Origin of the sequence: Pseudomonas sp. K8 (genome assembly GCF_014889455.1) — a bacterium.
GTDB classification, from domain to species: domain Bacteria; phylum Pseudomonadota; class Gammaproteobacteria; order Pseudomonadales; family Pseudomonadaceae; genus Aquipseudomonas; species Aquipseudomonas veronii.
The window spans coordinates 1-57671 of record NZ_VJWO01000014.1 but is presented as its reverse complement, the minus strand read 5'-3'; the positions used below and the strand labels follow the sequence as shown (position 1 = coordinate 57671).

Below are 57671 nucleotides of genomic sequence, written 5' to 3'. Positions count from 1 at the left end.
GTCGCTCCCCGGTCATGCTGACCCAGGAAAGCGCCTTGTGGATGACCGTCATGTCGTACCTGGCGATGCTAGGCGGCGTAGCGGTCATGGGCGCCTTCATTCACTGGATGGCGCGCACCTACGACTCCAGCCCCAGCATGGCGCGTTGTGTCGCCTTTGCCACCTACACCGCGACACCGTTGTTCATCGGCGGGCTGGCGGCGCTCTACCCGCACATGTGGCTGGGGATGGTCGTCGGCACGGCGGCGATCTGTTACACGGTGTACCTGCTGTATGTGGGGTTGCCGACGTTCATGAGCATCGATCCGGACGAAGGCTTTCTGTTTTCCAGCTCGGTGCTGGCCGTGGGCCTGGTCGTGCTGGTGGCAATCATGGCGTTCACCGTGATCGTCTGGGGCCTGGGCGTTGGCCCGATCTATACCAACTAAGCGGTTTCACCCAGCAGGCAAGGCCACCGCAAGGTGGCTTTGTGCGTCATGCATGACCATTCGGCGCCTGACCGATTCGGAAACACCCGCCTTTGCGGCATACTGGCCACCTCTGGAGAGATGTACAGCATGCCCGAGCAACTCAATACCCGCGTCGAAGATTGTTTCCTGCTAGCCGAATCCTTTTTCAAACGAAGCTTCAAACGCCCCCAGGTCAGCCTCAAGTTGCGGGGCCAGAAAGCCGGTGTCGCGCATTTGCACGAAAACCTGCTGCGCTTCAACCCACAGTTGTACCGAGAAAACAGCCAACACTTCCTGAAACAGACCGTGGCCCATGAAGTAGCGCACCTGATCGCCCACCAATTGTTTGGCGAGCGCATCCAGCCCCATGGCGAGGAATGGCAACTGATCATGCGCGGCGTGTATGAACTGCCGCCAGACCGTTGCCACACCTATGAGATCAAGCGCCGCCAGGTGACCCGCTATATCTACCGCTGCCCATGTGCCGACAGCGACTTCCCGTTTTCGTCACAGCGCCATGGGCTGGTGAGGCAGGGGCGGCGTTATCTGTGCAGGCGCTGTCGGCAGACGTTGGTGTTTACCGGGGAAACTCGCGTTGAGTGAAATATGCGGTGTGTGTGGGGGCCTCATCGGGGGCAAGCCCCCTCCCACAATTAGATCTGTGAATAGGGTCAGAATGTGGGAGGGGGCTTGCCCCCGATGAGGCCCGCCCAGTCACTACACAATCACCTTGGCAGCACGCAACGCGCTGATGCGCTGTGAGCTCAAGCCCAACTCCATCAGCACTTCATCACTGTGCGCGCCCACCGCGGCCCCGATATGCCGGGGGGCTGGCAACCCTTCGGAGAACTTCAGCGGGCAAGCCATCTGCGCCTGGGTCGAGCCGTCGGGCCGCGGCACCTGGGTGACCAGTTCCCGCGCCTTCAACTGCGGATGCTCCACGGCTTCGCTCAGGCTCAGCACCGGTTCGACGCACGCATCGACCCCGGCAAACAACTCGCACAACTCCTCGAAGCTGCGCTTCTCGAACTCAACCTGCAGCGCCTGCTTGAGCGCCTTTTGCTGCTCAGGCTCGGGCGACAAGCCTTGTGCCGCCAGTTCCGGTCGCCCCAACGCGGCGCACAATTGCTGCATGAATGCCGGCTCCAGACTGCCAACCGACATCCAGCGCCCATCGCGGGAACGGTAATAATCGTAGAAACTGCCGCCATTGAGCACATGGGTCTCCCACCCCGGCTCCACGCCACAGGCCAGGTAGCCAGCGCCGGCCATGGCATTCAAACTGAACGAGCAGTCGGTCATACTCACATCCAGGTATTGGCCGACGCCGCTCTGTTGCCGCGCAATCACCGCCGCGAGCAGGCCCACCACCGCGTGCAGCGAGCCACCGGCGACATCCGCCAATTGCACGCCCAACGGCAGCGGCCCGCTGTCCCGCCGCCCGGTATGGCTGGCCACTCCGGCCAACGCCAGGTAGTTGATGTCGTGCCCGGCGCGGTCCTTGTAGGGGCCGGTCTGACCGTACCCAGTGATCGACACGTAAATCAGCCGCGGGTTGATCGCCTTCAACGCCGCATACCCCAGGCCCAGGCGCTCCATCACCCCGGGGCGAAACTGTTCGAGCACGATGTCGTAGCCCTTGACCAACTCGCGCACAATCTCCAGCGCCTCGGCCTGCTTCAGATCCAGGGCGAGGCTGCGCTTATTGCGATTGAGGTAAGCATGGCTGGCCGAGGTGCCCTGATCATGGGGCGGCAGCACGCGCAGCAGGTCCATGCGCGTGGGCGATTCGATGCGCAGCACCTCGGCGCCCATGTCCGCCAGCATCAGCGACGCAAATGGGCCGGGCAGCAAGGTGGAAAAATCCAGTACTTTGAGGGACGCCAAGGGACCTGACATGGAGACTCCGTTTCCGATTCGACTGGCGACAGCGTAGTCAGCCTTCAGCGCCGACGGCAATCGTCAGAACGATCATCGGCAGTGACCGTTTTGATCACGGCGGGCTTTTTCCCGGCGGCGGCCTTATCATTGGCCTACGTTTGCTTGCAGGGGGTTCCATGAAATTTGCGATAGCACTGTTTTCCGCCGCCCATGCGCCCTCCTCGCGTCGCGCCTTGCTGTTCGCCCAGGCGGCGCTGGCCGGCGGGCACGAGATTGTGCGCCTGTTTTTTTATCAGGACGGCGTCTACAGTGCCTCCAACACCATCGTTGCGCCACAGGATGAGCAAGACATCGCTCGCCAATGGCGTGAGTTTGTCAGCGTGCATCAGTTGGACGCCGTGGTGTGCATCGCCGCCGCTCTGCGCCGTGGCGTGCTCGACAGCGAAGAAGCCGCGCGTTACCAACGCAGCGCGGTGAACCTGGAGGCGCCATGGGAGCTGTCGGGCCTTGGGCAATTGCACGACGCGACCCAGGCCGCCGACCGCCTGATCTGTTTTGGAGGGCCGTGACATGTCCAAATCCTTGCTGGTGATCAGCCGCCAGGCACCGTGGTCCGGGCCGAGCGCGCGGGAAGCCCTGGATATCGTATTGGCCGGCGGCGCGTTCGATCTGCCCATCGGCCTGTTGTTCCTGGATGACGGCGTGTTCCAACTGGCGCCGCACCAGGACGCCAAAGCCGTGCAGCAAAAAGACCTCGGCGCCAACCTGCAGGCACTGGGGCTGTTCGGTATCGATGAGGTGTTTGCCTGCGGCCACAGCCTGGCTGCGCGCGGGCTGACGCACCCGGTCAATGCACAGCCGCTGAACGACGAACAGATTTCCCAGTTGATTGACCGTTACGACCAGGTGATAACCCTCTGATGTCGACTTTACATGTGGTGTCCCACTCCCCGTTTACCGATAGCCGCCTCGACAGCTGCCTGCGCGTCTGTGGCAGCGACGATGCGATCCTGCTCTGTGGCGACGGCGCCTACGGGCTGCGTCACCCGGCGCTGCTGACCAAAGGCGTGAAGGTCTTTGTGCTGGCCGAAGACAGCCTGGCGCGCAACCTGCCGCTGCCCGACTGGGCCGACTGCGTGGATTACCCAGGTTTCGTGCAACTGTCGATCGACTACGACAAGGTCAACACCTGGCTATGAACACCCTGACCGTGGGCGCGCGCACCCTCGAACTGGACAAGGACGGCTACCTCGTCGACCTGAACGAGTGGTCGGCCGACGTGGCCAACGCCCTCGCCGCCGCCGAAGCCCTCGAGCTGACCCCGGCGCATTGGGAAATCCTCGAGCTGCTGCGCCAGTTTTATCAAGAGTTCCAGCTGTCCCCCGCCACACGCCCGCTGATCAAGTACACCGCCTTGAAGCTGGGCGCGGACAAGGGCAACAGCCTGTACCTCAACAAACTGTTCAACGGCACTCCCGCCAAACTCGCCGCCAAGCTGGCCGGCCTGCCCAGACCGACGAATTGCTTATGACCGACTTTGCTCCGCTGACCCTCGAAACCCCTGCCGAGCACCCGTTTGCGCCGTTCGTGCGTATCCTGGGCAAAGGCAAGCGCGGTGCGCGCAACCTGACCCGCGAAGAAGCCCGCGAAGCCATGGGCATGCTGCTTGACGAAAAAGTCGAAGACACCCAACTCGGCGCCTTCCTCATGCTGCTGCGCCACAAAGAGGAAAGCCCGGAAGAACTCGCCGGTTTCACCGAAGCGGTGCGCGAGCGCCTGCACGCCCCGGCGCTGAAGGTGGATATCGACTGGCCGACCTATGCCGGCAAAAAGCGCCACCTGCCGTGGTTCCTGCTGGCCGCCAAGTGCCTGGCGCAGAACGGTGTACGCATCCTCATGCATGGCGGCGGCGCCCACACGGCCGGCCGGCTGTACACCGAGCAATTGCTGGAAGGTCTACAGATCCCGCTGTGCCGCAATTGGCAGCAGGTCGAGACAGCCTTCGAGCACGGCAACCTGGCATTCATCCCGCTGGGCGACTGGGCCCCGCAACTGCAACGCATGATCGACCTGCGCAACACCCTGGGCCTGCGCTCGCCGATCCACTCCCTGGCACGCCTGCTCAACCCGCTGAATGCACGCTGCGGCCTGCAAAGCATCTTCCATCCCGGCTACCAGGGCGTACACCGCGATGCCAGCGGCCTGCTCGGCGACACGGTGATTGTGGTCAAGGGCGATGGCGGCGAAATCGAGATCAACCCCGACACGATCAGCCACCTCTACGGCAGCACCGGTGGCGAAAGCTGGGACGAAGAATGGCCCGCCCTCGCCGCCCAGCGCCATGTCAAACCGGCCAGCCTGGAGCCCGAGCAGTTGAAAGCGCTGTGGCGCGGCGAGGTCGAGGACAGCTACCCGCAACTCGCCTTGATCGCCACCATGGCCCTCGCCTTGCGCGGCCTCGGGCATCCGCGGGAGCAAGCGTTCGAATTGGCCCAGCAATACTGGGACGCGCGGGATAAATCGATTTAATCGATCATTCCCCCGCAATCTTTGCGCTTTTAGTTCGAACTCATCCCTTTAGACTGGACTCCAACGCTTATTAGCCAAGGAGCCAGTCATGGGTTTGCTGATTGAAGGACGCTGGCACGACCAGTGGTACGAAAGTAGCGCGGATGGCGCGTTCCAGCGGGAACAGGCACAACGCCGCCACTGGGTGACCGCTGACGGCCAGCCCGGCCCCAGCGGCGAAGGTGGCTTCAAGGCCGAAGCCGGTCGTTACCACCTGTATGTGTCGCTCGCCTGCCCGTGGGCCCATCGCACGCTGATCCTGCGCAAACTCAAGGGGCTGGAAGGTCTGATCGACGTGTCCGTGGTCAGCTGGCTGATGCTGGAAAACGGCTGGACCTTCGACAAGGCCCGCGGCTCCAGCGGCGACTCGCTGGATGGCTTCGCGTTCATGCACCAGCGCTACACCGCCGACACGGCCGATTACACCGGGCGCGTCACGGTGCCGGTGCTGTGGGACAAACAACTCAAGCGCATCGTCAGCAATGAATCAGCGGAGATCATCCGCATGTTCAACAGCGCGTTCAACGGGCTGACCGGCAACACCCTGGACTTCTACCCCGAGGCTCTGCGCCCGCGCATCGATGCGCTGAACGAGCGCATCTACCCCGCCGTGAACAACGGCGTGTACCGCGCAGGCTTCGCCACCTCGCAGCAGGCCTATGAGCGTGCGTTCGATGATGTGTTTGCCGAACTGGACCACTTGGAACAGCACCTGGGCGAGCATCGCTACCTGGCCGGTGAGTACCTGACCGAGGCGGATGTTCGGCTGTTTACCACGCTGATTCGATTTGATGCGGTGTATTACAGCCACTTCAAATGCAACCTGCGGCGGATTGCGGATTATCCGAATCTGTCGAATTGGTTGCGGGAAATCTATCAATGGCCGGGAGTGGCCGAGACGGTGGACTTTGCGCACATCAAGGGGCATTACTATGCCAGCCACCGAACCATCAATCCGACGGGGATTGTGCCCAAGGGGCCGTTGCAGGTGTTTGATGCCGAGCATGATCGCGGGCGGTTGAGCGGTAAGGGCGTCTGGCGCTGATCCAGAGGCTGGGTTGGATCTAATGGCCTCATCGGGGGCAAGCCCCCTCCCACATTGGAATGCATTCCAAAATGTGGGAGGGGGCTTGCCCCCGATGCATTCAGGCTCAGACCTGGGCCTGGGCGCCTTCAAACCATTTGAGCTTCTCGCGCAGCACCACCACTTCACCGACGATCACCAGCGTCGGCGCATGCACTTCATGCTCCGCCACCAGGCGCGGCAGGTCGGCCAGGGTGCCGGTGAACACGCGCTGGTTGGACGTGGTGCCCTGCTGGATCAACGCCGCTGGCGTGTCCGCCGAACGTCCATGCTTGATCAACTGTTCGCAGATGATCGGCAAACCGATCAAGCCCATGTAGAACACCAGGGTCTGCGACGGGCCCACCAGATCACCCCAAGGCAGGTCCGAGGTGCCGTTCTTCAGGTGACCGGTGATAAAGCGCACCGATTGCGCATAGTCACGGTGGGTCAGCGGAATCCCGGCATACGCCGCGCAGCCGCTGGCCGCCGTGATCCCCGGCACCACCTGGAACGGAATGCCATGGGCCGCCAGTTCTTCGATCTCTTCGCCGCCACGGCCGAAGATGAACGGATCGCCGCCCTTGAGGCGCAGCACGCGCTTGCCTTGCTTGGCCAGGTCGACCAATTGCTGGTTGATCTGGTCCTGGGGCACGGCGTGATCGGCGCGACGCTTGCCCACGTAGACGCGCTCGGCATCACGACGGCACAGCTCAAGAATCGCTGGGGCCACCAGACGGTCGTAGAGCACCACATCGGCTTGCTGCATCAAACGCAAGGCGCGGAAGGTCAACAGGTCCGGATCGCCGGGGCCGGCGCCCACCAGGTAGACTTCGCCCGGCGCATAAGGCGGCGCACCGTTGACCTTTTCGATCAGCAAACGCTCGGCTTCATCGCCCTGCCCTGCCAGTTGCCGGTCGGCAATCGGGCCCTGGAAGACTTCTTCCCAGAACGCGCGGCGCTGCTGCACGTCCGGGTATAAACGCTTGACCTGGGCCCGAAAGCGCGCCGCCAGCCCGGCCAACTGGCCATACGTGGACGGAATCCAGGTTTCCAGCTTGGCCCGGATCAAGCGCGCCAACACCGGCGCATCGCCGCCGCTGGACACCGCGATCACCAGGGGCGAACGGTCGACAATCGCCGGGAAGATCACGCTGCACAGGGCTGGCGCATCCACCACGTTGACCGGTACGCAACGGCGCTTGGCATCACTGGACACTTGCGCGTTCAGTGGTTCGTCATCCGTTGCGGCGATGATCAGGGTGCAACCGTCAAGGTCGGCCTCCTGATAACCGCGCACGATCAGTTCCCCGCCACTGCCCAGCACCAGCTCACGCAACTGGTCTTCGATCTGGGGAGCAACCACCCGCAGCAGCGCACCGGCGTCGGCCAGCAGTCGGGACTTGCGCAAGGCAATCTCCCCGCCACCGACGACCAACACACGACTGCCGCGCAGGTTATGAAACAGCGGCAGAAATTCCATTTAGCCGATGACCTCGATGCCCGCCATGTACGGCTTGAGCACGTCCGGCACACGGATCGAACCGTCGGCCTGCTGGTAGTTTTCGAGCACGGCCACCAGGGTACGGCCTACGGCCAGGCCCGAACCGTTGAGGGTATGCACCAGTTCCGGCTTGCCGGTTTCCGGGTTGCGGAAACGCGCCTGCATGCGACGGGCCTGGAAATCACCGCAGTTGGAGCACGACGAGATCTCGCGGTATTTATCCTGGCTCGGCACCCACACTTCGAGGTCGTAGGTCTTCACAGCGCTGAAACCCATGTCGCCGGTACACAGCGCCAGCACGCGGTACGGCAGCTCCAACAGTTGCAGCACGCGTTCGGCGTTGGCGGTCAGGCCTTCGAGGGCTTCCATGGAGGTCGACGGCTCGACAACCTGCACCATCTCGACTTTGTCGAACTGGTGCTGGCGGATCATGCCGCGAGTGTCGCGCCCCGATGCACCGGCTTCACTGCGAAAGCACGGCGTGTGGGCGACGAGCTTGAGCGGCAGGTGCTTGGCGTCGAGGATCTCGCCGGCGACGATGTTGGTCAGCGACACTTCGGCGGTCGGGATCAGGTACAGGTCGGCTTCGCCATCGCGGCTGATCTTGAACAGGTCTTCCTCGAACTTCGGCAACTGGCCGGTGCCCTGCAGGGCCGGCGCCTGAACCAGATACGGGGTGTAGGCCTCTTCGTAGCCGTGCTCGCCGGTGTGCAGGTTGATCATGAACTGCGCCAGGGCGCGATGCAGGCGGGCAATCGGGCCGCGCAGCAAGGCAAAGCGCGCACCGGACAGCTTGGCGGCGGTTTCGAAATCCAGGCCGCCGTTCAGTTCGCCCAGGGCGACGTGGTCCTTGATCGCGAAATCAAAGGCCTTTGGCGTGCCCCAGCGGCGCACTTCGACGTTGCCGTCTTCGTCCGCACCGACCGGCACCGACTCGTGCGGCAGGTTCGGAATGCCCAGCAGGATCGAATCCAGCTCGCCCTGGATCTTGTCCAGTTCGAGTTTGCCGTCGGACAGCTCGGTGCCCATGCGCTCGACATCCGCCATCAACGGCGCGATGTCTTCACCGCGCTGCTTGGCTTGCCCGATGGACTTGGAACGCGCATTACGCTCAGCCTGCAGTGCTTCGGTGCGGGTCTGGACGGTCTTGCGCTGTTCTTCCAGCGCTTCGATGCGCGCAACATCCAAGGCAAAGCCACGGGATGCCAGGCGGTCCGCTACGTCCTGAAGGTTGCTACGTAACAGTTTGGAATCGAGCATGTCGGTCTCTCGTTTATCAAAGTTTGGTCAAGGACAGGCCGGCCCAGGTGGCGAGCAGCCCGCCGAACACGCTGATGCCCAGGTACCCGAAGGCAACCAGGGCCTGCCCGCTTTCCAGCAGGCGCACCGTATCCAGTGAAAAGGATGAAAAGGTCGTCAGACCGCCTACAAAGCCGACAATCAAGCCGGCACGAATTTCAATCGGCACTTCCGGGCGCAACAGGAACCAACCGTACAACAGCCCGATGATCAGGCAGCCCACCAGGTTGACCGCCAGGGTCGCCGTATAAAAATGCCTCGGCCAGTTGGCGTTAACCCAATTACCAGTGGCGAAACGCAATAATGTACCAGCGATGCCAGCAACGGACACGGCAAGAATCGTCTTGAGCACTACTTTCTCCGCTGTTTGGGGCTGAGACGGTCGAGTTGAGCGAGGTGATTGAGCTTTTCACCGATCTTCAGCTCCAGGCCACGGGGCACTGGCTGGTAGAACGGCTGCGGCTCGAGCGCGTCGGGGAAGTAATCTTCGCCGGCGGCATAGGCGTCCGGTTCATCGTGGGCGTAGCGGTATTCATCGCCGTAACCCAGTTGTTTCATCAATTTGGTCGGCGCATTGCGCAGGTGCAGCGGCACTTCAAGGGAGCCATGTTCGGCCGCGGCGCGCAGTGCCGATTTGAAGCCCATGTACACCGCGTTGCTTTTCGGCGCGCAGGCCAGGTAGGTAATGGCCTGGGCCACCGCCAGCTCGCCTTCGGGGCTGCCCAGGCGTTCCTGCACTTCCCACGCCGCAAGGCACAGGCTCAAGGCGCGGGGGTCGGCGTTGCCGATGTCTTCGCTGGCCATACGCACCACGCGGCGCGCGAGGTAGAGCGGGTCGCAGCCACCGTCGATCATGCGCGCGAACCAGTACAACGCGCCGTCGGGGTTGGAGCCGCGCACCGATTTGTGCAGCGCCGAAATCTGATCGTAGAACGCTTCACCCCCCTTGTCGAAACGCCGGCGCGTGTCGCCGAGCAGACTTTGCAGGAGTTCGACGCCAATCTCGCTGCCGTCCTCGGCCAGGTCGGAGGCGTTCTCCAGCAGGTTCAGAAAGCGCCGCCCATCGCCGTCGGCGGCGCTGAACAGGATCTTGAAGCCTTCTTCGCTGAGGCTCAACTGCCGCTTGCCCAAGCCCTTGTCTTCGCTCAAGGCGCGCTGCAGCAGCTTTTGCATCGCCGCTTCATCCAGGCTCTTGAGCACATACACCCGCGCCCGCGAGAGCAAGGCGTTGTTCAATTCGAAGGACGGGTTCTCGGTGGTCGCACCGATAAAAATCAGCGTGCCGTCTTCGACATACGGCAAGAACGCGTCCTGCTGCGACTTATTGAAGCGATGCACTTCGTCGACGAACAAGATGGTGCGCTTGCCGTATTGCCCGGCCTGCTGCTTGGCCACTTCCACGGCCTGGCGGATCTCTTTGACCCCAGCCAGCACCGCCGAGACCGTTTCGAAGTGGGCATCCGAGACTTTCGCCAACAGCCGCGCCAGCGTGGTTTTACCCACCCCCGGCGGCCCCCAGAAAATCATCGAGTGCAGCGCACCCTGCTCCAGGGCTTCGCGCAAAGGCTTGCCGCGAGCGAGCAGGTGTTCCTGACCGACGTACTCATCCAGGTTGGTCGAACGCAAGCGTGCGGCCAGGGGTTGAGCGATCGGGTCACTTCGAAACAGGTCCATGGGCAGCGTTTGAAACCTCTAGGCAGGTTATTCCTGGATCACGTCGGCACCCTTGGGGATGTCGAACTTGAACGTGGACGCGGGCACCGGCACGTTGGCCTTGACCCCGGTGAACAGGATATCGGTGCGCTGGCCGACGCTGTCGATCAGGCGCATGTTATTGATCACGCCGTTACCGAACGAAAGGTGCAGGCTGTCGAACAGCGTGTCCTTGGATTTCGGCTTGAGGGTGAATTCGATCACGTTGCTGGTTTGCTTGGAGGTGATCTCGAAGCTGTCGTTGATCTTCGACACATCGCCCGACAGCAACAGCGCCGGGGTCTGGTTCAAGCGCGGATCGAGCTTTTTGATGGTCGCCTGTTCCAGATCCGGGTCCCACAGCGTGACTTTCTGGCCATCGGAAACGATGGTCTGCTCGGCCTTCCCTTCCGTGTGCCAGTAGAACAGCCCAGGGCGCTGCACGGCCATTTCACCGGCGGTTTCCTGCAACTGGGTGCCGCCGGCATCCAGGGTCAGCTGGGAGAAGCGTGCGGTCAGGGTCTTGGATTTGTCCAGCAGGTTGGTCAGGCTGGCGACGGAGGCCGGATCAGCGTGAGCCGAAACAGCAGTCAGGGCCAGTGCCGGCAACAACAGCATGCGGATAAGACGCATGGGAGTCCTCATTGAGTCGTTAGGGCGCGCCGCGTGCTGCCACGCGGCGCGTGATCAGTCGCGCATCTGCCCGGGGGCGATGACTTCGCGCGAGCCGTTGGTGTTCATTGCGGTGACGACGCCGGCATTTTCCATGGCTTCGATCATGCGGGCGGCGCGGTTGTAGCCGATTTTCAGCTTGCGCTGCACGGCGGAGATCGAGGCGCGACGGCTTTCCAACACGAAGGCCACCGCTTCGTCGTACAGCGCGTCGGTTTCGGCATCATCGTCGCCACCACTGCTGCCGCCGTCGAAGCCGCTGCCGGCTTCTTCAACACCGGCGAGGATGTCGTCGTTGTATTCCGGCGCACCGCGCAGTTTCCAGGCTTCCACCACGCGATGCACTTCATCGTCGGAAACGAACGCACCATGCACGCGAATCGGCAGGCTGGTGCCCGGCGGCATGTAGAGCATGTCACCGTGGCCCAGCAATTGTTCGGCGCCGCCCTGGTCGATGATGGTCCGCGAGTCGATCTTGCTCGACACCTGGAACGCCATGCGCGTCGGGATGTTGGCCTTGATCAGACCGGTGATCACATCCACCGACGGCCGCTGGGTCGCGAGGATCAAGTGGATACCGGCAGCACGCGCCTTCTGTGCGATACGTGCGATCAACTCTTCAACCTTCTTGCCGACGATCATCATCATGTCGGCAAATTCGTCGACCACCACGACGATGGTCGGCAACTTGGTCAGCAATGGCGCTTCGTCGTGGATGCTTTCGCGCTTGTACAGCGGGTCGGTCAGCGGCGTGCCGGCGTCCTGGGCTTCCTTGACCTTGGCATTGAAGCCCGACAGGTTGCGCACGCCCATCTTCGCCATCAGCTTGTAGCGCCGCTCCATCTCGGCAACGCTCCAGCGCAGGGCGTTGGCGGCGTCCTTCATGTCGGTGACCACCGGGCAGAGCAAGTGCGGAATGCCTTCGTAGATCGACAATTCGAGCATCTTCGGGTCGATCATGATCAGCTTGGCGTCTTCCGGGCCGGACTTGAACAGGATCGACAGGATCATCGCGTTGACCCCCACCGACTTACCCGAACCGGTGGTACCGGCCACCAGCAGGTGAGGCATTTTCGCCAGGTCGGTGATTACCGGCTTGCCGCCGATGTCATGACCCAGGGCCAGGGTGACCGGCGATTTGAAGTTGTCGTATTCCGGGGTCGACAGCACCTCGGAGAAGCGCACGATCTGGCGGTCTTCGTTGGGAATCTCGATGCCCACGGTGGTTTTGCCGGGGATCACTTCCACCACGCGCACGCTGGTCACGGCCAGGGAGCGGGCGAGGTCTTTGGCCAGGTTGGAGATTCGGCTGACCTTGACCCCGGCCGCTGGCTGGATTTCGTAACGGGTAATCACCGGGCCGGGGTGGATCGAGTCCACCGAGACTTCGACGCCGAATTCCTTGAGTTTGATTTCCAGCAGATGGCCGACGGCCGCCAGGGACTCCGGGGAATAGTTGAGTTGTTTCTTCTCGGCCGGGTCGAGAATCGAGATCGGCGGCAGCGTGCCTTCGACCGCGCTGTCGACAAACAACGGCGCCTGTTTTTCTTTCTGCACGCGATGGCTCGGCTCGGGAGCCTTGGGCGGTGCCGGGGCAATCACCGGTGGCACCTGTTTCTCGCGCTCCGACATGTGCTTGCTCAGGGCTTGTTCGCGTTCGATCAGGCGTTCCTTGACCTTGGCCTGTTCACGCCGGTCCGGCGTGCTCGGGGCCACGACCTCGTTGACGCGGGTGTCCACCTCGCGCAATTGGGCCACCATGCGCTTGCGCTCCACCCGGGCCGCCCACCAGCGGTTGGCGGCGCCCTGGAACAGTTCCAGCAGGTCGAGGGTGATTTTGCCGGTCACGTCCATCACCTTGAACCACGACAGGTCGGTGAACACGGTGAGGCCGAACAGGAACAGCGCGATAAACATCAGGGTGCTGCCCTGGATATTCAGGGTCTTGCGGGCCAGGTCGCCGAGGCTCTCACCCAGCGCGCCGCCAGCGCCCGCCGGCAGGCCGGTCGGCGCATGGAAATGGATATGCGCCAGCGCCGCGCCGGACAGCACCAGGAACACCAGGCCGATCAGGCGCCAGGAAAACAGCCAGCCACTCCACTGCCACGGCTCATGACGCTGGCGGAAGATCTGCCAGGTCTTGATCGCCAGCAGCAACGGGAAGATGTACGCGAAATAACCCAGCACCATGAACAGGATATCGGCGCTGTAGGAACCGGCAGGCCCACCGAAGTTCTGCACGTCATCGATCTTGCTGTTGTGGCTCCAGCCCGGATCGTCCTTGCCATAGGTGAGCAAGGCCATCATCAGGAACAGGCACAGCGCGCCGATGGCGATCAGCGCACCTTCCTTGAGCCGATAATGCAGGTGCTGACGCCAGGCCGGCACGACTGTTTTTTGTGTCGCGGTGGATTTCTTCAAAACGGGTCTTTTCCTGCGCCTTTAGCGCGTCCATCTGTTGAATGACTGCACACTGCCGCCCAATCCGAGCAGCCGAAAAATAAACGAACGCCGTTAAATCTACCTTTAACACCGAGCGATTGACGAGTGAAACGGCGATAACGCCAGAATGCCCGCATTGTACGGGTTTGTGTCCGCGATGCCACGCCCTTGCCCCTTGCGCGGCAGCCTGGACAATTCACGGGTCACACACTGTTCAATTTGAGCATGCATTGTCTTTGCTGACAAAGGCTTATGCGCTGTTTTTAGCAATCCAGGCAAGCTTGGCAATTGGCCTGCATGGGGCAGCCCCGAATACGACCACGTCTCAGAGAGAGAGTTGCAGAAACACCCGCTCATGCTAATCCACAGCAATGCCCGATTCGGGCTGGCCCCCTGACGCCGTGTCGACAATAATCAACCTCCTGGGCAGGCCCGACGCCTGCCACTCCCCTCCCCTCCCCTTCCGTAAGCCTGGATGCCATGCTGACCTGGTTACAACGCGACACCCTGACCTTCCCGCCGCTGGCCAAAGCCATGCGCGAACCCAATGGCCTGCTCGCCGCCGGTGGCGACCTGTCGGCCGAGCGACTGATCCAGGCCTATCGCCACGGCTGCTTTCCGTGGTTCTCGCAAGGCCAGCCGATTCTCTGGTGGTCACCGGACCCTCGCACGGTGATTTTCCCCGACGAACTGCACGTATCCCGCAGCCTGGGCAAATTATTGCGCCAGCAGCGCTATCGCGTGACCTTCGACCAGGACTTCGCTGCGGTCATCCAAGCCTGCGCCGCGCCTCGCGCCTATGCAGATGGCACCTGGATCACCGAAGGCATCCAGAGCGCCTACCAGGAGCTGCACGCACGGGGTTACGCGCACTCGGTCGAGGTCTGGGACAACGGCGAACTGGTGGGCGGCCTGTATGGGCTGGCGATGGGCCGGCTGTTTTTTGGCGAATCCATGTTCAGCCGCGCCGATAACGCCTCGAAGTTCGGTTTTGCCACACTGACCCGGCAGCTGCAGGCATGGGGTTTTGTGCTGATCGACTGCCAGATGCCCAACGATCACCTGCACAGCCTGGGCGCCCGCGCCATACCGCGCAGCGAGTTCGCCGGCTTCCTGCGCGACTATCTGGACCAACCCAACGCTGGACCGTGGGTTTCCTAGGCGACTTCCTCGCACCTGGCTTACACTTATTTCAAAGCTTATCCGAGGGTTGATCATGACCGAGCTGGCGCGCTTGAAGTTTTATGCCACTCAAGCCCACTCTTGCAGCTATCTGCCCGACGAACAGGCCACTACGCTGTTCCTCGACCCCAGCCAGCCGATGGACGTGCATGTGTATGCCGACCTTTCGGAAATGGGCTTTCGGCGCAGCGGCGATCACCTGTACCGACCGCACTGCCAAAACTGCAATGCCTGCGTGCCGGCACGTATTCCCGTGGCGCAGTTTGTGCCGGACCGCAACCAGAAGCGCATCCTCAAGCGCAACGCCGACCTGACGGTCACGGCGGCCAACCCCAGGTTCAGCGAAGAATACTTCGATCTTTACCAGCGCTACATCGAACAACGCCACGCCGACGGCGACATGTTCCCACCCAGTCGCGACCAGTTTTCCACCTTCCTGGTGCGTGAACTGCCTTTCTCACGCTTCTACGAATTCCGACTCGACGGGCGCCTGCTGGCCGTCGCCGTGACCGATTTGCTGCCCAACGGCCTGTCGGCGGTGTACACCTTCTATGAACCCGACGAAGAGCGGCGCAGCCTGGGACGTTTCGCGATCCTCTGGCAAATCAGCGAAGCCCGGCGCCTGGAACTGGAGGCGGTGTACCTTGGATACTGGATCAAAAACTGCAAAAAGATGAACTACAAGACCCAATATCGGCCGATTGAACTGCTGATTAATCAAAGATGGGTCACGCTTAACTAGAACCTCTTGGCTTAAACACCCTTTTTCGGGCACAATGCACGCCGCTTTTGCCTGGCGCAGTTGCACCGGGCCATTCACTGGATACCGAGGGCTTTACTGCATGTCGAAAGAAGACAGCTTCGAAATGGAAGGCACTGTCGTCGACACCCTGCCCAACACCATGTTTCGTGTGGAGTTGGAAAATGGGCACGTCGTAACCGCGCATATCTCCGGCAAGATGCGCAAGAACTACATTCGTATTCTTACCGGTGACAAAGTGCGCGTCGAGCTGACGCCCTATGACTTGAGCAAAGGGCGCATCACTTACCGCGCCCGCTAATCAAGTCAATACAAGACGCCCGGTTATGCCGGGCGTTTTTGTGTGTATAGCATTTACCTGACACCCGAAACCCAATGCGGGAGGGGGCTTGTTCCCTCCCACATTGGATCGCCATTGTTCTGGCAATTACATTTCAAGACAGCAAAAAGGCGCCTTTCGGCGCCTTTTGCGTAGCTGCAGAACGATCAGGCCATTTCGGCCGTGGTTTCGAACTCGAAGGTCAGCTCGCCGTCCTTCAGGTCGATATGCACCACGCCACCATGGTCGGAGAGCTCGCCGAACAGGATCTCTTCAGCCAATGGCCGCTTGATCTTGTCCTGGATCAGACGCGCCATCGGGCGAGCGCCCATTGCCGCGTCGTAACCACCTTCGGCCAGCCAATTGCGCGCCGCGTCCGTCACTTCCAGCTGCACGCGCTTGTCTTCCAACTGCGCTTGAAGCTCGGTGAGGAACTTGTCCACCACGTTTTTGATGACCTCATGGCTGAGGCGACCAAACTGGATAATGGTGTCCAGACGGTTGCGGAACTCCGGCGTGAAGCTCTTCTTGATCACTTCCATCGCATCGGAAGAGTGATCCTGATGCGTAAAGCCGATCGACGCCCGCGCCGCGGTTTCAGCACCGGCGTTGGTGGTCATGATCACGATCACGTTGCGGAAATCCGCCTTGCGCCCGTTGTTGTCGGTCAGGGTGCCGTGGTCCATGACCTGCAGCAGCAGGTTGAAGACTTCCGGGTGAGCCTTCTCGATTTCATCGAGCAGCAATACGCAATGCGGTTGCTTGGTGATCGCCTCGGTCAACAGGCCGCCCTGATCAAAACCGACATAGCCCGGAGGCGCACCGATCAGGCGCGACACGGTGTGACGCTCCATGTATTCGGACATGTCGAACCGCACCAACTCAATGCCCATGGCCTTGGCCAACTGCCGAGCCGCTTCGGTCTTGCCGACGCCGGTCGGGCCGGCGAACAGGAACGAACCGACGGGCTTGTCCGGCGACTTGAGGCCCGCCCGCGACAACTTGATCGCAGTGGACAGCGAGTCGATGGCCGCATCCTGGCCAAACACGGTGAGCTTGAGGTCGCGCTCCAGGTTACGCAGCAGCTCTTTGTCGGAGGTGGTGACGTGTTTTGGCGGAATCCGCGCGATCTTGGCCACGATATCCTCGACCTGAGCCACGTCGATGCGCTTCACACGCTTCTCGACCGGCTGCAGACGCTGATAGGCACCCGCCTCGTCGATCACGTCGATGGCCTTGTCCGGCATGTGCCGATCGTTGATGTAGCGCGACGCCAGCTCGGCAGCGGCCCGCAACGCTTCATCGGTGTACTCGATGCCATGGTGCGCTTCGAAACGCCCCTTGAGCCCACGCAGGATGCCGATGGTGTCTTCAACCGAAGGCTCGGACACGTCGACTTTCTGGAAGCGACGCGCCAGGGCACGGTCTTTCTCGAAGATCCCGCGGAATTCCTGGAACGTGGTCGAGCCGATGCAACGGATATCACCCGACGACAACAACGGCTTGAGCAGGTTGGAAGCATCCATCACACCACCGGAGGCCGCACCGGCCCCAATGATCGTGTGGATTTCATCGATGAACAGGATCGCCTGCGGGCGTTTTTTCAGCTCGCCGAGCAGCGCCTTGAAGCGCTTCTCGAAATCGCCGCGGTACTTGGTCCCGGCGAGCAACGCGCCGAGGTCAAGGGAGTAGACGACGCTGCTGGCCAGCAAGTCCGGCACCTGGTTGTCTACGATACGCTTGGCCAGGCCTTCGGCAATCGCGGTTTTACCCACGCCCGCCTCGCCCACCAGCAACGGGTTGTTCTTGCGACGACGCGCGAGGATCTGCGCCACGCGCTCAACTTCAGCCTCGCGCCCCACCAGCGGATCGATCCGCCCCTGGCGCGCCAGCTCATTGAGATTGCTGGCATAGGCATCCAATGGGTTGCCCGAAGAAGAAGACTCACCGCCCTCGTCGTCCTGCATTTCCTGCTCACCCTCGGAATGATCGCCGTGCCCAGGCACTTTGGAGATACCGTGGGCGATGTAGTTGACGACATCGATACGGGCAACGCTCTGCTGCTTGAGCAGGAACACTGCCTGGCTTTCCTGTTCGCTGAAGATGGCGACAAGCACATTGGCGCCCGTGACTTCACGCTTACCGGAGCTCTGTACGTGGAAAACAGCACGCTGCAATACCCGCTGAAAGCCCAGGGTCGGCTGGGTTTCACGGTCCTCGTCATGCACGGGGATCAGTGGCGTCGTGGAGTCGATGAACTCCTGCAGGTCATGCTTGAGTTTGTCGAGGTTGGCGCCGCACGCACGCAAAACGGTGGCGGCAGCTTCGTTATCCAAAAGTGCCAGCAGCAGGTGCTCGACGGTCATGAATTCATGACGCTTCGAACGGGCCTCTTTGAAGGCAAGATTGAGGGTGACTTCGAGCTCGCGGTTTAACATAGCTTCACCTCATACCCAAGTGGTCGGCGTTAACCGTCCTTCTCGATTTCACAGAGTAGCGGATGCTGGCTTTCCCTGGCGTACTGGTTGACCTGCATGGCCTTTGTCTCGGCGATGTCGCGGGTAAACACTCCACATACTGCCCGTCCTTCTGTGTGAACGGCCAGCATTACCTTGGTCGCCAACTCGCGGTTCAGGTTAAAAAACACCTCGAGTACTTCGACCACGAAATCCATCGGTGTGTAGTCATCGTTGAACAAAACCACCTTGTACATCGGCGGCGCCTGTAGAGCAGGCTTGGCCTCCTGAACAGCAATGCCTGCAGAACCGTCGTCATCGTGCTCGTGATCCGGTCGATCCTGATTGAATGTTAGTCGAATCTGGCTGATTGCATGCATGGAAAGAAAGGTTCGTCAGTGGTTCAAATACAGTGGTGGGGGCGACCTGTCAGAATTTCAACTCTGACCGTTCGGTCACCTTGACTATCGGCAAATCGGTGTTACAACCAATAGAACCCACAGTGGGTAAAAAAGGTCCGCGCAGTCAACCTTATTTATTCGGGTTAGGACGGATAAACTGGATGATACTCCAGTGATGGAGTCTGGTGCAGAGGGATATGGGTATGTCTGGCGTCAAGATCAGTGGCAAGGTCAAATGGTTCAACAATGCCAAGGGTTACGGCTTCATTAATGAAGAAGGTAAGACCGAGGACCTTTTTGCGCATTATTCCGAGATCAAAATGGATGGCTACAAAACGCTGAAAGCGGGCCAAACTGTGAGTTTTGAGATCATTCAAGGACCGAAAGGGCTGCACGCTGTGAATATCTGTGCAATCGCGATCACTACACCTGCAAAACCCGTTGTATCCGCCGCTCAAAAAGAAAAGAAGCTAACGGCCTGATTCACTGCCAAGCGAGAAGCATGCAAATAAAAAACGGCCACCCAACCCATTGGAGTAGCCGTTTTTTATGCCTGCGTGTTTACATGTGCGAGATCAGCGCATCGCCAAAGCCCGACGACGACACCAACTTCGCGCCCTCCATCAGGCGCTCGAAGTCATAGGTCACGGTCTTGGCCGAGATAGCACCATTGGTGCCCTTGATGATCAGATCGGCCGCTTCGGTCCAGCCCATGTGGCGCAGCATCATTTCCGCCGACAGGATCAGCGAACCCGGGTTGACCTGGTCCTTACCGGCATATTTCGGCGCGGTACCGTGGGTGGCTTCAAACATTGCCACGGTGTCGGACAAGTTGGCGCCCGGCGCAATACCGATACCACCGACTTCCGCCGCCAGGGCGTCAGACAGGTAGTCACCGTTGAGGTTGAGGGTCGCAATCACATCATATTCAGCCGGACGCAGCAGGATCTGCTGCAGCATGGCATCGGCAATCGCATCCTTGACCACGACATTCTTGCCGGTCTTCGGGTTCTTGAACTGCATCCACGGCCCACCATCGAGCAGGGTTGCGCCGAATTCTTCAGCCGCCACTTCGTAGGCCCATTCCTTGAAGGCACCTTCGGTGAACTTCATGATGTTGCCTTTGTGTACGATGGTCAGCGACTCGCGGTCGTTATCCACGACATATTGCAGGGCCTTGCGCGCCAGGCGCTTGGTGCCCTCTTTGGACACCGGCTTGATGCCGATACCGCAATCCTGGTCGAAACGGATCTTGGTGACGCCCATTTCCTCCTTGAGGAACTTGATCACTTTGATCGCTTCCGGCGAACCGGCTTTCCACTCGATCCCGGCGTAAATATCTTCGGAGTTTTCGCGGAAGATGGTCATGTCCACGTCGCCAGGCTTTTTGACCGGGCTCGGCACGCCTTCGAACCAGCGCACCGGGCGCAGGCACACATACAGGTCGAGTTGTTGGCGCAGGGCCACGTTCAACGAACGGATGCCACCACCGACCGGCGTGGTCAGCGGGCCTTTGATGGAGACTACGTAATCGCGCACCGCGTCCAGGGTTTCCTGGGGCAGCCAGGTGTCCTGGTCATAGACTTGGGTCGCCTTCTCACCGGCGTAAACTTCCATCCACGAAATCTTGCGCTTGCCGCCGTAAGCTTTTTCAACAGCGGCGTCGACCACCTTGATCATCACTGGGCTGATGTCGACACCGATACCGTCACCTTCGATATAAGGGATGATCGGTTGGTCAGGAACATTGAGAGAATGGTCTGCATTGACGGTGATTTTGTCGCCGACTGCCGGAACCTGAATCTTCTTGTATCCCATGCTGAACTCCATCTATGGATTGAACATCTGGCTGCGTTCGAGCCTACTCCAGATAAATGACGACTTAAACCTCACGCCACGCTCATTTGCATCGAAAACAGCATATTTAGTCGCCTACAAGCTTGAAATCAAAGGGAAAAGCGCCAATCTTGAGCACATCATGCGACTTTAGGCGCAACTTGGTCCCTGCGACCTTTAGACCAATGGACGACCCACCTTTTGTATGAAGGCTCGGCGTAAGCATAGCGACCTATGTATAATGCCGCCGCTGACCAAAGAGTCACGACGGCCGACTGCCTGCTTCTTCAATAGAAAGCAGCGCCCAGCGCCAGAAAAGCCGGACTAAACAATAGTCCACCCGCTTGACGCTCGACTGATGCAACCCAACATCACCGCGAAGAAACCTCGACCTTTCGCTCATGGATGACTTTGAACGAACGCGCTCTACCCGGCGCATCTCGAGTTTCTGCGCACGCTTTCAGCAAAGAAGAGAGTTAATCCGAATATGCCCACCCGCTCGAAGATCATCTACACCTTCACCGACGAAGCACCAGCCCTCGCCACCTATTCACTGCTGCCTATCGTAGAGGCCTTCACCGCTTCCGCTGATATTGCCGTGGAAACCCGCGACATCTCCCTCGCCGGGCGCATCCTCGCAAGCTTCCCCGAGCAACTGGGCACCAAAGCCGTCCCGGACCACCTCGCCGAACTGGGCGCCCTGGCCGTTACGCCTGAAGCCAACATCATCAAGCTGCCTAACATCAGCGCCTCGACGCCTCAACTGCAGGCGGCGATCAAAGAACTGCAAGCCAAGGGCTACGCCCTGCCGGACTACCCGGAAACCGTAACCACCGACGCGGAAAAAGAAACCCGCGCACGTTACGACAAGATCAAGGGCAGCGCCGTGAACCCGGTACTGCGCGAAGGCAACTCCGACCGCCGCGCACCGCTGTCGGTCAAGAACTACGCACGTAAGCACCCGCACAAGATGGGCGCCTGGGCTGCCGACTCCAAGTCCCACGTCGCTTACATGAGCCACGGCGACTTCTACGGCAGCGAAAAAGCCGTACAGATCGAGGCAGCCGACGCGGTCAAAATCGAACTGATCGCTAAAGACGGCACCGCGACCGTACTGAAGGAAAAGACTTCCGTACAAGCTGGCGAAATCATCGACAGCTCCGTGCTGAGCAAGAACGCCCTGCGCAGCTTCATCGCCGCTGAAATCGAAGACGCCAAGAAACAAGGCGTACTGCTGTCGGTTCACCTGAAAGCCACCATGATGAAGGTCTCCGACCCGATCATGTTCGGCCAGATCGTTGCCGAGTTCTATAAAGACGCCCTGACCAAGCACGCCGCCGTGCTGGAGCAGATCGGCTTCAACCTGAACAACGGCATCGGCGACCTGTACGCTCGCATCAAGGCCCTGCCGGCCGAGCAGCAAGCGCAGATCGAAGCCGATATCCAGGCGGTCTACGCCGCTCGCCCTTCCCTGGCGATGGTCAACTCCGACAAAGGCATCACCAACCTGCACGTGCCGAGCGACGTGATCGTCGACGCCTCGATGCCGGCCATGATCCGTGACTCCGGCAAAATGTGGGGCACCGACGGCCAGCTGCACGACACCAAGGCCGTGATCCCGGATCGCTGCTACGCCACCATCTACCAAGCTGTCATCGAAGACTGCAAGGCCAATGGCGCGTTCGATCCGACCACCATGGGCAGCGTGCCGAACGTTGGTCTGATGGCACAGAAAGCCGAAGAGTACGGCTCTCACGACAAGACCTTCCAGGTCAAGGCTGACGGCGTCGTCCGCGTTACCGACAGCAAGGGCAACCTGCTGATGGAACAGGCCGTCGAAGCCGGCGACATCTTCCGCATGTGCCAGGCCAAAGACGCGCCGATCCAGGACTGGGTCAAACTCGCCGTCAACCGCGCCCGCGCCAGCAACACCCCGGCCATCTTCTGGCTGGACCCACAACGCGCCCACGACGGTGCGGTGATCGAGAAAGTCCAGACCTACCTGAAAGACCACAACACCGACGGCCTGGACATCCGCATCATGTCGCCGGTCGACGCGATGAAGTTCACCCTGGAGCGCACCCGCAAGGGCCTGGACACCATCTCGGTGACCGGTAACGTACTGCGCGACTACCTGACCGACCTGTTCCCGATCATGGAACTGGGCACCAGCGCCAAGATGCTGTCGATCGTGCCGCTGATGAACGGTGGCGGTCTGTTCGAAACCGGCGCTGGCGGTTCGGCACCCAAGCACGTGCAGCAACTGCTGGAAGAAAACTTCCTGCGTTGGGATTCCCTGGGCGAGTTCCTGGCCCTGGCCGCATCGCTTGAGCATTTGGGCGTGACTTACAACAACCCGAAAGCCCTGGTGCTGTCCAAGACCCTGGACCAGGCCACCGGCCAGTTCCTCGACAACAACAAGTCGCCATCGCGCAAAGTCGGCAACATCGACAACCGCGGCAGCCACTTCTACCTGGCGCTGTACTGGGCCCAAGCCCTGGCCGCACAGACCGAAGACACCGCGCTGCAAGCGCAATTCGGCGAACTGGCCAAGACCCTCGCCGCGAACGAAGCAACCATCGTTGCCGAGCTCAACGCCGTACAGGGCAAGCCAGTGGACATCGGCGGCTACTACGCGCCGAACCCGGAGCTGACCAGCAAGGTCATGCGCCCGAGCAACACCCTCAACGCGGCAATTGCCAAGCTGAAGTAAGGTTGTAAGGATGCAAACAAACCCCGGCCCCGTGCCGGGGTTTGTGTTTCCAGCGAATAAACCGGATTCAAATGTGGGAGGGAGCTTGCTACCGATGGCAGTGAGTCAGCTACCAATAAGTCGACTGCCCCACCGCCATCGGGAGCAAGCCCCCTCCCACACCGACTGCAATCCTGCCTGAAGACCGCACCGCACTCAGAATCGAGAGGCATCCAATGACCTGGCAACCCCACACCATCGTCGAAGACAACTTTTCAGGCCCTCACGAAGGCAGAACAATCGCGAAAGACTCTAATGAACTGTAAGTTCTAACAGGTGCCCCTCAGCCCTCTGAAGACAATCCTTATCCCGTGACGACCGAGCCGAGACCGGGAGACCATCAAATGTTGCGCACCTACTATCTATTGCCACTGGGCGCTTTCTTGCTCGCGCTGCTGCCCCTGGCAAACGCTGGCCAAAACGTCCAGATGACATACTTCCTCAACGCGAGCTTTACCTGCCAGAACGGCGTCACAACGCAAGGATATAGCGTCTATGTGGTTGGCTCGCACCCAGAAGTCGGAAAATGGGACCCTGCCAACGCCGTTTTACTCAGCCCATCCAACTACCCGACATGGACCGGCCTGGTGCGTTTTTCAGGCGTCCAGCTCGATGAAAAGGTGGAATGGAAGTGCATTATTCGCAACGAAAAGAACCCGCAGGATGTACAGAAATGGCAGGCTGGGCCGAATAACGAAGTGATATTGAAGTTCTCCCCGCAAGCCCAGGCCACTGCTACGTTCTGAGCAGCCCGGCCACGTCCGGCGTATCATGCAGGATGATTTAGCCCCCACCTGCATTCGAGAGCCATTCATGACCTGGCAACCCCACATCACCGTCGCCACCATCGTCGAAGACAACGGCCGCTTCCTGATGGTCGAAGAACTCAAGGGCGGCCGCGCCGTGCTCAACCAGCCCGCCGGCCACCTCGACCCGCACGAAACCCTGACCGAAGCCGCCGTGCGTGAAACCCTCGAAGAAACCGGCTGGGACGTCGAAGCCACCGGCATCGTCGGCATCTACCTGTACACCGCGCCGAGCAACGGCGTGACCTACCAGCGGGTCTGCTTCACCGCCAAGGCGCTGAAACACCGCCCGGACTATCAACTTGACGACGGCATCGTGCGCGCCCGCTGGCTGAGCCGTGACGAGCTGATGGGCCTGCGCGACGCCTGGCGCAGTGAGCTGATCATCCGTTGTATCGATGATTATCTGGCCGGCTTTCGCCACAGTCTCGAATTGATCCGACCTTCTCTTTAGCCTTGAAGGCTCGGGCCTGTTAGAATCGCGTCCTTTTTCAAGACACCCGTTGAAACCCTATGCGTGATCCAGCCCCTTCTGACACACAAAAGAAGCGCGTCATCGTCGGCATGTCCGGCGGCGTGGATTCTTCCGTTTCCGCCGTTCTGCTCATGGAGCAGGGTTATGAGGTGGAAGGCCTGTTCATGAAGAACTGGGAAGAAGACGATGGAACGGAATATTGCACCGCCATGGACGACCTGGCGGATGCCCAGGCCGTGTGCGACAAGATCGGCATCAAGCTGCACACCGCCAACTTCGCCGCCGAGTACTGGGACAACGTGTTCGAGCACTTCCTGGCCGAATACAAGGCCGGCCGCACGCCGAACCCGGACATCCTGTGCAACCGCGAGATCAAGTTCAAGGCGTTCCTCGACTACGCCATGATGCTCGGCGCCGACCTGATTGCCACCGGCCACTACGTGCGCCGTCGTGACATCGACGGGCGCACCGAACTGCTCAAGGGCCTGGACCCCAACAAGGACCAGAGCTACTTCCTGCACGCCGTCGGCGGCGAACAGATCGCCAAGACCCTGTTCCCGGTCGGCGAACTGGAAAAGCCCGAAGTGCGCCGGATCGCCGAGCAGCACGACCTGGCCACCGCCAAGAAGAAGGATTCCACCGGGATCTGCTTTATCGGCGAGCGCCGTTTCAGCGACTTCCTCAAGCAATACCTGCCAGCGCAACCGGGCGAGATCAAAACCACCGAAGGCGAGGTCATCGGCCACCATCACGGCCTGATGTACCACACCATCGGCCAGCGCCAGGGCCTGGGCATCGGCGGTTTGAAAGACGCCGGCGACGAGCCGTGGTACGTGCTGGTCAAGGACCTGGAGCACAACGAACTGATCGTCGGCCAGGGCAATGACCACCCATGGCTGTTCTCCCGCGCACTGCTCGCTTCGGATATCTACTGGGTCAACCCGGTGGACCTGAGCGCGCCGCGCCGCCTGACCGCCAAGGTGCGCTATCGCCAGAGCGACCAGCCCTGCACCCTGGAAAAAACCGCCGACGGTTACCGCGCCACCTTCGATGACCCGCAGCGCGCGGTCACGCCTGGCCAGTCCGTGGTGTTCTACGATGGCGAGGTGTGCCTGGGGGGCGGCGTGATTGAAGTCGCCGAACCCTGGAGCAACCCGGCATGAGCCCGATCCAGGAGCAACTGACGGCACTCGGCGGGGTCTTCCTCGCCGCAGTGCTGGTGGACAAGATCGCCAAGACCGGCCAGGTTACCGAGGCCGGCCTGACCTGCATGCTCGGCAGCCTGCTGGTTCGCGACCCCAAGGATACCCTGGAAGTCTATGGCGGTGACGACCTGGCGCTGCGTGAAGGCTACCGCGCACTGGTCGGCGCACTGGAACGCGACCCGAGCACCTTGCAGCGCGAACCGCTGCGCTACGCCCTGTCGATGCTCGGCCTTGAGCGCCAACTGGCCAAGCGTGACGACCTGCTGGAGACCATCGGCAAGCGCCTGCCGCAGATCCAGTCCCAGGTTGAACACTTCGGCCCGGCCCACGAAAACGTCATCGCCGCCTGCGGCGCGCTGTACCAGGACACCTTGAGCACATTGCGCCAGCGCATCCAGGTGCATGGCGACATGCGCAACCTGCAACAACCGAACAACGCCTCGAAGATCCGCGCCCTGCTTCTGGCCGGTATCCGCTCGGCGCGGTTGTGGCGCCAGTTGGGCGGTCATCGTTGGCAGTTGGTCATCAGCCGTCGCAAATTGCTCAAAGAGCTTTACCCGTTGATGCGCAACGAATAAGTCGCAGCCACGAGCTATTTTCAAGCCGTTACGCGTAATACGCCGGTCAGTTGGCAACGGACCGGCGGATTTTTTCATGTATGATACGCGCCCCATTTCGTTGCCCGACTGTCCGAGAACACCCCATGCAGCTCTCTTCGCTCACTGCGGTTTCCCCTGTTGACGGCCGCTACGCCGGCAAGACCCAGGCCCTGCGCCCGATTTTCAGTGAATACGGCCTGATCCGTGCCCGCGTACTGGTTGAAGTGCGCTGGCTCCAGCGCCTGGCCGCTCACCCTGCCATCAGTGAAGTGCCGGCGTTCTCCGCCGAAGCCAACGCGGTATTGAACACTCTGGCGGAAAACTTCTCTCTGGAGCACGCCGAGCGTGTCAAAGAGATCGAGCGCACCACCAACCACGACGTCAAAGCCATCGAATACCTGCTCAAAGAGCAAGCGGCCAAGCTGCCGGAACTGGCCAACGTCAGCGAATTCATCCACTTCGCCTGCACCAGCGAGGACATCAACAACCTGTCCCACGCCCTGATGCTGCGCGAAGGCCGTGATGAGGTGATGCTGCCGCTGATGCGCCAGACCGCCGAAGCCATCCGCGAACTGGCGATCCGCTTCGCTGCTGTGCCGATGCTGTCGCGCACCCACGGTCAACCGGCCTCGCCGACCACCCTGGGCAAAGAACTGGCCAACGTGGTGTATCGCCTGGAGCGCCAGATCGCTCAAGTGGCGGCCGTCCCGCTGCTGGGCAAGATCAACGGCGCCGTGGGCAACTACAACGCCCACCTGTCGGCCTACCCGGAGGTCGACTGGGAAGCCAACGCCCGCGCCTTCATCGAAGACGAACTGGGCCTGGGCTTCAACCCGTACACCACGCAGATCGAACCGCACGACTACATCGCCGAGCTGTTCGACGCGATTGCGCGCTTCAACACCATCCTGATCGACTTCGACCGTGACGTCTGGGGCTACATCTCCCTGGGCTACTTCAAGCAGCGCACCATTGCCGGCGAAATCGGTTCGTCGACCATGCCGCACAAGGTCAACCCGATCGACTTCGAAAACTCCGAAGGCAACCTCGGCATCGCCAACGCCCTGTTCCAGCACCTGGCCAGCAAGTTGCCGATCTCCCGCTGGCAGCGCGACCTGACCGACTCCACCGTACTGCGCAACCTCGGCGTGGGCTTTGCCCACAGCGTGATCGCCTACGAAGCCAGCCTCAAAGGCATCAGCAAGCTGGAACTCAACGAGCAGAAAATCGCCGCTGACCTGGATGCATGCTGGGAAGTTCTGGCCGAACCGATCCAGACCGTGATGCGCCGCTACAACATCGAAAACCCGTATGAGAAGCTCAAAGAGTTGACGCGCGGCAAAGGCATCAGCCCTGAAGCACTGCAAACTTTCATCGACGGCCTGGACATGCCCGCCGCTGCCAAGGCCGAGCTGAAACTGCTCACCCCGGCCAACTACATCGGCAACGCCGTGGCCCAAGCCAAACGCATCTGATCATCGCAAGCCCCTTTGAGACGCCCGGCCGCGCCGGGCGTTTTTATTCCAGTCTGAAAAGTGCTTTTTTTCAATAGGTTACACATGAATCCTGATATCCCTCTTCAACTTCTGGGCGGCATCACGGCACGGGAATTCCTGCGCGACTACTGGCAGAAAAAACCGCTGCTGATCCGTCAGGCCATTCCTGATTTCGAAAGCCCGATCGACGCCGATGAACTGGCCGGCCTGGCCCTGGAAGAAGAAGTCGAGTCGCGCCTGGTGATCGAACACGGCGAGCGTCCGTGGGAACTGCGCCGCGGCCCGTTCGCCGAAGACACCTTCAGCACCCTGCCCGAGCGCGAGTGGACCCTGCTGGTGCAGGCGGTCGACCAGTGCGTGCCGGAAGTCGCCGAACTGCTCGAGCAGTTCCGCTTCCTGCCCAGCTGGCGTATCGACGACGTGATGATCAGCTTCGCCGCGCCCGGTGGCAGCGTAGGTCCGCACTTCGATAACTACGACGTGTTCCTGCTGCAAGCCCATGGCAAGCGCAACTGGAAGATCGGCCAGATGTGCAGCTCTGACAGCCCGATGCTGCAACACGCCGACCTGCGCATCCTCGCCGAATTCGAAGAGATCGCCGAATGGGTGCTGGAACCAGGCGACATGCTCTACCTGCCGCCACGCCTGGCCCACTATGGCATTGCCGAAGATGACTGCATGACCTACTCGGTCGGCTTCCGCGCGCCAAGCGCCGCCGAAGTGCTGACCCACTTCACCGACTTCCTCAGCCAGTACCTGACCGACGAAGAGCGTTACACCGACGCCGACATCCAACCGGCCAGCGATCCACACCAGATCCAGAGCGATGCCCTCGACCGCCTCAAGAGCCTGCTGGCCGAGCACATGAGCGACGAGCGCATGCTGCTGACCTGGTTCGGCCAGTTCATGACCGAGCCGCGCTACCCGGAACTGGTCGCCGGCCCGGAAGAGCTGCTGGAAGAAGACGTGGTCGGCAGCCTGGAAGATGGCGGCGTGTTGATCCGCAACCCAAGCGCGCGCATGGCCTGGTCCGAAGTCGACGACGACCTGCTGCTGTTCGCCAGCGGTCAGAGCCGTTACCTGCCGGGCAAGCTGCGCGAACTGCTGAAAATGATCTGCGCAGCCGACGCTCTGCACATCGACAACCTGAGCGAATGGCTGGCGGACGACGATGCCCGCGACCTGCTGTGCGAGCTGGTCAAGCAGGGAAGCCTGGGGTTTGCCGATGAATAAGATTCACGTCAATGTCGCGAACTGGCATAAGGATATCGCCGAGATTCGGCGCATTCGTGAAGCAGTATTTATCGCCGAACAATCGGTCCCACCCGAACTGGAATGGGACGCAGACGACGCGGACGCCGTGCATTTCCTCGCGTTCGAGGGCGACTTTCCGATTGGTACCGCGCGCCTGCTGCCCAGCGGCGAGATCGGCCGCGTGTCGGTCCTCAAGGACTGGCGCGGGCTTAAAGTCGGCGACAAGCTGATGGAAGCCGTGATTGGCGAAGCCGAGAAGCGCGGCCAGAACAAACAGTTCCTCAGTGCGCAGGTTTATGCGGCGCCGTTCTATGAGCGACTGGGCTTCAAGATCGTCAGCGAGGAATTCCTCGAAGTCGGGATTCCGCACGTCGATATGGTGCGCGAGGGCTGATCCGAGACCGCGTCGTTGCTATCGGGGGCAAGCCCCCTCCCACATTTTGACCGAGACATCCCTTGGAATGCCGTCAAGTGTGGGAGGGGGCTTGCCCCCGATAGCATTACCAGCAGCACCCCAAAACACCCTGCCATCCACCGATGCCAGGGTGTTTTGCCGTCTACGATTCAACTTGCGACCCGCCAGGCCGACAAACTGGCACTATCAAGCCTTATGACTCGCAGAGATAACGGACATGTCCCTACGCACCCTGCTCACCGCCCTCCTCCTGACCGCCAGCTTCACAGCGGCGGCCGACACCGAAGTCGTCAATTTGAGCCACCGTACCAGCGCCGACCTGCTGCCCGTGGCGCAGAACTTCCTCGGCAAGGACGGCACCGTCAGCGCCTACGGCAATCAACTGATCGTCAATGCCGACCCTGTCAGGATCCAGGACCTGCGCACCCTGCTCTCGCAACTGGACATACCGGCCAAGCGCCTGCTGATCACCGTCGACACCAACGAAAACAACCAGCAAAGCAGCGGCGACAGCCAGACCCGCATCATCAGCTACGGCACCGCCAGCCGCGACGGCGGCATCCAGCAGATCCAGGCCAGTGAAGGCGTGCCCGCACTGATCCAGGTAGGCCAGAGCGTGCCACTGACCACCACCCAGCCCGATGCCTACGGACGCCCGCAGAACCAGACCCAATACCGCAACGTCACCCAGGGGTTCTACGTCACCGCCAGCGTGACCGGCGACACCGTACACCTGGCGATCAGTACCAACCGTGACCGCATGAGCCAGGAGCGTCCCGATGTAGTGAACGTGCAAAGCACCGACACAACCGTCAGCGGCCGCCTGGGCGAGTGGATTCCGCTGGCCGGCATCAATCGCGAAACCCAGGCCGACAAATCCTCTACGACCCGCACTTACGCTACCCAGGGCCGCGACGACCTGACTTTACGGGTTAAAGTCGACACCTTGAACTGAAGCACCGATAACTGACTGATGAGTCGTATAAGACTAAAGATGTAGTGCCTGAAAAAAAGCACTACAAAACATTTGACGATCCAAAAAAGCATGGGCATGATGGCCTCGCTCCCGCTAATCAGAGGCCCTGGCAAGGGCCTTCGGATCGTCGCTCTAAGCTACCCAACTGAGCCGATTCGTGTCTGTACCGCCCACAAGGTGTGTTTGACGAGGTTGCGACTGGAACGAAGTTGTCCCGAGGGACGGAAGCTAACCAGGTAACCCGGCTACACACTGATGAATCGCCCCAAGGCCCACGACGCCCGAAGACCGTTCGCAGTTTGCCCCTACCTGCCCCACTCCCCCCTCGTCATTCGTTCATCCCGTCGCTTCCCCGCCAGACTTGACTTGAACACCTGTGCTTCTGGTCAGCGAGCAGCCAAGCCCACGCACTGTATACGTGGCTGGCAAACGGAATTTTCCACCCAGACCTATGCGACGAGGTTTATCTCCATGGCACTGACACGCGAACAGCAAATTGCAGCCCTTGAAAAAGACTGGGCTGAAAACCCACGCTGGAAAGGCGTGACCCGCGCTTATTCCGCTGCTGACGTCGTCCGCCTGCGTGGCTCGGTTCAACCTGAGCACACTTTTGCAAAACTCGGCGCCGAGAAGCTGTGGAACCTGGTCACCCAGGGCGCCAAGCCATCCTTCCGTCCCGACAAAGATTTCGTCAACTGCATGGGCGCCCTGACCGGTGGCCAGGCAGTCCAACAGGTAAAAGCCGGTATCCAGGCGATCTACCTGTCCGGCTGGCAAGTGGCAGCGGACAACAACTCCGCTGAATCCATGTACCCCGACCAATCGCTGTACCCGGTGGACTCCGTACCGACCGTGGTCAAGCGCATCAACAACTCGTTCCGTCGCGCCGACCAGATCCAGTGGAAAGCCGGTAAAGGCCCAGGCGACGAAGGCTACATCGACTACTTCGCGCCGATCGTGGCTGACGCCGAAGCCGGTTTCGGCGGCGTGCTGAACGCCTACGAGCTGATGAAGAGCATGATCGAAGCAGGCGCCGCCGGCGTTCACTTCGAAGACCAACTGGCCTCGGTGAAGAAATGCGGCCACATGGGCGGCAAGGTACTGGTACCGACCCAGGAAGCTGTACAAAAGCTGACCGCTGCCCGTCTGGCGGCTGACGTTGCCGGCACATCGACCATCATCCTGGCCCGTACCGACGCCAACGCTGCCGACTTGCTGACTTCGGACTGCGACCCGTATGACCAACCGTTCGTCACTGGCGAACGTACCCAGGAAGGCTTCTACAAAGTGCGCGCCGGTCTCGACCAGGCCATCGCTCGCGGCCTGGCTTATGCGCCTTACGCCGACCTGATCTGGTGCGAAACCGCCAAGCCGGACCTGGCAGAAGCCCGTCGTTTCGCCGAAGCGATCAAAAAGGAATACCCGGACCAACTGCTGTCCTACAACTGCTCGCCTTCCTTCAACTGGAAGAAAAACCTGGACGACGCGACCATCGCCAAGTTCCAGCGCGAACTGTCCGCCATGGGCTACAAGCACCAGTTCATCACCCTGGCCGGCATTCACAACATGTGGCACAGCATGTTCAACCTGGCGCACGACTACGCCCGCAACGACATGACCGCCTACGTGAAACTGCAGGAGCAGGAATTCGCTGACGCCGCCAAGGGTTACACCTTCGTGGCTCACCAGCAGGAAGTGGGCACCGGCTACTTCGACGACATGACCACCGTGATCCAGGGCGGCACCTCGTCCGTGACCGCGCTGACCGGTTCGACCGAAGAAGAACAGTTCCACTGAGTGACTGAGCAAACGGCCATTGCGGCCCCGGTAAACAGCTAACCGCAATGCCGCACGACCTGACGCCCCGACTGGTTCGGGGCGTTTTTTTGCCCAAAGAAAATCCCCACCTGACACCACAAAGCTCAAAAATGTGGGAGGGGGCTTGCCCCCGATTACGGTGTGCCAGTCAATACCTCTGCTGCTGATCCACCGCCATCGGGGGCAAGCCCCCTCCCACATCAAGGAATGGGCCAACCAGAAGAATTTGTGTGAAACATTGATCCAAAGCGGTATTTGGTTCAGATAAATCAGTTAAAAGATGCGCTCCGGCAACTAGCGGTAATCAAGCAAGTAACGACAACTTCCTGCACCACACCGCAACCACCCGCTTAACGCCCACCCAAATAACATTCATTATCATTTGGACCATGAAAGCGTCGTTACAGGTTAAACAAAACATATTTGATAAAAAGCCGGCTAATGCCCGTAACTCAAGGGCTGCAGCCCTACGGAGGCGTACTATGTGCTTATTCCACCGAATAATTTCGCTATATGAATTTTACTTGCCCGGTGTTTAGCCATAAAATCACCGCGATTGATTGCGCTGCGACATATCGTCACTGCATTGTTACTTTTTCGAGCTCAGAGACCTTTGCTCTCTGCTAAGGATTACCAGCATGACCGAAGCGACAGGACTCATGGCCCACAACTGGGGCTTTGCCATTTTCCTCCTCGGTGTTGTCGGCCTCTGTGCCTTCATGCTCGGCGTCTCCAGCCTACTCGGGTCAAAAGCCTGGGGCCGCAGCAAAAACGAACCGTTCGAGTCCGGCATGCTGCCCACAGGTGGCGCCCGCTTGCGGCTCTCAGCCAAATTCTATCTGGTCGCGATGCTCTTCGTGATCTTCGATATCGAAGCCCTCTTTCTCTTTGCCTGGTCTGTGTCCGTCCGCGAAAGCGGCTGGACCGGATTCGTCGAAGCCCTCGTTTTCATAGCAATTCTGTTGGCAGGCCTTGTCTACCTATTTCGAGTGGGCGCCCTTGATTGGGCTCCGGAAGCTCGTCGCAAGCGGCAAGCGAAGCTGAAACAATGAGGCTTTGGCGATGCAATACAATCTCACCAGGATCGACCCGGATGCTCCTAACGAGCAGTACCCCATCGGCGAACGGGAAACCGTTTCCGATCCGTTAGAAGACCAAGTCCACAAAAACATCTACATGGGCAAGCTGGAAGACGTGCTGAGCGGCGCGGTCAACTGGGGGCGTAAAAACTCCCTGTGGCCGTACAACTTCGGTCTGTCCTGCTGCTACGTGGAAATGACCACCGCCTTCACGGCGCCCCACGACATCGCGCGCTTCGGCGCCGAAGTGATCCGGGCCTCGCCGCGTCAGGCGGATTTCATGGTTATCGCCGGTACCTGCTTTATCAAGATGGCGCCGATCATTCAGCGTCTCTACGAGCAAATGCTCGAGCCGAAGTGGGTTATCTCCATGGGTTCGTGCGCCAACTCCGGTGGCATGTACGACATCTACTCCGTTGTTCAGGGGGTGGACAAGTTCCTGCCCGTGGACGTCTACGTGCCTGGCTGCCCGCCCCGCCCCGAAGCATTTCTGCAAGGCTTGATGCTGTTGCAGGAATCGATTGGCAAGGAGCGTCGCCCACTTTCCTGGGTTGTCGGAGATCAAGGCGTTTACCGCGCCGAGATGCCGTCACAAAAGGAACAGCGCCGCGAACAGCGTATTCAGGTCACCAACCTGCGCAGCCCCGACGAAGTCTGATCCAGAGCCGCTTCTTTTATAGAACGAAAACCTGGCTTCATTCTTTACGTTGACCGAAAGCGATAAAAAACCATGACTACAGGCAGTGCTCTGTACATCCCGCCTTATAAGGCAGACGACCAGGATGTGGTCGTCGAACTCAATAACCGTTTTGGCCCTGACGCCTTCACCGCCCAGGCCACACGTACCGGCATGCCGGTGCTGTGGGTGGCGCGCGCCAAGCTCGTCGAAGTCCTGACCTTCCTGCGCAACCTGCCCAAGCCGTACGTCATGCTCTATGACCTGCATGGCGTGGACGAGCGTCTGCGCACCAAGCGCCAGGGGCTGCCGAGCGGCGTCGACTTCACCGTGTTCTATCACCTGCTGTCGATCGAACGTAACAGCGACGTAATGATCAAGGTCGCCCTCTCCGAAAGCGACCTGAGCGTGCCGACCGTCACCGGCATCTGGCCCAACGCCAGCTGGTACGAGCGTGAAGTCTGGGACATGTTCGGTATCGACTTCCCGGGCCACCCGCACCTGTCGCGCATCATGATGCCGCCGACCTGGGAAGGTCACCCGCTGCGCAAGGACTACCCTGCCCGCGCCACCGAATTCGACCCGTTCAGCCTGACCCTGGCCAAACAGCAACTGGAAGAAGAAGCCGCACGCTTCCGTCCGGAAGACTGGGGCATGAAGCGTTCCGGCACCAACGAGGACTACATGTTCCTCAACCTGGGCCCGAACCACCCTTCGGCACACGGTGCCTTCCGTATCATCCTGCAGTTGGACGGCGAAGAAATCGTCGACTGCGTGCCGGACATCGGCTACCACCACCGTGGTGCCGAGAAGATGGCCGAGCGCCAGTCCTGGCACAGCTTCATCCCGTACACCGACCGTATCGACTACCTCGGCGGCGTGATGAACAACCTGCCTTACGTGCTCTCGGTCGAGAAGCTGGCCGGCATCAAGGTGCCCGACCGCGTCGACACCATCCGCGTCATGATGGCCGAGTTCTTCCGGATCACCAGCCACCTGCTGTTCCTGGGGACCTACATCCAGGACGTCGGCGCCATGACTCCGGTGTTCTTCACCTTCACCGACCGTCAGCGCGCCTACAAAGTCATCGAAGCCATCACCGGTTTCCGCCTGCACCCGGCCTGGTACCGCATCGGCGGTGTGGCCCACGACCTGCCGCGCGGCTGGGAAAAGCTGGTCAAGGAATTCGTCGACTGGCTGCCCAAGCGTCTCGACGAATACACCAAGGCCGCCCTGGACAACAGCATCCTCAAGGGTCGGACCATCGGCGTCGCCGCCTACAACACCAAAGAGGCCCTGGAATGGGGCGTCACCGGTGCCGGCCTGCGTTCCACCGGTTGCGATTTCGACCTACGCAAGGCCCGTCCGTACTCCGGCTACGAGAACTTCGAATTCGAAGTACCGCTGGCTGCGAACGGCGATGCCTATGACCGCTGCATGGTCCGCGTCGAAGAGATGCGCCAGAGCATCAAGATCATCGACCAGTGCCTGCGCAACATGCCGGCCGGCCCGTACAAGGCGGATCACCCGCTGACCACGCCGCCGCCGAAAGAGCGCACGCTGCAGCACATCGAAACCCTGATCACGCACTTCCTGCAAGTTTCGTGGGGCCCGGTGATGCCGGCCAACGAATCCTTCCAGATGATCGAAGCGACCAAGGGTATCAACAGTTATTACCTGACGAGCGATGGCGGCACCATGAGCTACCGCACCCGGATTCGTACTCCAAGCTTCCCGCACTTGCAGCAGATCCCTTCGGTGATCAAAGGCGAGATGGTCGCGGACTTGATTGCGTACCTGGGTAGTATCGATTTCGTTATGGCCGACGTGGACCGCTAAGCATGAATAACACGCTTATCCAGACAGACCGTTTCACCTTGAGTGAAACCGAGCGCTCGGCCATCGAGCACGAGCTGCATCACTACGAAGACCCGCGCGCGGCGTCGATCGAAGCCTTGAAGATCGTCCAGAAGGAACGTGGCTGGGTGCCGGACGGCGCTCTCTACGCCATCGGCGAGATCCTCGGCATCCCCGCCAGCGACGTTGAAGGCGTGGCCACGTTCTACAGCCAGATCTTCCGCCAGCCGGTGGGCCGCCACATCATTCGCGTATGCGACAGCATGGTCTGCTACATCGGTGGTCACGAGTCGGTGGTCAGCGAGATCCAGAACAAGCTTGGCATCGGCCTCGGCCAGACCACCCCGGACGGCCGCTTCACGCTGCTGCCGGTGTGCTGCCTGGGCAACTGCGACAAGGCGCCGGCGTTGATGATCGACGACGACACATTCGGTGACGTGCAGCCTGCTGGCGTGACCCAATTGCTCGAGGGCTACCCATGACCCTGACTTCCTTCGGCCCGGCCAACCGCATCAAGCGGTCGCCCGAGACTCACCCGCTGACCTGGCGCCTGCGTGACGATGCCGAGCCGGTATGGCTCGAGGAGTACCAGGCCAAGAACGGTTACGCCGCTGCGCGCAAAGCCTTCGCCGACATGGCCCAGGACGATATCGTCCAGACCGTGAAGGACGCCGGCCTCAAGGGCCGCGGCGGCGCAGGCTTCCCCACTGGCGTGAAGTGGGGCCTGATGCCCAAAGACGAATCCATCAACATCCGCTACCTGCTGTGCAACGCGGATGAAATGGAGCCAAACACCTGGAAAGACCGCATGCTGATGGAGCAACTGCCCCATCTGCTGATCGAAGGCATGCTGATCAGCGCCCGCGCGCTGAAAACCTACCGCGGCTACATCTTCCTGCGTGGCGAATACACCACCGCCGCCAAGCACCTCAACCGTGCCGTGCAAGAAGCCAAGGCTGCGGGCCTGCTGGGCAAGAACATCCTCGGTTCGGGTTTCGACTTCGAACTGTTCGTACACACCGGCGCCGGGCGTTATATCTGCGGTGAAGAAACCGCACTGATCAACTCCCTCGAAGGCCGCCGCGCCAACCCGCGCTCCAAGCCGCCCTTCCCTGCCGCCGTCGGCGTGTGGGGCAAGCCGACCTGCGTGAACAACGTCGAAACCCTGTGCAACGTGCCGGCGATCATTGCCGACGGCGTGGACTGGTACAAATCGTTGGCCCGCGAAGGCAGTGAAGACATGGGCACCAAGCTCATGGGCTTCTCCGGCAAGGTCAAGAACCCTGGCTTGTGGGAACTGCCGTTTGGCGTGACCGCGCGCGAACTGTTCGAGGACTACGCCGGCGGCATGCGCGACGGCTACACCCTCAAGGCCTGGCAGCCAGGCGGCGCCGGTACCGGCTTCCTGCTCCCCGAGCACCTCGACGCACAGATGTATGCCGGCGGCATCGGCAAGGTGGGCACCCGGATGGGTACTGGCCTGGCGATGGCGGTGGACAACACCGTGAACATGGTCTCGCTGCTGCGCAACATGGAGCAGTTCTTTGCCCGTGAATCCTGCGGTTTCTGCACCCCGTGCCGCGACGGTCTGCCGTGGAGCGTCAAGCTGCTGATGGCGCTGGAAAAAGGCGAAGGCCGCGAGGGTGACATCGAAACCCTGCTGGGGCTGGTCGGTTTCCTCGGCCCAGGCAAGACCTTCTGTGCTCACGCACCGGGCGCCGTGGAGCCATTGGGCAGCGCAATCAAATATTTCCGCTCGGAGTTCGAAGCCGGCATCGCGCCTACCAGCGCCGCCGTCCCGCCTCTGGCGAGGCCGATCGTAGTCGGCGCGTAACGCTTAAACAGGCGAAGGGTCCGTGCCCTTCGCCTCGTCATGTGCTGACGCCGTCAAGGCTGTGTTGATGCACATGAATAACAAGATTCCATTAGCCACGCCCGCTGACAACGGGCCAACGAAGATCTTTGAACCATGGCCACTATCCACGTAGACGGCAAAGCGCTCGAAGTCGACGGGGCAGACAACCTGTTACAGGCGTGTCTGTCACTAGGCCTCGACATCCCTTATTTCTGCTGGCACCCCGCTCTTGGTAGCGTCGGTGCCTGTCGCCAGTGTGCGGTCAAGCAGTACACCGACGAGAACGACACCCGTGGTCGCATCGTCATGTCCTGCATGACCCCAGCCACCGACAACACCTGGATCTCCATCGACGATGAAGAATCCAAGGCGTTCCGCGCCAGTGTCGTCGAATGGCTGATGACCAACCACCCTCACGACTGCCCGGTCTGTGAGGAAGGCGGCCACTGCCACCTGCAAGACATGACGGTGATGACCGGCCACAACGAGCGCCGCTATCGCTTCACCAAGCGCACCCACCAGAACCAGGAACTGGGCCCGTTCATTTCCCACGAAATGAACCGCTGCATCGCCTGCTACCGCTGCGTGCGCTTCTATAAAGACTACGCGGGCGGCACCGACCTCGGCGTCTTCGGCGCCCACGACAACGTGTACTTCGGTCGCGTTGAAGACGGCGTACTGGAAAGCGAATTCTCCGGCAACCTCACCGAGGTCTGCCCGACCGGTGTGTTCACCGACAAGACGCACTCCGAGCGCTACAACCGCAAGTGGGACATGCAATTCGCCCCGAGCATCTGCCATGGCTGCTCCAGCGGTTGCAACATCTCCCCGGGCGAGCGCTACGGCGAACTGCGTCGCATCGAAAACCGTTTCAACGGTTCGGTCAACCAGTACTTCCTGTGCGACCGTGGCCGTTTCGGCTATGGCTACGTCAACCGCGAAGACCGCCCACGCCAGCCACTGCTGGCCAGCGGCGCGAAGCTGAACACCGACGAAGCCCTGGATAAAGCCGCCGACCTGCTGCGCGGTCGCAACATCGTCGGCATCGGTTCGCCGCGTGCCAGCCTCGAAAGCAACTACGCGTTGCGCGAACTGGTCGGCGCCGAGCACTTCTACTGCGGTATCGAAGCCGCTGAACTGGAGCGCATCCGCCTGGTCCTGCAAGTGCTGAACGACAGCCCGCTGCCAGTGCCGAACATGCGCGACATCGAAGACCACGATGCGATCTTCGTGCTCGGTGAAGACCTCACCCAGACCGCCGCACGTATGGCCCTGTCGCTGCGCCAGTCGGTCAAAGGCAAGGCCGAAGCCATGGCCGACGCCATGCGCGTACAGCCTTGGCTCGACGCCGCGGTGAAAAACATCGGCCAGCACGCGCTGAACCCGCTGTTTATCGCCAGCCTGGCCGAAACCAAGCTCGACGACATCGCCGAAGAATGCGTACACGCAGCGCCAGATGACCTGGCCCGCCTCGGTTTCGCCGTGGCCCACGCCCTTGACGCCAGCGCGCCGGCCGTCGAAGGCCTGGACGCGGAAGCAATGGCACTTGCCCAACGCATCGCCGACGCCCTGCTGGCGGCCAAGCGCCCACTGATCATCGCCGGCACCTCGCTGGGTTCCAAGGCGCTGATCGAAGCGGCGGCCAACATCGCCAAGGCCTTGAAGCTGCGCGAGAAGAACGGTTCCATCAGCCTGATCGTGCCGGAAGCCAACAGCCTCGGCCTGGCCATGCTCGGTGGCGAGTCCGTCGACAGCGCCCTGCAAGCCGTGATCGACGGCAAAGCCGACGCCCTGGTAGTGCTGGAAAACGATCTGTACACCCGCACGGACTCGGCCAAGGTCGACGCCGCGCTGAACGCCGCCAAAGTCCTGATCGTCGCCGACCACCAGAAGACCGCCACCAGCGAGCGTGCCGACCTGGTATTGCCGGCCGCGACCTTCGCCGAAGGCGACGGTACCCTGGTCAGCCAGGAAGGCCGCGCCCAGCGCTTCTTCCAGGTGTTCGATCCGAAGTACATGGATGCCAGCATCCTGGTTCACGAAGGCTGGCGCTGGCTGCATGCCCTGCGCTCGACTCTGCTCAATCAGCCGATCGACTGGACCCAACTCGACCACGTCACTGCAGCCGTCGCGGCGAGCGCCCCGCAACTGGCGCGTATCGTCGACGCTGCACCGTCCGCCGCGTTCCGCATCAAGGGCATGAAACTCGCCCGTGAACCGCTGCGCTACTCCGGTCGTACCGCCATGCGGGCCGACATCAGCGTGCATGAACCGCGTACTCCGCAAGACAACGACACCGCGTTCGCCTTCTCCATGGAAGGTTACTCGGGTTCGGTCGAGCCGCGTCAGCAGGTGCCGTTTGCCTGGTCGCCGGGCTGGAACTCGCCGCAGGCCTGGAACAAGTTCCAGGACGAAGTCGGTGGTCACATCCGCGCTGGCGACCCGGGCACCCGCCTGATCGAACCCCAGGGCGATGCGTTGAACTGGTTCGCCGCCGTACCGCGTCCGTTCAACCCGGCCCAGGGCACCTGGCAGGTTGTGCCGTTCTTCCACCTGTTCGGCAGCGACGAGACCTCGTCCAAAGCCGCACCGGTTCAAGAACGCATCCCGGCTGCCTACGTGTCCCTGGCCAAGTCCGAAGCCGACCGTCTCGGCGTCAACGATGGTGCCCTGCTCAGTCTGAACGTCGCGGGCAAGACCCTGCGTCTGCCGCTGCGCATCAACGACGAGTTGGGTGCCGGCCTGGTTGCACTGCCAAAAGGCATCGCCGGTATTCCACCGTCGATCTTTGGCCAAACCGTTGACGGTCTGCAGGAGGCAGCGCAATGACCTGGTTCACCCCTGAAGTCATCGATGTGATCATTGCGGTCGTCAAGGCCATCGTGATCCTGTTGGCCGTGGTCGTGGCGGGCGCCCTGCTCAGCTTCGTCGAACGTCGCCTGCTGGGCTGGTGGCAGGACCGTTACGGTCCGAACCGCGTTGGCCCGTTCGGCATGTTCCAGATCGCTGCCGACATGCTGAAAATGTTCTTCAAGGAAGACTGGACCCCGCCGTTTGCCGACAAGGTGATCTTCACCCTGGCACCGGTCGTGGCCATGAGCGCCTTGCTGATCGCCTTCTCGATCATCCCGATCACCCCGACCTGGGGCGTGGCGGACCTGAACATCGGCTTGCTGTTCTTCTTCGCCATGGCCGGCTTGTCGGTCTACGCGGTGCTGTTCGCCGGCTGGGCCAGTAACAACAAGTTCGCCCTGCTGGGCAGCTTGCGGGCCTCGGCCCAGACCGTGTCCTACGAAGTGTTCATGGGCCTCGCGCTGATGGGCATCGTGGTGCAGGTCGGCTCGTTCAACATGCGCGACATCGTCGAGTACCAGGCGCAGAACCTGTGGTTCATCATTCCGCAGTTCTTTGGCTTCTGTACGTTCTTCATCGCTGGCGTCGCCGTGACTCACCGTCACCCGTTCGACCAACCGGAAGCGGAACAGGAACTGGCCGACGGTTACCACATTGAATATGCCGGCATGAAATGGGGCATGTTCTTCGTCGGTGAGTACATCGGCATCATCTTGATCTCGGCCCTGCTGGTCACGCTGTTCTTCGGCGGCTGGCACGGTCCGTTCGGCATCCTGCCGCAGCTGGCGATCTTCTGGTTCTTACTGAAGACCGCGTTCTTCATCATGCTGTTTATCCTGCTGCGCGCTTCCATTCCGCGTCCACGGTATGACCAGGTGATGGATTTCAGCTGGCGCTTCTGCCTGCCGCTGACCCTGATCAATTTGCTGGTGACGGCTGCCGTTGTGTTGTTGAACACGCCCGCGGGCGCGGTTCAGTGAGGATTTGACCCATGTTCAAATATATTGGCGACATCGTTAAGGGTACCGGTACCCAGTTGCGAAGCCTGGTGATGGTGTTCGGTCACGGCTTTCGCAAACGCGACACCCTGCAATACCCGGAAGAAGCGGTGTACCTGCCGCCGCGCTATCGCGGCCGCATCGTACTGACCCGCGACCCCGATGGCGAAGAGCGTTGCGTAGCCTGCAACCTGTGCGCCGTGGCGTGCCCGGTGGGTTGCATCTCCCTGCAGAAAGCTGAAACCGAAGACGGTCGCTGGTACCCGGACTTCTTCCGCATCAACTTCTCGCGCTGCATTTTTTGCGGCCTCTGCGAGGAAGCTTGCCCGACCACCGCGATCCAGCTCACACCGGATTTCGAGATGGCCGAGTTCAAACGTCAGGACCTGGTGTACGAGAAAGAAGATCTGCTGATCTCTGGTCCCGGTAAAAACCCTGATTACAACTTCTATCGTGTTGCAGGTATGGCCGTTGCCGGTAAGCCGAAAGGCGCCGCACAAAACGAAGCCGAGCCGATCAACGTGAAGAGCTTGCTGCCTTAAGGAAGAAAGATGGAATTCGCTTTCTATTTCGCATCGGGTATTGCAGTGGTGTCCACGCTTCGCGTGGTCACCAACACCAACCCCGTGCACGCCCTGCTCTACCTGATCATTTCGCTGATCGCCGTGGCCATGACCTTTTTCAGCCTCGGCGCACCGTTCGCCGGTGTACTGGAAGTGATCGCCTACGCTGGCGCCATCATGGTGCTGTTCGTATTTGTGGTGATGATGCTCAACCTCGGGCCGGCCTCGGTCGCCCAGGAACGCGTCTGGCTCAAGCCGGGCATCTGGCTCGGCCCGGTGGTCCTCGCCGCGCTGCTGCTGGCTGAACTGCTGTATGTCCTGTTCGCTCACCAGAGCGGCCAGGCCATCGGCCACACCACCGTTGGCGCGAAGGCCGTGGGCGTCAGCCTGTTCGGCCCGTATCTGCTGGTGGTCGAACTGGCTTCGATGCTGCTGCTCGCCGCAGTCATCACCGCCTTCCACTTGGGCCGTAACGAAGCCAAGGAGCAATGATGATGCCTGCTATCCCTTTGGAGCATGGTCTGGCGGTCGCCGGCATCCTGTTCTGCCTTGGCCTGGTCGGCCTGATGGTTCGCCGTAACATTTTGTTCGTGTTGATGAGCCTGGAAGTCATGATGAACGCTGCGGCACTGGCGTTCATCGTGGCAGGTAGCCGTTGGGGCCAGCCGGATGGACAAGTCATGTTCATCCTGGTGATCAGCCTGGCAGCCGCCGAGGCCAGTATTGGCCTGGCGATCCTGCTGCAACTGTATCGTCGCTTCCACACGCTTGATATCGACGCTGCCAGTGAGATGCGCGGATGAACATGATCTTTCTGACTTTCGTATTTCCCCTGATCGGTTTCCTGCTGCTGTCGTTCTCTCGCGGACGCTGGTCGGAAAACCTCTCGGCCCTGGTCGGCGTGGGCTCCATCGGCCTGTCGGCGATTGTCGCCGCCTACGTCATCTGGCAATTCAACGTCGCGCCGCCGGAAGGCGGCCACTACACCCTGGTGTTGTGGCAGTGGATGTCGGTGGAGGGCTTCAAGCCCAACTTCGCCCTCTACGTCGACGGCCTGTCGATCACCATGCTCGGCGTGGTGGTGGGTGTAGGTTTCCTGATCCACCTGTTCGCGTCCTGGTACATGCGCGGTGAAGCCGGTTACTCGCGCTTCTTCGCGTACACCAACCTGTTTATCGCCAGCATGCTGTTCCTGGTGCTGGGCGATAACCTGTTGTTCCTGTACTTCGGCTGGGAAGGCGTGGGCCTGTGCTCGTACCTGTTGATCGGTTTCTACTACAGCAACCGCAACAACGGTAACGCGGCACTCAAAGCCTTTATCGTGACCCGGATCGGCGACGTGTTCATGGCCATCGGCCTGTTCATCCTGTTCCAACAGGTGGGCACGCTGAACATCCAGGAACTGCTGGTGCTGGCACCGCAGAAATTCCAGGTCGGCGACTTCTGGATCACCCTGGCGACCCTGATGCTGCTGGGCGGCGCTGTCGGTAAATCCGCGCAACTGCCGCTGCAAACCTGGCTGGCGGATGCAATGGCCGGCCCGACGCCTGTTTCGGCACTGATCCACGCCGCAACGATGGTGACCGCGGGTGTCTACTTGATCGCCCGTACCCACGGCCTGTTCACCCTGGCGCCGGACGTCCTGCACCTGGTGGGCGTGGTCGGCGGCGTGACCCTGGTACTGGCCGGCTTCGCCGCGCTGGTGCAGACCGACATCAAGCGTATCCTCGCCTACTCGACCATGAGCCAGATCGGCTACATGTTCCTGGCCCTGGGCGTCGGCGCCTGGGACGCGGCGATCTTCCACCTGATGACCCACGCGTTCTTCAAGGCCCTGCTGTTCCTCGCCTCCGGTGCGGTGATCGTCGCCTGCCACCACGAGCAGAACATCTTCAAGATGGGCGGCCTGTGGAAGAAACTGCCACTGGCCTACGCCAGCTTCATCGTCGGCGGTGCCGCACTCGCAGCCCTGCCATTGGTGACCGCCGGTTTCTACTCGAAAGACGAAATCCTCTGGGAAGCCTTTGCCAGCGGTAACCAGAACCTGCTCTACGCAGGCCTGGTGGGTGCGTTCATGACCTCGCTGTACACCTTCCGCCTGATCTTCATCACCTTCCACGGTGAAGCCAAGACCGAAGCACACGCAGGCCACGGCATCTCCCATTGGCTGCCACTGTCGGTGCTGATCATCCTGTCGACCTTCATCGGCGCCATGATCACCCCGCCACTGGCCGGCGTACTGCCGGAAAGCGTCGGCCATGCCGGCGGCGAAGCCCAGCACAGCCTGGAAATCGCCTCGGGCGCCATTGCCATCGCGGGTATCCTGCTGGCGGCCCTGCTGTTCCTCGGCAAGCGTCGCTTCGTCACTGCCGTCGCCAACAGTGGCATCGGCCGTTTCCTTTCGGCCTGGTGGTTCGCCGCCTGGGGCTTCGACTGGATCTACGACAAACTGTTCGTCAAGCCTTACCTTGCGATCAGCCACGTACTGCGCAAAGACCCGCTCGACCAGACCATCGGTTTGATCCCGCGTGCCGCCAAGGCTAGCCACACCGCCCTGAGCCGCAGCGAGACTGGCCAATTACGTTGGTATGCAGCTTCCATGGCGGCCGGTGCCGTTCTGGTGATCGGCGCCATCGTTGTGGTAGCGGTCTGACCATGTCTAAGTACATTGCGAACTTTGCGAACTTGCGAAAGGAAACGAGCCCGTCATGATTCTGCCCTGGCTAATCCTGATCCCCTTTATCGGCGGCCTGCTCTGCTGGATGGGTGAACGCTTCGGCGCCACCCTCCCCCGCTGGATTGCGTTGCTGACCATGTCCCTGGAACTCGCGCTCGGCCTCTGGCTGTGGGCCCATGGCGACTATTCATTTGCTCCGGCGCCTGGCGCCGATCCGACCTGGGCGCTTGAGTTCAAGCACGTCTGGATCCAGCGCTTCGGCATCAACGTACACCTGGCCCTCGACGGCCTGTCGTTGCTGATGATCCTGCTGACCGGCCTGCTGGGTGTCCTCTCGGTACTCTGCTCCTGGAAAGAGATCCAGCGTCACGTGGGCTTCTTCCACCTGAACCTGATGTGGATCCTGGGCGGCGTGGTCGGCGTGTTCCTCGCCCTCGACCTGTTCATGTTCTTCTTCTTCTGGGAAATGATGCTGGTGCCGATGTACTTCCTCATCGCGCTCTGGGGTCATAGTTCTTCGGACGGCAAGAAAACCCGGATCTACGCGGCGACCAAGTTCTTCATCTTCACCCAGGCTTCCGGCCTGATCATGTTGGTGGCGATCCTGGGTCTGGTCTTGGTCAACTTCAACAGCACGGGCGTGATTACCTTCAACTACGCCGATCTGTTGAAAACCAAGATGTCCCTGACCACCGAGTACATCCTGATGCTGGGCTTCTTCATCGCCTTCGCGGTGAAGCTGCCGGTGGTGCCGTTCCACTCCTGGCTGCCGGATGCCCACGCCCAGGCGCCGACCGCCGGTTCCGTGGACTTGGCCGGTATCCTGCTGAAGACGGCGGCCTACGGCCTGCTGCGTTTCGCCCTGCCGCTGTTCCCGAATGCCTCGGCCGAGTTCGCGCCGATCGCCATGACCCTGGGTCTGATCGGGATCTTCTACGGTGCGTTCCTGGCCTTCGCGCAAACCGACATCAAGCGTCTGGTTGCCTTCTCGTCCGTTTCCCACATGGGTTTCGTACTGATCGGTATCTACTCCGGCAGCCAGGTGGCGTTGCAAGGCGCCGTGATCCAGATGTTGGCGCACGGTGTTTCAGCCGCCGCACTGTTTATCCTCAGTGGTCAGTTGTACGAGCGCCTGCACACCCGTGACATGCGTGAGATGGGTGGCGTGTGGTCGCGCATCGCCTACCTGCCGGCGATCAGCCTGTTCTTTGCCGCCGCGTCCCTGGGCTTGCCGGGCACCGGCAACTTCATCGGCGAGTTCCTGATCCTGATGGGGACCTTCGTGCAGACACCGTGGATCAGCGCCATCGCTACTTCCGGCCTGGTATTCGGTTCGGTCTACTCGCTGATCATGATCCACCGTGCGTACTTCGGTCCGGCCAAGTCCGACACCGTCCTGCGCGGGATGGATGCTCGCGAACTGATCATGGTGCTCGGTATGGCGGTCCTGCTGATCTACATCGGCGTGTACCCGCAACCGTTCCTGGACACTTCTGCCGCAACGATGCATGGCGTGCAGCAGTGGTTCGGCACCGCCTTCTCTCAACTCGCTTCGGCCCGGTAAGAGCGCTATGGAATTCACGATCCAACACTTTATCGCGCTTGCGCCGCTGCTGATCACCAGCCTCACCATTGTGGTGGTGATGCTGTCGATCGCCTGGCGTCGCAATCATGCGCAAACCTTCCTGCTGTCCTGTGCGGGTTTGAACCTGGCCTTGCTGTCGATCATCCCGGCACTCAAGGTCGCGCCCCTGGCGGTGACTCCGCTGATGATGATCGATGACTTCGCGCTGCTGTATATCGCGTTGATCCTCGTCGCCACCCTGGCCTGCGTCACCCTCGCCCACGCCTACCTCGGCGAAGGCGGCACCGGCTACCCGGGCAACCGCGAAGAGCTGTACCTGCTGATCCTGCTGGCTGCGGCCGGCGGTATCGTGCTGGTCAGCGCGCAGCACCTGGCTGGCTTGTTCATCGGCCTGGAACTGCTGTCGATCCCGACCTACGGCCTGGTGGCCTACGCCTTCTTCAACAAGCGTTCCCTGGAAGCCGGCATCAAGTACATGGTGCTGTCGGCCGCCGGTTCCGCGTTCCTGTTGTTCGGTATGGCCCTGCTCTACGCCGAAGCCGGCAGCCTGAGCTTCACCGGTATCGGCCACGCCCTGGCGGCCACCAGCATGCCTGCGCCGATCGCCCAACTGGGCCTGGCGATGATGCTGATCGGCCTGGCTTTCAAACTGTCGCTGGTGCCCTTCCACCTGTGGACACCGGACGTGTACGAAGGCGCTCCGGCGCCGGTGGCCGCGTTCCTGGCCACGGCGACGAAAGTTGCGGTGTTTGCGGTGGTGGTGCGTCTGTTCCAGATCTCCCCGGCGGCCAACACCGGCGTGTTGAGCGACGTACTGAGCGTGATCGCCGTTGCCTCGATCCTGTTCGGTAACCTGCTGGCGCTGACCCAGAACAACCTCAAGCGTCTGCTGGGTTACTCGTCCATCGCCCACTTCGGCTACCTGCTGATCGCCCTGGTGGCGAGCAAAGGCCTGGCCCTGGAAGCGATCGGCGTGTATCTGGTCACCTACGTGATCACCAGCCTCGGCGCCTTCGGTGTCATCACCCTGATGTCCTCGCCTTACAAAGGCCGTGACGCCGACGCCCTGTACGAATACCGCGGCCTGTTCTGGCGCCGTCCGTACCTGACCGCCGTGTTGACCCTGATGATGCTGTCCCTGGCCGGTATCCCGCTGACTGCAGGCTTTATCGGCAAGTTCTACATCATCGCGACCGGCGTTGAAGCGCATCAATGGTGGCTGGTTGCCTCGCTCATCCTGGGTAGCGCCATCGGCGTGTTCTACTACCTGCGCGTGATGGTCACCCTGTACCTGATCGAGCCAAACCTGCGTCGTGTGGATGCCGAGCTGCACTGGGAACAGAAAGCCGGTGGCGTGATGCTGCTGGCCATCGCCGTGCTCGCCTTCTTCCTCGGCGTGTACCCACAACCGTTGCTCACTTTGGTGCAGCACGCGGTACTGGGCGTTTGATCGCTTAGCGGTACGCAGTAAACAGAAACGGCACCTTCGGGTGCCGTTTTTGCGTTTATGGGCCAGAGAAGATGCGGCCTCAATGCGTCTAAAGATTGGCCGACACTAAACCATCGAGCGTTTCGCGAAGCCGCTGATGCACCGGTAAGCGAAGGCCAAAGGTGCCGCGCAGCACATCAAGCAATTCATCGGCACTGGCTATCGCGCGTTTTTCGCTGGAACCGTCCAGGGAGTGCATCGCATAGTGGCCGTTGTTCAAGGTGTGACGCTTACCCGCCGCGAGCAGTGCCACTTTCAACTGACCGAGAAACGGCGAGTCCGCGTGGGTGGAGACGTACCAGTTGCCGATTTCATAGTCAATGTCTGCCTGCACCTGCAGGTCGAACACATACAAGCCACGCCACTCCCCGCCGACCTCGGCCCACAGGGTGTAGCTGCCGTGCTTAACGGTCAGCCGAAAGGGTTCGTGGGCGGTGGCCTGGATCGCTTCGCTGTCCAGCAGCAACGGGCTGCTCGGCACCATGCCGCCAAAGCCGACGTCGCAGATATAGCGCACACCGTCCACCGTCACCAGGCTCAGGCGATGGGTACGCGCGGTGTGTGCATCCGGTGGCCCGCCCATCACGACCCGTCCGGTGATGCCGCGTGCGTCGAAGCCCAGCTCCTGCAGCAGTTCCAGAAACAGTTGGTTCAGTTCATAGCAATACCCGCCGCGTCCATCGAGCAAGACTTTTTGTTCGACGCTGGGCAGGTCGATCGGCACCGGCAAGCGCAGCAGGGTCGACAGGCTTTCAAAGGCGAACGTACACACATGCCGCAATTGCAGGTCCCGCAAGGTTTGCAGAGTCGGCGGTGGCGGCGCAGCGTAGCCCAGGCGTTGCAGGTACAGGTGGCTTTGGGTCAGGCGGGACATGACGCGATCCTTGGGCGCGTGGCGAAGGCCCCACTATGCCGTCCGGACCGGCAATTTGTCATTTCGAATGAACCTTTTTAAACGCTTTCCTATCCATCTATAACAAGACAGGGAGGCAACATGAGTAGCGCAAAAATCTACACCATTACCTATCAACTGCACGGTCAACCGAAGTCTTTCGTGGTGCGTGCCGAAGTGATGAATAACGCCGAGGCCTGGCACTGGGCGGCCGTTGATGCCGATATTGCGCATGTCAGCCGCATCGGTCGGGTCGGCCACGAACAGGTGAAAAAAACCACCCGGCCCTGGGCCGAGAAGTACGGCATCACCGACGTCAACTGGGTACCGCCCAAATAAACAAACGCCCCGTTCAACGACGGGGCTTTTTTTCGACATCATTTGGTTGCTCACGCTCTTTCGGGGCATTGCGTGTGCGATCCGGGCCGGGGCTGCTTGTAATCGATCATAGAGAACGCCCCACACGCCTTCGCTCAACGTGTTAACCGCACACCCCATCGCCAAGCATGAGAAGATGCCGCCCTGCCCTATCCCCTACAAACGCCAAGGAGATTTTTCCCGGATGTTCGAACTCAAACCCTGCGACCCCATCACCTACCGCCAGCAGACCCGCCGCAGTACGTTGATCGTGGCCGTGTTGTTCGTGGCCCTGGCGATGCTGTTGTCGAGCCTGGCGGTGATGCTGTTTGGCGAAGCCGGCGGCGACAACTTTCGCTACAACGTGGGTGGGGTGTTTGCCGGGGTGTTGATCACCCTCGCCCTGGTGCGCGGCCCGTTCTGGACCCAGCCATGGCTGGCGCCGGCAGTGTATGGCTGGCAGCTCAAGCGCAACCTGATGCGCGTGACCAACGTGATGCACAAGGTCACCGACCGCGTGCAAGCCAATGACCCGACGGCGCTCAAGGTGCTGCGGTTCTATCACCTGGGGCTGACGCAGATGCATGAGCTGGATGCCAACTCCAGCGCCCAGGTGCAGTTGGTCGGCGAGATCGAGGCACATAGGGCGAAGATGCAAGCGTTGGGGCTCGATACCGAGCAAACCCGTTTCGACCCGTCCTGGCTGGACAGTTTCAAAGGCGCTTAAGCCAACACCCCGATACGCTGCGCATCCGGCCAGAACAGCGCCGCCTGCCCACACGGCAGGCCGGCGGCATCGAGCAACGTCCACACCACACCGGCATGGATCATGAACGGCTGCTGATGTGCATCCACCCGCCAGCCGCTGTAGCCATGGGCGATGCCGTTGGCGCTGACGTGCTCCAATAACACCTGGCGCGCGGCGCGGTCGAGTTCCGAGGCGCTGAAGCGTGACGGCATGCCGATGAAGGTCTCGCGCGGGTATTTGAAGCACGCCAAGGCGCACGCATTGGCGTAGTTAAACCGCGGGTCCGCTGCGCCATCGTGGGCCAGCAGGCTGTAGGGCGCATGGGCATGCAGCCAGGTCAGGCGTTGCTCTGCGTCCAGATGCTCGGGCGCCGGCAAGCCCTGGCCGGTCCAGTGTCGATAGGCGTCATCCAGCACGCGTACACAGTCTTCTTGTCGGGTCACACACTACCTCACATTGTCAGTTGGAACGCTTTGCCCGCCAGCAGAACACGGCGCTGATGGCTATCGCGGCGCCCGCCAGGCCAAACACCCAAGGGGCCGCGGCGACCGGCAGCAACAACCCCGCCAGCAGCGGCCCGAGGCCGGCGCCGATATCGCGCCATACCGCGTTGGAGGCCAATGCCGACACGCGCATCGAACCGGGGTTGCGTTCGGCCACCAAGGTCGTCACCAGGGGCAACTGCAACGCCCGCAACACCAGCACTGCCGCCGCGCCGACGATCACCCAATAACTGCCGAATGCTGCCAGGGCCAAAGCGCTCAGGAACGAAAACAACAACAGCATCGACGTGGCGCCGAAGCGTTGCGCGGCGCGACCGCCCAGCGGGCTCAGGAGCATTTCCGAGACATAACGCAAGGCCATCAAGGCACCGGCGATCAACACCGCGTCGCCCCCGAGAAGCTTCTGTGCCTGGATCGACAGACCAAAGATAAACAGCCCATCCAGCGCCACGCCTTCAATAAACGACCACAGCGCCACGCTGTCGGGCCACTTGAAACGGCGCCCCGGACTGCTGTGCAAATCATGGCCGACAGTAGGCAACCCCCGCGCCATCCACAAGCCCAGCAGGCAGCATCCGCCGAGAATCAGAAAGATCGGACGCGGTCCGGCCCATAAGGTCAGCCAGCCGCCGAGCGGCAATGCGAGCATCGGCCCGAGGGCGATCAAGGCCCGCGACCGCCCTGCCCGGCGTGCGGCACCCGTCGGCTCGGCGGTCGCCAGCACTTGGGTCGACAGGTTCAACGCGGCAAAACACAGGCCCCAGACCAGCCGCAAGCCCAGCAATGCAGCGAAGCCCGACAGCATCGAGTTACCCAAGGCACACAGCGTCGCGGCACCGGCGGCGATCATGCAGGTCAGACGATCGCCGTGGCGGGCATAGAAATTGAGCACGTGGCGGTAACCGAAAATCCGCACCAATCGGTTGGCCGCCAGCAGCACCCCGGCCTGGGCCAGCGTGATGCCGAACGCCTGGGATTCCATGGGCAGCAACAGATAAAGCAACACATCACTGGGCAGGCATAAAGCCAAGGTCAGCGCGGCGCGGCGGGAGGTGATGTCGGCAGTGCGTTGGGCCTGGCTTGCCATAAATCTGAAACATCCCGAAATATTCAGGTCGCCACCGTAGCCTTCTCGAACGGTTTTTTACAACGCTCGATTAAACCTTTTTGTCATACGGCAACAACCGCAGGCCGCTGGCCACACTGCCCACCAACGCAAACGCACAGCCCAGCCACAACGCGTAGTGCGGGCCGCTGCCCAGGGACCAGTGAAAACACAACGCCACCAGCGACGCTCCCAGCGTCTGCCCCAGCAACCGCGAGATCGCCACAATGCCACTGGCCCCGCCGCTGCGAGCCAAGGGTGCGCTGGTCATCAATGCCTTGAGGTTGGGCGACTGGAAGAACCCGAAACCGGCTCCGCACAAGGCCATGCGCCAGCCGATCTCGAACGCCGACGCATCATTGTGCAACGTCGCCAGGGCCGCCATGCCCACGCTCAGCATCAACAGGCCGATCCCACACAACAGGCCGAGGGACACGCGGTCGGCCAGGCGCCCGGCGACCAACGCCATCACCGCCACCACCGCAGGCCAGGGCGTCATTAGAAAGCCGGTCTCCACCTGGCTGTGCCCGAGCACTGCCTGCAGCAGAAACGGCAGCGACACAAAGGCCAGGCCCTGGGCACTGAAGGCGCAGATCGCCGTGAGCGAAGACAGCGCAAACACCGGGCGCTTGAACAAGTCCACTGCCAGCATCGGCGCCGGGTGCCCGGCCTGGCGGCGCAGCAGCAGCGCGCCGCAGACCAGCGCCAGCGCGATCAGGCCCAGGGTCAACGCACCTTGGGCGCCATGCACCGCCGTCCCCAGGCCAAGCACCAGCAAGGCGAACAGCCCGGCACACAACAGCGCGGCGAGGCGATCGAAGGCATGCCCGGCCATGGGAATGACCGGCAATGAGCGCAGGCCCAACATCAGCGCCAGCAAGCCCAGCGGCACGTTGATCAGGTACAGCCAGTGCCAACTCGCCACCGACAGGATCGCCGACGCCGCCGTCGGCCCGAGCGTGAACGCCAGCCCCACCACCAGCGAGTTATAGCCCAGGCCGCGCCCGAGCATGCGCGACGGATAGATATGCCGCAGCAACGCCGTGTTGACGCTCATGATCGCGGCCGCACCGAGCCCCTGCACCACCCGCGCCGCCGTGAGCGTCACCAGCGACCCGGCGATCCCGCAAAACAGCGACGATACGATAAACAGCAACAAGCCACCGAGGTACACCCGACGGTGCCCGAGCACATCGCTCAGCGAAGCGAAGGGCAACACCGTGGCAATGATCGCCAACTGGTAGGCGTTGACCACCCAGATCACCGACGCGGAGTCGGTGCCAATGCCGTCGGCCAGGGTCGGCAGCGCCGTGTTGACGATGGCCGTGTCCAGGGTCGCCATGCCGATGCCCAGGGAAATGGCGATCACCGCCGGCAGGCGTTTATTCAGGGGCAGCCCATCGGCAACAGAAGACATGCACAATCCGCACAGGTGACAAAAGGCCTCTAGATTACGGGCTGCGACGATTTTTTCCAGTCGCCAATGCGTTGGCTGTCAACATCTTCATGTTGCCTGCACCCGTAAAAAAAACGCGCCAACTCCGTATCGGTGATGGCGCGTGGGCTGACGCAATGACCCAGGCAAACGCCTGGTCAGATCGACACGGCACTCAGGTCCAGGCGCCCGTCCTTGAGCGGCGGGCACCAGTAATAGCCGCCGGTCAACGGTGTGCTGATGCGGTACAGGCCGTCGACGATGCCGTCTTCCAACCCGCTCATGCGGCGCAGTTGCGCTTCAAACGCATCGAAGGAATGCCCGAACGCGAGGAACATCAAGCCAGCCTGGCCGTTTTCTGCCCAAGGCATCGAGCGGCGCACCACGAACGCTTCCGGGGTGAAGCTTTCCTGGGCGGTGCGTTTGGTGTGGGCGGACTCGGGCGCGTCTTCCAGTTCTTCGTTGTCGCCGTGGCGGCGACCGATGATGTGGTCACGTTCCTGGGCAGGCAACGCGGCAAAACCATCGAGGTCGTGCTGCCATTGCTGGATCGCGGCGAAGCTGGCGCCGCTGTCGGTCAGCGCGGCTTCGACGGCGGCATCGTCGTGGGGGTTTTCGGTGCCGTCTTCGTAATCGGTCAGGTCAAAACCGCTCTTGTAGCGGAAGCCTTCAGTCGACTGCACCAGGCGGAACGCCGGGGCCAGGGCTTTCTCCAGCGCACGGCTGCGCAAGAGCAATTCGCCGCGATCCACGCCATGCAGCCACACCCACAATGCTTGCTGCGTGGAGGGGTTGTGCGCGCCCGGCGCGCTGACAGCTGGGAATGCGCGCAGCCCTTCGATCTGCGCGCCCAGTGCGTTGACCAGCGGCTCACCCAGACCGACCACTGCGGCCGAATCCGCCCACTGCACCAATGCGTTCAACGCAGCAGGTACAGCGGCCAGGGAGTCCACGGCAAAAAACAGATGGCGTGCCTGTAACGGCACCGGTGCGGCAAGAATGCCCGGCTGGTACTGACTCATGTGAACTCCTTCAAGAAAGCCTCGCAGTTTACCCGCCATGTGCAGCCGTGCGTACAAGAAAGCGCGCAAGCCTTGCCACAGAACCCGTTGTTGGGTGACTCTCTAGTCATGTTTTGCAACTATTTCAGGGGTAGCGACATGACCACCGATAACCTGCTCGCCCAGCTGTTTCCTTCCTGCGCCGCCGATATTCCCGAGCAATTCCGCCTGGGAGCGCCCATCGAACAGCGCGATTACCTGGTCGACGGCCAGTTGCGGGTGTGGAACGGCCCCTTGGCCCAAGTCCTCAGCCCGGTGCAACTGGGCGACGAACGCGTACAAATCGGCAGCACGCCACTGCTGGATGCCGACACCGCCCTCAGCGCCCTCGACGCCGCCGTGCGCGCCTATGACCGCGGCCAGGGGGAATGGCCGACGATGCGCGTGGTCGACCGCATCCGCCACGTCGAAGCGTTCTTGCGGCGCATGCGCGAACAGCGTGATGCGGTGGTAAAGCTGCTGATGTGGGAAATCGGCAAAAACCTCAAGGACTCGCAGAAAGAGTTCGACCGCACCTGCGACTACATCACCGACACCATCAATGCCCTCAAGGAACTCGACCGCCGCAGCAGCCGCTTCGAGCTGGAACAGGACACCCTCGGCCAGATCCGCCGCGTACCGATGGGCGTGGCGCTGTGCATGGGGCCGTACAACTACCCGTTGAACGAGACGTTTACCACGCTGATCCCGGCGCTGATCATGGGCAACACCGTGGTGTTCAAGCCGGCCAAGCTCGGCGTGCTGTTGATCCGCCCGCTGCTGGAGGCATTCCGCGACAGCTTCCCGGCCGGGGTGATCAACGTGATCTATGGCAGCGGCCGCGAAACCGTCAGCGCGCTGATGGCCAGCGGCAAGATCGATATCTTCGCGTTCATCGGCACCAACAAGGCCGCCAGCGACCTGAAAAAACTGCACCCGCGCCCGCACCGCCTGCGCGCAGCCCTGGGCCTGGACGCGAAAAACCCAGGCATCGTGCTGCCCCAGGTCGACCTGGACAACGCCGTCAGCGAAGCGGTCACCGGCTCGCTGTCGTTCAACGGCCAGCGCTGCACCGCGTTGAAAATCCTGTTTGTGCACGAAGACGTGGTCGACAGTTTCATCCAGAAATTCAACGCCAAGTTGGCGACCTTGAAGCCCGGCATGCCGTGGGACGACGGCGTGGCGCTGACGCCGCTGCCGGAAGTGGGCAAGGTCGATTACCTCAAGGCACTGGTGGCCGATGCAGCCCAACACGGCGCCCGCGTGATGAATGCCGATGGCGGCGTCAGTCGCGGTTCGTTCTTCTACCCGGCGGTGCTGTACCCGGTCAACCCGCAGATGCGCGTGTACCACGAGGAACAGTTCGGCCCGGTGGTGCCGATCGTGCCCTACCGTGACCTGGAGACCGTGATCGATTACGTACTGGAATCGGATTTCGGCCAGCAACTGAGCCTGTTCGGCACCGACCCGGCCGAAATCGGACGGCTGGTGGACACCTTCGCCAATCAGGTCGGCCGCATCAATATCAACGCCCAGTGCCAGCGCGGCCCGGACACCTTCCCCTTCAACGGCCGCAAGAACTCGGCCGAAGGCACGCTGTCGGTACATGACGCCTTGCGTGTGTTCTCGATCCGCACCCTGGTGGCGACCAAGTTCCAGGACAGTAACAAGGCACTGCTCAGCGAGATCCTGCACAACCGCAACTCGAGCTTCTTGACCACTGACTACATTTTCTAGAGGACGCCTCGCCGTTGATTAACCTGCACTTGCCTGTATTTGCCCGGCGCCTGCTGCGCCCGCTGCTCGACCCTTACCGCCGCTATCGCCATGCCAAGCTGATCCACGCCGTGCGCGTGTCCATCGGCTTGCTGGCGACGATCCTGCTGACCACCGGCATCAACCTGCCCCACGGCGAGTGGGCGTCGGTGACCATGCTGGTGGTGATCGGCGGCCTGCAGCACCACGGCAATATCGGCAAGAAAGCCATGGAACGCGCCTACGGCACACTGATCGGCGCCAGCGTCGGTTTGCTGCTGGTGGTGCAGGAGACGTATGTGGGGCAGCCGCTGCTGACCTACTTGTTGATGTCGGTGGTGTGCGGGTTCTTCTCGTATCACGCCATCGGCAAGGGCGGATACACCGCCTTGTTGTCGGCGATCACCGTGTTTATCGTCGCCGGGCATGGCGACAATCCGCTGTCGGACGGACTGTGGCGCACGGTCGATATCCTGATCGGTATTGCGTTGGCCCTGGCGTTTTCCTTCGCCTTGCCGCTGTATGCCGTGTACTCCTGGCGCTACAACCTGGCCAGTGCCTTGCGCGACTGTGCCGCGATCTATAACCGCATCATCAGCGGTCAATCGGTCACCGACGACGAACACCTTAAACTGCTCAGCCACGTGAATACGGCGATGCTGCAACTGCGTTCGTTGATGCCCTCGGTGTCCAAGGAGGTACGGATCTCCATGACCCAGTTGGACACGATCCAGCGGCATTTGCGCATGTGCATCAGCACCCTGGAGATTCTGGGCAACACCCGGCCGGACCCTCGCGACGAGCAGGCGATGGCGCGGATGCAGGTAATGTTGAAGGGCGAGCATCGGCAGATTCGCGTGCAATTGGTGGGCATGGCGCGCGCGCTGAGGTCGGGCGTGACACCACGGTTGGAGCGGCCGAGCCAGGCCACCGCTACCGAGCCGACATTGGATACGCCGGTCTACAGCGCATTGGATGGGTATCGGTTGCTGACCGTGCAATTGGCGGCAAATGTGGATGAGATGCGCCAGCAGTTGGCCAAAAGTGCTGGCCGCTGGAAGATCTGAACCTGAGGGCATTTAGCGCGTTTACCTGCGCCAACACTTTCACACTTTTTCTTACATATTTTTCACGACTTATTCACATCGCGGGACGTAGGGTGAAGCCTCATCCGTTACAAACGTTGTACATCAAGCCCGCCGCCCCAGCGGGCTTTTTTTTGTCCCGGATTCGAGCTAGCGCGCCACCTTGCCGGCGGGCGCGGACGCTTGCTCGCGAATGGCGCGCTGGGTATCGAGCACCTTGGCCAACGCCACTTGCGCCTCGGGGCTTTGCTGCGGCACGCGAATCGCCGCCGAGACCAGCGTGATCAACTTGGCCATTACTTCGGCATCCGTGGCCGGGCGGCCCAGGCTCATGGAGTTCATCAGCAGGCGCAGTTCGGTGCCGGCCATCACACCGGAAATCGCCTTGAGGGCAAATTGCAGGCGTACCCCCAGTTCGTTGCGCGGCAAGTCCGGCAAGGCCAGGGCGAAGGCTTCGAAGAAGCGCTGGAACACCGGCTGGTAATGGACCTTGAGGTATTCCTGGATAAACGGCGAGGTGTCGCTGTAGACCCGCCCCAGGAAACGAATGAACGAACGCCCTTCCCCACTCGCCGGGTCGCTGCGCTCCAGGCCCATGGCCGGGGCGAACAGCACGCCGAGCAGCGTGTCGCAATCGAGGGGGCCGTCGGATTCGGCTTCGCAGCGTGCCAGCAGTTCCAGGCGCTGCTCGTTGAGCGGCTCCAGGCGCTGCATCAGCAGGGTTTTCATCAGGGCGTCCTTGTCCCCGAAGTGATAGTTCACCGCAGCCAGATTCACCTGGGCACGCTCGGTAATCTGC

General features: G+C 61.3%; 55 protein-coding genes (1 of these 55 running past the window's edge). 39 read left to right on the top strand and 16 right to left on the bottom strand.

Going from position 1 to position 57671, the window contains the following annotated elements; all coding sequences use genetic code 11:
- Nucleotides 1-428, top strand: partial view of a Yip1 family protein gene (locus tag INT12_RS12685; RefSeq protein WP_102617232.1) — the 3' portion only. It extends 175 nt beyond the left edge of the window; 428 of the gene's 603 nt are visible here — the last part of the coding sequence; the start codon falls outside the window, past its left edge; its stop codon occupies nt 426-428.
- Between the two features lie 129 nt (nt 429-557).
- Complete coding sequence (locus INT12_RS12680; RefSeq protein WP_026140162.1) at nt 558-1052, top strand: SprT family zinc-dependent metalloprotease; 495 nt, start codon at nt 558-560, stop codon at nt 1050-1052.
- A 114-nt stretch (nt 1053-1166) separates the two neighbouring features.
- Here INT12_RS12680 and INT12_RS12675 read toward each other — a convergent pair whose 3' ends face one another.
- Nucleotides 1167-2348: a CaiB/BaiF CoA transferase family protein gene (locus INT12_RS12675; RefSeq protein WP_057004417.1), complete on the bottom strand. Its 1182-nt coding sequence runs from the start codon at nt 2346-2348 to the stop codon at nt 1167-1169.
- Between the two features lie 158 nt (nt 2349-2506).
- Between INT12_RS12675 and tusD the strand changes: the two genes are divergently transcribed.
- The 6 genes from tusD to INT12_RS12645 all read left to right on the top strand — a co-directional run bounded on the left by tusD (nt 2507) and on the right by INT12_RS12645 (nt 5943).
- Nucleotides 2507-2899 carry a sulfurtransferase complex subunit TusD gene (gene tusD, locus INT12_RS12670; RefSeq protein ID WP_017848032.1) on the top strand — a complete coding sequence of 131 codons (393 nt, stop codon included), beginning with the start codon at nt 2507-2509 and terminating at the stop codon, nt 2897-2899.
- Nucleotide 2900: 1 nt separating this feature from the next.
- The gene (gene tusC / locus INT12_RS12665) at nt 2901-3251 is read left to right on the top strand and encodes a sulfurtransferase complex subunit TusC (RefSeq protein WP_017848033.1); all 351 of its coding nucleotides are present in this window, start codon (nt 2901-2903) and stop codon (nt 3249-3251) included.
- Nucleotides 3251-3529, top strand: coding sequence for a sulfurtransferase complex subunit TusB (tusB, locus tag INT12_RS12660; RefSeq protein WP_017848034.1), 279 nt, complete (start codon nt 3251-3253; stop codon nt 3527-3529). Before tusC ends, tusB begins: the two co-directional genes overlap by 1 nt.
- Complete coding sequence (locus tag INT12_RS12655; protein ID WP_193039426.1) at nt 3526-3861, top strand: TusE/DsrC/DsvC family sulfur relay protein; 336 nt, start codon at nt 3526-3528, stop codon at nt 3859-3861. The genes tusB and INT12_RS12655 overlap by 4 nt, the downstream gene beginning before the upstream one ends.
- A complete protein-coding gene (locus INT12_RS12650) occupies nt 3858-4859 on the top strand; it encodes a glycosyl transferase family protein (RefSeq protein ID WP_046382915.1) in 1002 nt (333 codons plus the stop codon). Before INT12_RS12655 ends, INT12_RS12650 begins: the two co-directional genes overlap by 4 nt.
- 88 nt (nt 4860-4947) lie before the next feature.
- Nucleotides 4948-5943, top strand: coding sequence for a glutathione S-transferase family protein (locus INT12_RS12645; protein WP_193039425.1), 996 nt, complete (start codon nt 4948-4950; stop codon nt 5941-5943).
- A 106-nt stretch (nt 5944-6049) separates the two neighbouring features.
- Here the strand turns inward: INT12_RS12645 and cysG are convergent, their stop codons facing one another.
- From cysG to ftsK, 6 genes are read right to left on the bottom strand one after another with little or no spacing between them, the layout of a single operon-like run.
- Nucleotides 6050-7444: a siroheme synthase CysG gene (gene cysG / locus INT12_RS12640; protein ID WP_017848038.1), complete on the bottom strand. Its 1395-nt coding sequence runs from the start codon at nt 7442-7444 to the stop codon at nt 6050-6052.
- Nucleotides 7445-8725 (bottom strand): serine--tRNA ligase, encoded by a 1281-nt coding sequence (serS, locus tag INT12_RS12635; RefSeq protein WP_017848039.1) that lies wholly within the window; start codon nt 8723-8725, stop codon nt 7445-7447. It lies immediately after the preceding gene.
- Nucleotides 8726-8741: 16 nt separating this feature from the next.
- Nucleotides 8742-9116 carry a fluoride efflux transporter CrcB gene (crcB, locus tag INT12_RS12630; RefSeq protein ID WP_017848040.1) on the bottom strand — a complete coding sequence of 125 codons (375 nt, stop codon included), beginning with the start codon at nt 9114-9116 and terminating at the stop codon, nt 8742-8744.
- Nucleotides 9116-10438 carry a replication-associated recombination protein A gene (locus tag INT12_RS12625; RefSeq protein WP_057004422.1) on the bottom strand — a complete coding sequence of 441 codons (1323 nt, stop codon included), beginning with the start codon at nt 10436-10438 and terminating at the stop codon, nt 9116-9118. The genes crcB and INT12_RS12625 overlap by 1 nt, the downstream gene beginning before the upstream one ends.
- Nucleotides 10439-10465: 27 nt before the next feature.
- A complete protein-coding gene (lolA, locus tag INT12_RS12620; protein ID WP_017848042.1) occupies nt 10466-11089 on the bottom strand; it encodes an outer membrane lipoprotein chaperone LolA in 624 nt (207 codons plus the stop codon).
- A gap of 54 nt (nt 11090-11143) precedes the next feature.
- The gene (ftsK, locus tag INT12_RS12615) at nt 11144-13549 is read right to left on the bottom strand and encodes a DNA translocase FtsK (protein WP_017848043.1); all 2406 of its coding nucleotides are present in this window, start codon (nt 13547-13549) and stop codon (nt 11144-11146) included.
- A 501-nt stretch (nt 13550-14050) separates the two neighbouring features.
- Here ftsK and aat point away from each other — a divergent pair.
- The 3 genes from aat to infA all read left to right on the top strand — a co-directional run bounded on the left by aat (nt 14051) and on the right by infA (nt 15813).
- Nucleotides 14051-14731, top strand: a complete 681-nt coding sequence (gene aat, locus INT12_RS12610; RefSeq protein ID WP_017848044.1) for a leucyl/phenylalanyl-tRNA--protein transferase — start codon at nt 14051-14053, stop codon at nt 14729-14731.
- 55 nt (nt 14732-14786) lie between these two features.
- Entirely contained in the window at nt 14787-15494 is a 708-nt protein-coding gene (locus INT12_RS12605; RefSeq protein WP_017848045.1) for an arginyltransferase, read from the top strand.
- A 100-nt stretch (nt 15495-15594) separates the two neighbouring features.
- Nucleotides 15595-15813, top strand: coding sequence for a translation initiation factor IF-1 (infA, locus tag INT12_RS12600; RefSeq protein WP_002553999.1), 219 nt, complete (start codon nt 15595-15597; stop codon nt 15811-15813).
- Between the two features lie 185 nt (nt 15814-15998).
- Here infA and clpA read toward each other — a convergent pair whose 3' ends face one another.
- Together clpA and clpS are read right to left on the bottom strand one after the other, a co-directional pair.
- The gene (gene clpA / locus INT12_RS12595; protein WP_017848046.1) at nt 15999-18269 is read right to left on the bottom strand and encodes an ATP-dependent Clp protease ATP-binding subunit ClpA; all 2271 of its coding nucleotides are present in this window, start codon (nt 18267-18269) and stop codon (nt 15999-16001) included.
- 29 nt (nt 18270-18298) lie between these two features.
- A complete protein-coding gene (gene clpS, locus INT12_RS12590; RefSeq protein WP_010567912.1) occupies nt 18299-18667 on the bottom strand; it encodes an ATP-dependent Clp protease adapter ClpS in 369 nt (122 codons plus the stop codon).
- A 224-nt stretch (nt 18668-18891) separates the two neighbouring features.
- Between clpS and cspD the strand changes: the two genes are divergently transcribed.
- Nucleotides 18892-19170, top strand: coding sequence for a cold shock domain-containing protein CspD (gene cspD / locus INT12_RS12585; RefSeq protein ID WP_032804724.1), 279 nt, complete (start codon nt 18892-18894; stop codon nt 19168-19170).
- Between the two features lie 79 nt (nt 19171-19249).
- Here cspD and icd read toward each other — a convergent pair whose 3' ends face one another.
- Nucleotides 19250-20506 (bottom strand): NADP-dependent isocitrate dehydrogenase, encoded by a 1257-nt coding sequence (gene icd / locus INT12_RS12580; RefSeq protein WP_026140163.1) that lies wholly within the window; start codon nt 20504-20506, stop codon nt 19250-19252.
- A 505-nt stretch (nt 20507-21011) separates the two neighbouring features.
- Between icd and INT12_RS12575 the strand changes: the two genes are divergently transcribed.
- The 23 genes from INT12_RS12575 (at nt 21012) to nuoN (ending at nt 47913) form a co-directional block, all read left to right on the top strand.
- Nucleotides 21012-23237 carry an NADP-dependent isocitrate dehydrogenase gene (locus INT12_RS12575; RefSeq protein WP_017848049.1) on the top strand — a complete coding sequence of 742 codons (2226 nt, stop codon included), beginning with the start codon at nt 21012-21014 and terminating at the stop codon, nt 23235-23237.
- A gap of 383 nt (nt 23238-23620) precedes the next feature.
- Entirely contained in the window at nt 23621-24022 is a 402-nt protein-coding gene (locus INT12_RS12570; protein WP_193039423.1) for a carbohydrate-binding module family 20 domain-containing protein, read from the top strand.
- 67 nt (nt 24023-24089) lie between these two features.
- A complete protein-coding gene (locus tag INT12_RS12565; RefSeq protein ID WP_017848050.1) occupies nt 24090-24536 on the top strand; it encodes an NUDIX hydrolase in 447 nt (148 codons plus the stop codon).
- A 59-nt stretch (nt 24537-24595) separates the two neighbouring features.
- Entirely contained in the window at nt 24596-25720 is a 1125-nt protein-coding gene (mnmA, locus tag INT12_RS12560) for a tRNA 2-thiouridine(34) synthase MnmA (RefSeq protein ID WP_046485054.1), read from the top strand.
- A complete protein-coding gene (gene hflD, locus INT12_RS12555; RefSeq protein WP_017848052.1) occupies nt 25717-26340 on the top strand; it encodes a high frequency lysogenization protein HflD in 624 nt (207 codons plus the stop codon). The genes mnmA and hflD overlap by 4 nt, the downstream gene beginning before the upstream one ends.
- A 125-nt stretch (nt 26341-26465) precedes the next feature.
- Nucleotides 26466-27836: an adenylosuccinate lyase gene (gene purB, locus INT12_RS12550; protein ID WP_017848053.1), complete on the top strand. Its 1371-nt coding sequence runs from the start codon at nt 26466-26468 to the stop codon at nt 27834-27836.
- A gap of 84 nt (nt 27837-27920) precedes the next feature.
- Nucleotides 27921-29090, top strand: coding sequence for a cupin domain-containing protein (locus tag INT12_RS12545; protein ID WP_193058865.1), 1170 nt, complete (start codon nt 27921-27923; stop codon nt 29088-29090).
- Entirely contained in the window at nt 29083-29505 is a 423-nt protein-coding gene (locus INT12_RS12540; RefSeq protein ID WP_017848055.1) for a GNAT family N-acetyltransferase, read from the top strand. Before INT12_RS12545 ends, INT12_RS12540 begins: the two co-directional genes overlap by 8 nt.
- A gap of 238 nt (nt 29506-29743) precedes the next feature.
- A complete protein-coding gene (locus tag INT12_RS12535) occupies nt 29744-30481 on the top strand; it encodes a secretin N-terminal domain-containing protein (protein ID WP_017848056.1) in 738 nt (245 codons plus the stop codon).
- A gap of 492 nt (nt 30482-30973) precedes the next feature.
- Nucleotides 30974-32299: an isocitrate lyase gene (gene aceA, locus INT12_RS12530; RefSeq protein ID WP_017848057.1), complete on the top strand. Its 1326-nt coding sequence runs from the start codon at nt 30974-30976 to the stop codon at nt 32297-32299.
- A gap of 659 nt (nt 32300-32958) precedes the next feature.
- A complete protein-coding gene (locus INT12_RS12525; protein WP_003219575.1) occupies nt 32959-33372 on the top strand; it encodes an NADH-quinone oxidoreductase subunit A in 414 nt (137 codons plus the stop codon).
- Nucleotides 33373-33382: 10 nt separating this feature from the next.
- Nucleotides 33383-34057 (top strand): NuoB/complex I 20 kDa subunit family protein, encoded by a 675-nt coding sequence (locus INT12_RS12520; RefSeq protein WP_003219572.1) that lies wholly within the window; start codon nt 33383-33385, stop codon nt 34055-34057.
- Nucleotides 34058-34129: 72 nt separating this feature from the next.
- Nucleotides 34130-35914 carry an NADH-quinone oxidoreductase subunit C/D gene (gene nuoC, locus INT12_RS12515; protein ID WP_017848058.1) on the top strand — a complete coding sequence of 595 codons (1785 nt, stop codon included), beginning with the start codon at nt 34130-34132 and terminating at the stop codon, nt 35912-35914.
- 2 nt (nt 35915-35916) lie between these two features.
- Nucleotides 35917-36414 (top strand): NADH-quinone oxidoreductase subunit NuoE, encoded by a 498-nt coding sequence (gene nuoE / locus INT12_RS12510; protein WP_017848059.1) that lies wholly within the window; start codon nt 35917-35919, stop codon nt 36412-36414.
- Nucleotides 36411-37766: an NADH-quinone oxidoreductase subunit NuoF gene (gene nuoF / locus INT12_RS12505; protein ID WP_017848060.1), complete on the top strand. Its 1356-nt coding sequence runs from the start codon at nt 36411-36413 to the stop codon at nt 37764-37766. Before nuoE ends, nuoF begins: the two co-directional genes overlap by 4 nt.
- 135 nt (nt 37767-37901) lie before the next feature.
- Nucleotides 37902-40616 carry an NADH-quinone oxidoreductase subunit NuoG gene (nuoG, locus tag INT12_RS12500; protein WP_126585732.1) on the top strand — a complete coding sequence of 905 codons (2715 nt, stop codon included), beginning with the start codon at nt 37902-37904 and terminating at the stop codon, nt 40614-40616.
- Nucleotides 40613-41620: an NADH-quinone oxidoreductase subunit NuoH gene (gene nuoH, locus INT12_RS12495; RefSeq protein ID WP_017848062.1), complete on the top strand. Its 1008-nt coding sequence runs from the start codon at nt 40613-40615 to the stop codon at nt 41618-41620. Before nuoG ends, nuoH begins: the two co-directional genes overlap by 4 nt.
- 11 nt (nt 41621-41631) lie before the next feature.
- A complete protein-coding gene (nuoI, locus tag INT12_RS12490) occupies nt 41632-42180 on the top strand; it encodes an NADH-quinone oxidoreductase subunit NuoI (protein WP_003174725.1) in 549 nt (182 codons plus the stop codon).
- 9 nt (nt 42181-42189) lie between these two features.
- Entirely contained in the window at nt 42190-42693 is a 504-nt protein-coding gene (gene nuoJ / locus INT12_RS12485; RefSeq protein WP_017848063.1) for an NADH-quinone oxidoreductase subunit J, read from the top strand.
- 2 nt (nt 42694-42695) lie between these two features.
- Complete coding sequence (gene nuoK, locus INT12_RS12480; protein WP_026140165.1) at nt 42696-43004, top strand: NADH-quinone oxidoreductase subunit NuoK; 309 nt, start codon at nt 42696-42698, stop codon at nt 43002-43004.
- Nucleotides 43001-44854, top strand: coding sequence for an NADH-quinone oxidoreductase subunit L (nuoL, locus tag INT12_RS12475; protein ID WP_017848065.1), 1854 nt, complete (start codon nt 43001-43003; stop codon nt 44852-44854). Before nuoK ends, nuoL begins: the two co-directional genes overlap by 4 nt.
- A gap of 55 nt (nt 44855-44909) precedes the next feature.
- The gene (gene nuoM, locus INT12_RS12470; RefSeq protein WP_010566880.1) at nt 44910-46442 is read left to right on the top strand and encodes an NADH-quinone oxidoreductase subunit M; all 1533 of its coding nucleotides are present in this window, start codon (nt 44910-44912) and stop codon (nt 46440-46442) included.
- A gap of 7 nt (nt 46443-46449) precedes the next feature.
- Nucleotides 46450-47913 carry an NADH-quinone oxidoreductase subunit NuoN gene (nuoN, locus tag INT12_RS12465; RefSeq protein WP_017848066.1) on the top strand — a complete coding sequence of 488 codons (1464 nt, stop codon included), beginning with the start codon at nt 46450-46452 and terminating at the stop codon, nt 47911-47913.
- Between the two features lie 88 nt (nt 47914-48001).
- Here nuoN and INT12_RS12460 read toward each other — a convergent pair whose 3' ends face one another.
- Nucleotides 48002-48826 (bottom strand): arylamine N-acetyltransferase family protein, encoded by an 825-nt coding sequence (locus INT12_RS12460; RefSeq protein WP_193039422.1) that lies wholly within the window; start codon nt 48824-48826, stop codon nt 48002-48004.
- A 120-nt stretch (nt 48827-48946) separates the two neighbouring features.
- On the opposite strand from INT12_RS12460, the gene INT12_RS12455 reads away from it, so the two are divergent.
- Nucleotides 48947-49183, top strand: a complete 237-nt coding sequence (locus INT12_RS12455) for a DUF6555 family protein (RefSeq protein ID WP_046382905.1) — start codon at nt 48947-48949, stop codon at nt 49181-49183.
- A 223-nt stretch (nt 49184-49406) separates the two neighbouring features.
- On the top strand, nt 49407-49928 hold the full coding sequence (locus tag INT12_RS12450) for a DUF3087 domain-containing protein (protein ID WP_046382904.1): 522 nt from the start codon (nt 49407-49409) through the stop codon (nt 49926-49928).
- Here the strand turns inward: INT12_RS12450 and INT12_RS12445 are convergent.
- The 4 genes from INT12_RS12445 to INT12_RS12430 form a co-directional block, all read right to left on the bottom strand.
- A complete protein-coding gene (locus INT12_RS12445; RefSeq protein ID WP_017848070.1) occupies nt 49925-50365 on the bottom strand; it encodes an MEKHLA domain-containing protein in 441 nt (146 codons plus the stop codon). The two genes, INT12_RS12450 and INT12_RS12445, sit on opposite strands and share 4 nt — an antisense overlap.
- Before the next feature lie 43 nt (nt 50366-50408).
- A complete protein-coding gene (locus tag INT12_RS12440) occupies nt 50409-51539 on the bottom strand; it encodes an MFS transporter (RefSeq protein WP_193039421.1) in 1131 nt (376 codons plus the stop codon).
- A gap of 70 nt (nt 51540-51609) precedes the next feature.
- Entirely contained in the window at nt 51610-52974 is a 1365-nt protein-coding gene (locus INT12_RS12435) for an MFS transporter (protein ID WP_046485032.1), read from the bottom strand.
- Nucleotides 52975-53150: 176 nt separating this feature from the next.
- Nucleotides 53151-54014 (bottom strand): Dyp-type peroxidase, encoded by an 864-nt coding sequence (locus INT12_RS12430; protein ID WP_017848073.1) that lies wholly within the window; start codon nt 54012-54014, stop codon nt 53151-53153.
- Nucleotides 54015-54152: 138 nt separating this feature from the next.
- Between INT12_RS12430 and INT12_RS12425 the strand changes: the two genes are divergently transcribed.
- Nucleotides 54153-55769 (top strand): NADP-dependent glyceraldehyde-3-phosphate dehydrogenase, encoded by a 1617-nt coding sequence (locus INT12_RS12425; RefSeq protein WP_104902875.1) that lies wholly within the window; start codon nt 54153-54155, stop codon nt 55767-55769.
- Nucleotides 55770-55792: 23 nt separating this feature from the next.
- The gene (locus tag INT12_RS12420; RefSeq protein ID WP_026140166.1) at nt 55793-56854 is read left to right on the top strand and encodes an FUSC family protein; all 1062 of its coding nucleotides are present in this window, start codon (nt 55793-55795) and stop codon (nt 56852-56854) included.
- Between the two features lie 168 nt (nt 56855-57022).
- On the opposite strand, the gene INT12_RS12415 is transcribed toward INT12_RS12420, so the two are convergent.
- Nucleotides 57023-57671, bottom strand: a 649-nt coding sequence (locus tag INT12_RS12415; RefSeq protein WP_193058864.1) for a TetR/AcrR family transcriptional regulator, incomplete at its 5' end; no start/stop codon positions are given.

Excerpts from the sequence above, each read along its gene's own strand:
- INT12_RS12625 (WP_057004422.1), bottom strand. The coding sequence starts at position 10,438 with ATGGACCTGTTTCGAAGTGACCCGATCGCTCAACCCCTGGCCGCACGC.
- INT12_RS12425 (WP_104902875.1), top strand. The coding sequence starts at position 54,153 with ATGACCACCGATAACCTGCTCGCCCAGCTGTTTCCTTCCTGCGCCGCC.
- INT12_RS12565 (WP_017848050.1), top strand. The coding sequence starts at position 24,090 with ATGACCTGGCAACCCCACATCACCGTCGCCACCATCGTCGAAGACAAC.
- INT12_RS12655 (WP_193039426.1), top strand. The coding sequence starts at position 3,526 with ATGAACACCCTGACCGTGGGCGCGCGCACCCTCGAACTGGACAAGGAC.
- INT12_RS12605 (WP_017848045.1), top strand. The coding sequence starts at position 14,787 with ATGACCGAGCTGGCGCGCTTGAAGTTTTATGCCACTCAAGCCCACTCT.
- clpA (WP_017848046.1), bottom strand. The coding sequence starts at position 18,269 with ATGTTAAACCGCGAGCTCGAAGTCACCCTCAATCTTGCCTTCAAAGAG.
- INT12_RS12440 (WP_193039421.1), bottom strand. The coding sequence starts at position 51,539 with ATGGCAAGCCAGGCCCAACGCACTGCCGACATCACCTCCCGCCGCGCC.
- nuoE (WP_017848059.1), top strand. The coding sequence starts at position 35,917 with ATGAATAACACGCTTATCCAGACAGACCGTTTCACCTTGAGTGAAACC.
- INT12_RS12525 (WP_003219575.1), top strand. The coding sequence starts at position 32,959 with ATGACCGAAGCGACAGGACTCATGGCCCACAACTGGGGCTTTGCCATT.
- tusB (WP_017848034.1), top strand. The coding sequence starts at position 3,251 with ATGTCGACTTTACATGTGGTGTCCCACTCCCCGTTTACCGATAGCCGC.
- INT12_RS12575 (WP_017848049.1), top strand. The coding sequence starts at position 21,012 with ATGCCCACCCGCTCGAAGATCATCTACACCTTCACCGACGAAGCACCA.
- INT12_RS12535 (WP_017848056.1), top strand. The coding sequence starts at position 29,744 with ATGTCCCTACGCACCCTGCTCACCGCCCTCCTCCTGACCGCCAGCTTC.
- nuoH (WP_017848062.1), top strand. The coding sequence starts at position 40,613 with ATGACCTGGTTCACCCCTGAAGTCATCGATGTGATCATTGCGGTCGTC.
- nuoJ (WP_017848063.1), top strand. The coding sequence starts at position 42,190 with ATGGAATTCGCTTTCTATTTCGCATCGGGTATTGCAGTGGTGTCCACG.
- tusD (WP_017848032.1), top strand. The coding sequence starts at position 2,507 with ATGAAATTTGCGATAGCACTGTTTTCCGCCGCCCATGCGCCCTCCTCG.
- INT12_RS12540 (WP_017848055.1), top strand. The coding sequence starts at position 29,083 with ATGAATAAGATTCACGTCAATGTCGCGAACTGGCATAAGGATATCGCC.
- icd (WP_026140163.1), bottom strand. The coding sequence starts at position 20,506 with ATGGGATACAAGAAGATTCAGGTTCCGGCAGTCGGCGACAAAATCACC.
- cspD (WP_032804724.1), top strand. The coding sequence starts at position 18,892 with ATGTCTGGCGTCAAGATCAGTGGCAAGGTCAAATGGTTCAACAATGCC.
- clpS (WP_010567912.1), bottom strand. The coding sequence starts at position 18,667 with ATGCATGCAATCAGCCAGATTCGACTAACATTCAATCAGGATCGACCG.
- INT12_RS12650 (WP_046382915.1), top strand. The coding sequence starts at position 3,858 with ATGACCGACTTTGCTCCGCTGACCCTCGAAACCCCTGCCGAGCACCCG.
- nuoF (WP_017848060.1), top strand. The coding sequence starts at position 36,411 with ATGACCCTGACTTCCTTCGGCCCGGCCAACCGCATCAAGCGGTCGCCC.
- nuoN (WP_017848066.1), top strand. The coding sequence starts at position 46,450 with ATGGAATTCACGATCCAACACTTTATCGCGCTTGCGCCGCTGCTGATC.
- tusC (WP_017848033.1), top strand. The coding sequence starts at position 2,901 with ATGTCCAAATCCTTGCTGGTGATCAGCCGCCAGGCACCGTGGTCCGGG.
- INT12_RS12430 (WP_017848073.1), bottom strand. The coding sequence starts at position 54,014 with ATGAGTCAGTACCAGCCGGGCATTCTTGCCGCACCGGTGCCGTTACAG.
- INT12_RS12455 (WP_046382905.1), top strand. The coding sequence starts at position 48,947 with ATGAGTAGCGCAAAAATCTACACCATTACCTATCAACTGCACGGTCAA.
- INT12_RS12645 (WP_193039425.1), top strand. The coding sequence starts at position 4,948 with ATGGGTTTGCTGATTGAAGGACGCTGGCACGACCAGTGGTACGAAAGT.
- INT12_RS12435 (WP_046485032.1), bottom strand. The coding sequence starts at position 52,974 with ATGTCTTCTGTTGCCGATGGGCTGCCCCTGAATAAACGCCTGCCGGCG.
- INT12_RS12680 (WP_026140162.1), top strand. The coding sequence starts at position 558 with ATGCCCGAGCAACTCAATACCCGCGTCGAAGATTGTTTCCTGCTAGCC.
- INT12_RS12460 (WP_193039422.1), bottom strand. The coding sequence starts at position 48,826 with ATGTCCCGCCTGACCCAAAGCCACCTGTACCTGCAACGCCTGGGCTAC.
- nuoG (WP_126585732.1), top strand. The coding sequence starts at position 37,902 with ATGGCCACTATCCACGTAGACGGCAAAGCGCTCGAAGTCGACGGGGCA.
- aceA (WP_017848057.1), top strand. The coding sequence starts at position 30,974 with ATGGCACTGACACGCGAACAGCAAATTGCAGCCCTTGAAAAAGACTGG.
- hflD (WP_017848052.1), top strand. The coding sequence starts at position 25,717 with ATGAGCCCGATCCAGGAGCAACTGACGGCACTCGGCGGGGTCTTCCTC.
- cysG (WP_017848038.1), bottom strand. The coding sequence starts at position 7,444 with ATGGAATTTCTGCCGCTGTTTCATAACCTGCGCGGCAGTCGTGTGTTG.
- purB (WP_017848053.1), top strand. The coding sequence starts at position 26,466 with ATGCAGCTCTCTTCGCTCACTGCGGTTTCCCCTGTTGACGGCCGCTAC.
- aat (WP_017848044.1), top strand. The coding sequence starts at position 14,051 with ATGCTGACCTGGTTACAACGCGACACCCTGACCTTCCCGCCGCTGGCC.
- nuoM (WP_010566880.1), top strand. The coding sequence starts at position 44,910 with ATGATTCTGCCCTGGCTAATCCTGATCCCCTTTATCGGCGGCCTGCTC.
- nuoL (WP_017848065.1), top strand. The coding sequence starts at position 43,001 with ATGAACATGATCTTTCTGACTTTCGTATTTCCCCTGATCGGTTTCCTG.
- INT12_RS12545 (WP_193058865.1), top strand. The coding sequence starts at position 27,921 with ATGAATCCTGATATCCCTCTTCAACTTCTGGGCGGCATCACGGCACGG.
- INT12_RS12570 (WP_193039423.1), top strand. The coding sequence starts at position 23,621 with ATGTTGCGCACCTACTATCTATTGCCACTGGGCGCTTTCTTGCTCGCG.
- nuoK (WP_026140165.1), top strand. The coding sequence starts at position 42,696 with ATGCCTGCTATCCCTTTGGAGCATGGTCTGGCGGTCGCCGGCATCCTG.
- serS (WP_017848039.1), bottom strand. The coding sequence starts at position 8,725 with ATGCTCGATTCCAAACTGTTACGTAGCAACCTTCAGGACGTAGCGGAC.
- INT12_RS12450 (WP_046382904.1), top strand. The coding sequence starts at position 49,407 with ATGTTCGAACTCAAACCCTGCGACCCCATCACCTACCGCCAGCAGACC.
- nuoC (WP_017848058.1), top strand. The coding sequence starts at position 34,130 with ATGACTACAGGCAGTGCTCTGTACATCCCGCCTTATAAGGCAGACGAC.
- mnmA (WP_046485054.1), top strand. The coding sequence starts at position 24,596 with ATGCGTGATCCAGCCCCTTCTGACACACAAAAGAAGCGCGTCATCGTC.
- nuoI (WP_003174725.1), top strand. The coding sequence starts at position 41,632 with ATGTTCAAATATATTGGCGACATCGTTAAGGGTACCGGTACCCAGTTG.
- lolA (WP_017848042.1), bottom strand. The coding sequence starts at position 11,089 with ATGCGTCTTATCCGCATGCTGTTGTTGCCGGCACTGGCCCTGACTGCT.
- INT12_RS12675 (WP_057004417.1), bottom strand. The coding sequence starts at position 2,348 with ATGTCAGGTCCCTTGGCGTCCCTCAAAGTACTGGATTTTTCCACCTTG.
- infA (WP_002553999.1), top strand. The coding sequence starts at position 15,595 with ATGTCGAAAGAAGACAGCTTCGAAATGGAAGGCACTGTCGTCGACACC.
- INT12_RS12520 (WP_003219572.1), top strand. The coding sequence starts at position 33,383 with ATGCAATACAATCTCACCAGGATCGACCCGGATGCTCCTAACGAGCAG.